General features: G+C 69.0%; 47 protein-coding genes, 1 pseudogene and 1 riboswitch (1 of these 49 running past the window's edge). Of the genes and pseudogenes, 25 read left to right on the top strand and 23 right to left on the bottom strand.

Annotated features, from left to right (window positions below):
• From BFF77_RS08180 to BFF77_RS08145, 8 genes are all read right to left on the bottom strand, one after another.
• A protein-coding gene (locus BFF77_RS08180; protein WP_066945619.1) for an ABC transporter ATP-binding protein crosses the window boundary here: on the bottom strand, positions 1-859 show its 5' portion. The gene continues 314 nt to the left of window position 1, outside the view; the window shows 859 of its 1,173 coding nt (coding positions 1-859); the start codon lies at positions 857-859; its stop codon lies beyond the left edge, outside the window.
• Complete coding sequence (locus BFF77_RS08175; protein WP_066945616.1) at positions 856-1,941, bottom strand: ABC transporter ATP-binding protein; 1,086 nt, start codon at positions 1,939-1,941, stop codon at positions 856-858. The genes BFF77_RS08180 and BFF77_RS08175 overlap by 4 nt, the downstream gene beginning before the upstream one ends.
• Positions 1,938-2,948: an ABC transporter permease gene (locus BFF77_RS08170; RefSeq protein ID WP_066945613.1), complete on the bottom strand. Its 1,011-nt coding sequence runs from the start codon at positions 2,946-2,948 to the stop codon at positions 1,938-1,940. Before BFF77_RS08170 ends, BFF77_RS08175 begins: the two co-directional genes overlap by 4 nt.
• Before the next feature lie 142 nt (positions 2,949-3,090).
• Positions 3,091-4,857 carry an ABC transporter substrate-binding protein gene (locus BFF77_RS08165; protein WP_066945611.1) on the bottom strand — a complete coding sequence of 589 codons (1,767 nt, stop codon included), beginning with the start codon at positions 4,855-4,857 and terminating at the stop codon, positions 3,091-3,093.
• A 44-nt stretch (positions 4,858-4,901) separates the two neighbouring features.
• Positions 4,902-5,900, bottom strand: a complete 999-nt coding sequence (locus tag BFF77_RS08160; protein WP_066945608.1) for an ABC transporter permease — start codon at positions 5,898-5,900, stop codon at positions 4,902-4,904.
• A 356-nt stretch (positions 5,901-6,256) separates the two neighbouring features.
• Positions 6,257-7,042, bottom strand: a complete 786-nt coding sequence (locus BFF77_RS08155) for an enhanced serine sensitivity protein SseB C-terminal domain-containing protein (RefSeq protein WP_066945605.1) — start codon at positions 7,040-7,042, stop codon at positions 6,257-6,259.
• A gap of 153 nt (positions 7,043-7,195) precedes the next feature.
• Positions 7,196-7,930, bottom strand: coding sequence for an enhanced serine sensitivity protein SseB (locus BFF77_RS08150; protein WP_066945601.1), 735 nt, complete (start codon positions 7,928-7,930; stop codon positions 7,196-7,198).
• Between the two features lie 319 nt (positions 7,931-8,249).
• Positions 8,250-8,924: an AAA family ATPase gene (locus BFF77_RS08145; protein WP_066945598.1), complete on the bottom strand. Its 675-nt coding sequence runs from the start codon at positions 8,922-8,924 to the stop codon at positions 8,250-8,252.
• Positions 8,925-9,098: 174 nt separating this feature from the next.
• Positions 9,099-9,196: riboswitch (glycine riboswitch) on the top strand.
• A 147-nt stretch (positions 9,197-9,343) separates the two neighbouring features.
• Between BFF77_RS08145 and gcvT the strand changes: the two genes are divergently transcribed.
• The 8 genes and pseudogenes from gcvT to BFF77_RS38105 all read left to right on the top strand — a co-directional run.
• Positions 9,344-10,483 (top strand): glycine cleavage system aminomethyltransferase GcvT, encoded by a 1,140-nt coding sequence (gcvT, locus tag BFF77_RS08140; RefSeq protein WP_066945596.1) that lies wholly within the window; start codon positions 9,344-9,346, stop codon positions 10,481-10,483.
• A 252-nt stretch (positions 10,484-10,735) separates the two neighbouring features.
• Positions 10,736-11,113: a glycine cleavage system protein GcvH gene (gene gcvH, locus BFF77_RS08135; RefSeq protein WP_066945593.1), complete on the top strand. Its 378-nt coding sequence runs from the start codon at positions 10,736-10,738 to the stop codon at positions 11,111-11,113.
• A gap of 33 nt (positions 11,114-11,146) precedes the next feature.
• Positions 11,147-12,418 carry a serine hydroxymethyltransferase gene (gene glyA / locus BFF77_RS08130; protein ID WP_066945591.1) on the top strand — a complete coding sequence of 424 codons (1,272 nt, stop codon included), beginning with the start codon at positions 11,147-11,149 and terminating at the stop codon, positions 12,416-12,418.
• 220 nt (positions 12,419-12,638) lie between these two features.
• Positions 12,639-14,021, top strand: coding sequence for an L-serine ammonia-lyase (locus BFF77_RS08125; protein WP_066945589.1), 1,383 nt, complete (start codon positions 12,639-12,641; stop codon positions 14,019-14,021).
• Positions 14,022-14,346: 325 nt separating this feature from the next.
• Positions 14,347-15,189, top strand: a complete 843-nt coding sequence (locus BFF77_RS08120; protein ID WP_066945587.1) for a vWA domain-containing protein — start codon at positions 14,347-14,349, stop codon at positions 15,187-15,189.
• A gap of 5 nt (positions 15,190-15,194) precedes the next feature.
• Positions 15,195-16,055, top strand: coding sequence for a hypothetical protein (locus tag BFF77_RS08115; RefSeq protein WP_066945585.1), 861 nt, complete (start codon positions 15,195-15,197; stop codon positions 16,053-16,055).
• Positions 16,055-18,250 (top strand): hypothetical protein, encoded by a 2,196-nt coding sequence (locus tag BFF77_RS08110; RefSeq protein WP_066945583.1) that lies wholly within the window; start codon positions 16,055-16,057, stop codon positions 18,248-18,250. Before BFF77_RS08115 ends, BFF77_RS08110 begins: the two co-directional genes overlap by 1 nt.
• Before the next feature lie 93 nt (positions 18,251-18,343).
• Positions 18,344-18,518, top strand: a pseudogene (locus BFF77_RS38105) (BTAD domain-containing putative transcriptional regulator); the annotation flags it as partial.
• Positions 18,519-18,897: 379 nt separating this feature from the next.
• On the opposite strand, the gene BFF77_RS08105 reads toward BFF77_RS38105, so the two are convergent.
• Positions 18,898-20,151 (bottom strand): helix-turn-helix domain-containing protein, encoded by a 1,254-nt coding sequence (locus tag BFF77_RS08105; RefSeq protein ID WP_066945581.1) that lies wholly within the window; start codon positions 20,149-20,151, stop codon positions 18,898-18,900.
• A 1,904-nt stretch (positions 20,152-22,055) separates the two neighbouring features.
• On the opposite strand from BFF77_RS08105, the gene BFF77_RS08100 reads away from it, so the two are divergent.
• From BFF77_RS08100 to BFF77_RS08090, 3 genes are all read left to right on the top strand, one after another.
• On the top strand, positions 22,056-22,607 hold the full coding sequence (locus BFF77_RS08100) for a DUF5753 domain-containing protein (RefSeq protein WP_342671211.1): 552 nt from the start codon (positions 22,056-22,058) through the stop codon (positions 22,605-22,607).
• A 1,045-nt stretch (positions 22,608-23,652) separates the two neighbouring features.
• Positions 23,653-25,137 (top strand): multicopper oxidase family protein, encoded by a 1,485-nt coding sequence (locus BFF77_RS08095; protein WP_066945577.1) that lies wholly within the window; start codon positions 23,653-23,655, stop codon positions 25,135-25,137.
• 136 nt (positions 25,138-25,273) lie between these two features.
• The gene (locus BFF77_RS08090; protein WP_245703311.1) at positions 25,274-26,221 is read left to right on the top strand and encodes an MASE1 domain-containing protein; all 948 of its coding nucleotides are present in this window, start codon (positions 25,274-25,276) and stop codon (positions 26,219-26,221) included.
• A 67-nt stretch (positions 26,222-26,288) separates the two neighbouring features.
• Here the strand turns inward: BFF77_RS08090 and BFF77_RS08085 are convergent, their stop codons facing one another.
• Positions 26,289-26,927, bottom strand: coding sequence for a hypothetical protein (locus tag BFF77_RS08085; protein ID WP_066945573.1), 639 nt, complete (start codon positions 26,925-26,927; stop codon positions 26,289-26,291).
• A 180-nt stretch (positions 26,928-27,107) separates the two neighbouring features.
• Here BFF77_RS08085 and BFF77_RS08080 point away from each other — a divergent pair, with 180 nt between their 5' ends.
• The 3 genes from BFF77_RS08080 to BFF77_RS08070 all read left to right on the top strand — a co-directional run bounded on the left by BFF77_RS08080 (position 27,108) and on the right by BFF77_RS08070 (position 28,850).
• Positions 27,108-27,389: a DUF1876 domain-containing protein gene (locus BFF77_RS08080; protein WP_066945571.1), complete on the top strand. Its 282-nt coding sequence runs from the start codon at positions 27,108-27,110 to the stop codon at positions 27,387-27,389.
• A gap of 208 nt (positions 27,390-27,597) precedes the next feature.
• Positions 27,598-27,945 carry a CBS domain-containing protein gene (locus BFF77_RS08075; RefSeq protein WP_245703313.1) on the top strand — a complete coding sequence of 116 codons (348 nt, stop codon included), beginning with the start codon at positions 27,598-27,600 and terminating at the stop codon, positions 27,943-27,945.
• A 200-nt stretch (positions 27,946-28,145) separates the two neighbouring features.
• A complete protein-coding gene (locus BFF77_RS08070; protein WP_066945567.1) occupies positions 28,146-28,850 on the top strand; it encodes a response regulator in 705 nt (234 codons plus the stop codon).
• A 126-nt stretch (positions 28,851-28,976) separates the two neighbouring features.
• Here the strand turns inward: BFF77_RS08070 and BFF77_RS08065 are convergent, their stop codons facing one another.
• Positions 28,977-30,695 (bottom strand): sensor histidine kinase, encoded by a 1,719-nt coding sequence (locus BFF77_RS08065; RefSeq protein WP_066945565.1) that lies wholly within the window; start codon positions 30,693-30,695, stop codon positions 28,977-28,979.
• Positions 30,696-30,855: 160 nt separating this feature from the next.
• Entirely contained in the window at positions 30,856-31,899 is a 1,044-nt protein-coding gene (locus BFF77_RS08060) for an alcohol dehydrogenase catalytic domain-containing protein (RefSeq protein WP_066945562.1), read from the bottom strand.
• A gap of 330 nt (positions 31,900-32,229) precedes the next feature.
• On the opposite strand from BFF77_RS08060, the gene BFF77_RS08055 reads away from it, so the two are divergent.
• Both BFF77_RS08055 and BFF77_RS08050 read left to right on the top strand, forming a co-directional pair.
• Positions 32,230-33,132, top strand: coding sequence for a universal stress protein (locus tag BFF77_RS08055; protein ID WP_066945559.1), 903 nt, complete (start codon positions 32,230-32,232; stop codon positions 33,130-33,132).
• A gap of 113 nt (positions 33,133-33,245) precedes the next feature.
• A complete protein-coding gene (locus BFF77_RS08050) occupies positions 33,246-33,602 on the top strand; it encodes an STAS domain-containing protein (RefSeq protein WP_066945556.1) in 357 nt (118 codons plus the stop codon).
• Positions 33,603-33,763: 161 nt separating this feature from the next.
• On the opposite strand, the gene BFF77_RS08045 is transcribed toward BFF77_RS08050, so the two are convergent.
• Complete coding sequence (locus tag BFF77_RS08045) at positions 33,764-34,237, bottom strand: nuclear transport factor 2 family protein (protein ID WP_066945553.1); 474 nt, start codon at positions 34,235-34,237, stop codon at positions 33,764-33,766.
• Between the two features lie 401 nt (positions 34,238-34,638).
• Here BFF77_RS08045 and BFF77_RS08040 point away from each other — a divergent pair, with 401 nt between their 5' ends.
• Positions 34,639-36,201, top strand: a complete 1,563-nt coding sequence (locus BFF77_RS08040; RefSeq protein ID WP_066945550.1) for an amidase family protein — start codon at positions 34,639-34,641, stop codon at positions 36,199-36,201.
• A gap of 98 nt (positions 36,202-36,299) precedes the next feature.
• Here the strand turns inward: BFF77_RS08040 and BFF77_RS08035 are convergent, their stop codons facing one another.
• The 10 genes from BFF77_RS08035 to BFF77_RS07990 all read right to left on the bottom strand — a co-directional run bounded on the left by BFF77_RS08035 (position 36,300) and on the right by BFF77_RS07990 (position 45,426).
• A complete protein-coding gene (locus BFF77_RS08035; RefSeq protein WP_066945547.1) occupies positions 36,300-36,533 on the bottom strand; it encodes a DUF6296 family protein in 234 nt (77 codons plus the stop codon).
• Between the two features lie 106 nt (positions 36,534-36,639).
• Positions 36,640-37,602: a CopD family protein gene (locus BFF77_RS08030; protein WP_066945544.1), complete on the bottom strand. Its 963-nt coding sequence runs from the start codon at positions 37,600-37,602 to the stop codon at positions 36,640-36,642.
• A 103-nt stretch (positions 37,603-37,705) separates the two neighbouring features.
• On the bottom strand, positions 37,706-37,921 hold the full coding sequence (locus BFF77_RS08025; RefSeq protein WP_066945541.1) for an EF-hand domain-containing protein: 216 nt from the start codon (positions 37,919-37,921) through the stop codon (positions 37,706-37,708).
• A 127-nt stretch (positions 37,922-38,048) separates the two neighbouring features.
• Entirely contained in the window at positions 38,049-38,720 is a 672-nt protein-coding gene (locus BFF77_RS08020) for an ADP-ribosyltransferase (RefSeq protein WP_066945536.1), read from the bottom strand.
• A gap of 248 nt (positions 38,721-38,968) precedes the next feature.
• A complete protein-coding gene (locus BFF77_RS08015; RefSeq protein WP_066945533.1) occupies positions 38,969-40,162 on the bottom strand; it encodes a YncE family protein in 1,194 nt (397 codons plus the stop codon).
• Positions 40,162-40,974, bottom strand: a complete 813-nt coding sequence (locus BFF77_RS08010) for a polysaccharide deacetylase family protein (protein WP_066945530.1) — start codon at positions 40,972-40,974, stop codon at positions 40,162-40,164. Before BFF77_RS08010 ends, BFF77_RS08015 begins: the two co-directional genes overlap by 1 nt.
• A gap of 120 nt (positions 40,975-41,094) precedes the next feature.
• Positions 41,095-41,619, bottom strand: coding sequence for an ATP-binding protein (locus tag BFF77_RS08005; RefSeq protein WP_066945526.1), 525 nt, complete (start codon positions 41,617-41,619; stop codon positions 41,095-41,097).
• A gap of 251 nt (positions 41,620-41,870) precedes the next feature.
• On the bottom strand, positions 41,871-42,641 hold the full coding sequence (locus tag BFF77_RS08000; protein WP_066945523.1) for an enoyl-CoA hydratase/isomerase family protein: 771 nt from the start codon (positions 42,639-42,641) through the stop codon (positions 41,871-41,873).
• Positions 42,642-42,731: 90 nt separating this feature from the next.
• Positions 42,732-43,970 (bottom strand): L,D-transpeptidase, encoded by a 1,239-nt coding sequence (locus BFF77_RS07995; RefSeq protein WP_425424354.1) that lies wholly within the window; start codon positions 43,968-43,970, stop codon positions 42,732-42,734.
• 274 nt (positions 43,971-44,244) lie between these two features.
• Entirely contained in the window at positions 44,245-45,426 is a 1,182-nt protein-coding gene (locus tag BFF77_RS07990; protein WP_066945517.1) for a L,D-transpeptidase, read from the bottom strand.
• A gap of 191 nt (positions 45,427-45,617) precedes the next feature.
• Between BFF77_RS07990 and glgX the strand changes: the two genes are divergently transcribed.
• From glgX to BFF77_RS07950, 8 genes are all read left to right on the top strand, one after another.
• Positions 45,618-47,849 carry a glycogen debranching protein GlgX gene (gene glgX / locus BFF77_RS07985; protein ID WP_066945514.1) on the top strand — a complete coding sequence of 744 codons (2,232 nt, stop codon included), beginning with the start codon at positions 45,618-45,620 and terminating at the stop codon, positions 47,847-47,849.
• Positions 47,850-47,973: 124 nt separating this feature from the next.
• Positions 47,974-49,836 (top strand): ABC transporter ATP-binding protein, encoded by a 1,863-nt coding sequence (locus BFF77_RS07980; protein ID WP_066945699.1) that lies wholly within the window; start codon positions 47,974-47,976, stop codon positions 49,834-49,836.
• Entirely contained in the window at positions 49,833-51,791 is a 1,959-nt protein-coding gene (locus BFF77_RS07975) for an ABC transporter ATP-binding protein (RefSeq protein WP_066945511.1), read from the top strand. The genes BFF77_RS07980 and BFF77_RS07975 overlap by 4 nt, the downstream gene beginning before the upstream one ends.
• A 200-nt stretch (positions 51,792-51,991) precedes the next feature.
• Positions 51,992-52,855, top strand: a complete 864-nt coding sequence (locus BFF77_RS07970; protein WP_066945508.1) for an isocitrate lyase/PEP mutase family protein — start codon at positions 51,992-51,994, stop codon at positions 52,853-52,855.
• A gap of 29 nt (positions 52,856-52,884) precedes the next feature.
• On the top strand, positions 52,885-53,427 hold the full coding sequence (locus BFF77_RS36195; RefSeq protein WP_066945505.1) for a hypothetical protein: 543 nt from the start codon (positions 52,885-52,887) through the stop codon (positions 53,425-53,427).
• Between the two features lie 10 nt (positions 53,428-53,437).
• Positions 53,438-54,487, top strand: a complete 1,050-nt coding sequence (locus tag BFF77_RS07960; RefSeq protein ID WP_066945502.1) for a bile acid:sodium symporter family protein — start codon at positions 53,438-53,440, stop codon at positions 54,485-54,487.
• A gap of 389 nt (positions 54,488-54,876) precedes the next feature.
• Positions 54,877-56,877: a M4 family metallopeptidase gene (locus tag BFF77_RS07955; protein WP_066945499.1), complete on the top strand. Its 2,001-nt coding sequence runs from the start codon at positions 54,877-54,879 to the stop codon at positions 56,875-56,877.
• 223 nt (positions 56,878-57,100) lie between these two features.
• On the top strand, positions 57,101-57,671 hold a 571-nt coding region (locus BFF77_RS07950), incomplete at its 3' end, for a pyridoxal-phosphate dependent enzyme (protein WP_141698389.1).

Raw genomic sequence — 57,671 nt, 5'->3', positions numbered from 1 at the left:
GCCTGCTCGGGTCGGGCACCGGCACCGCGGAGAGCAGCGCCTTGGTGTACGGGTGCTTCGGCGACGCGTACAGCGACGCGCGGTCCGCCAGCTCCACGATCTTGCCGAGGTACATCACCGCGATCCGGTCCGACACATGGCGGATGACCGAGAGGTCGTGCGCGATGATCACATAGGTCAGACCCAGCTCCTCCTGGAGGTCGTCCAGCAGGTTCACCACCTGCGCCTGGATCGACACGTCCAGCGCCGAGACCGGCTCGTCGGCCACGACCAGCTTCGGGTTGAGCGCCAGCGCCCGCGCGATTCCGATGCGCTGCCGCTGGCCGCCGGAGAACTCGTGCGGATAGCGGTTGTAGTGCTCGGGGCTGAGGCCCACCAGCTCCAGCAGCCGCTGGACCTCCTTCTTCACCCCGCCCTCGGGCTGGATGCCCTGCAGCTTGAAGGGGGTGCTGACGATCCCGCCGATGGTGTGGCGCGGGTTCAGCGAGCCGTACGGGTCCTGGAAGATCATCTGGACGTCACGGCGCATCGGGCGCAGGGCGCCCGCCGACAGGTGCGTGATGTCCCGGCCCTCGAACTCGACCTTGCCGCCCGTCGGTTCGAGCAGCCGCGTGATCAGCCGGCCCATCGTCGACTTGCCGCAGCCGGACTCGCCGACCACACCGAGGGTCTCGCCCGGCCGGACGTCGAAGGAGAGACCGTCGACCGCCTTGACCGCGCCGACCTTGCGCTTGAGCACACCCTTGGTGATCGGGAAGTGCTTGGCCAGGCCGGTGACCTTGAGAAGCGGCTCGGGGCCGGAACCGTCCGGTCCCTGGCCCGCCCCCTGCTCGGGAATCTTCTTGCTCGGATCAGTCACAGCTTCGGCGCAATCTCTTCGGTCCAGATCTGTTCCCGCTGCGCCGGCGACATGTGGCAGGCGGAGAAGTGTCCGTCGGTGACCTGCCGCAGCTCAGGGCGCTCGGTGCGGGTGATGTTGTCCTCGGGGATGTCCGCGTAGGGGCAGCGCGGATGGAAGGCGCAGCCGGAGGGGACATTGATCAGGCTGGGCGGCGTTCCCTTGACCGGCACCAGCCGGTCGGTCTGCTCCCGGTCGATACGGGGCATCGAGCCCAGCAGACCCCAGGTGTACGGATGCTGGGGCTGGTAGAAGACCTTCTCCGCGGTGCCGCGCTCGATGCAGCGTCCCGCGTACATCACCAGCAGTTCGTCGGCGATCTCGGCGACGACGCCCAGGTCGTGGGTGATGATGACGACCGCCGAGTGGAACTCCTTCTGGAGATCCCGGATGAGGTCGAGGATCTGCGCCTGGACGGTGACGTCCAGAGCGGTCGTCGGCTCGTCGGCGATCAGCAGCTGCGGGTTGTTGACCAGCGCCATCGCGATCATCGCGCGCTGGCGCATACCGCCGGAGAACTGGTGCGGATAGTCGTCGTAGCGCCGCGCGGGCTCGGGGATGCCGACCCGGTCGAGCATCTCGACGGCCCGCTTCTTGGCGGTCTTCTTGTCCACCGCGTTGTGGACGCGGTAGGCCTCCACGATCTGCGCGCCGATGCTGTAGTACGGATGCAGCGCGGAGAGCGGGTCCTGGAAGATCATCGCCATCTTCTGGCCGCGCAGCTCACGCACGCGCTCGGGACCGGCGCCGATCAGCTCCTCGCCGTCCAGCCAGATCTCACCGGAGATCCTGGCCCGCTCGGAGTTGTGCAGCCCCATGACACCCAGCGAGGTCACGGACTTGCCCGAACCGGACTCACCGACGATGCCGAGGGTCCGGCCGGCCTGCAGATCGAAGCTGACGCCGTCGACGGACTTCACCAGACCGTCGTCGGTGTCGAAGTGGATCCGCAGGTCCCGTACGGAGAGGAACTTGTCGGCGCCGCCGGCGGAACCCGTACCCGTGGTGGCCTTCTCCGCGCCCGTCTTCTGTACGTCGCTCATGAGAGCCTCACCCGGGGGTCGATCGCGGCGTACACAAGGTCCACCAGCAGGTTGCAGACAACGATGAAGAAGGCGGCGACCAGCGTCACACCCATCACGATGGGCAGGTCGCTCTGCTTCACACCCAGGATGGCGTAGGCGCCCATGCCCTGGAAGGAGAAGACGTTCTCGGTGATGACCGCACCGCCGAGCAGCAGCGCGAAGTCCATGCCGAAGATCGTGACGAGCGGCGTCAGGGCCGCGCGCAGGCCGTGCTTGACGACCACCTTGCTCTCCCGCAGTCCCTTCGCCCGCGCGGTTCTGATGTAGTCCTCGCCCATCGTCTCCAGCATCCCGGCACGGGTGAGCCGTGCGTAGAGCGCCGAGTAGAGGAAGGCGAGCGTGCACCAGGGAAGGATCAGGTTCCAGGCCCATTCACCGGGATTCTCGGTGAACGGTACGAAGTGGAGGTCGTCCCAGATCGTCCAGTGGAAGCTGAACAGGGCGAGGGAGACCAGGCCGGTGAAGAACATCGGCAGCGAGACGCCGGCGAGGGCGACGCCCATGGCGAGCCGGTCGAAGATCGATCCCCGCTTGAGCGCGGAGAGCACACCGATCGCGACACCGGAGAGGACCCAGAGGACCGCCGCGCCGACGGCCAGCGACAGGGTCACCGGCACGCGCTCGAGTATCTGGGGCCAGATCTCGACATGTGTCTTGAACGAGTAGCCGAAGCAGGGCACATGGCAGACCGAGGGATTGGGGCCGAAGTTGTACTCGGCGCCGACCACGATGCTCTTGATGAAGTCCCAGTACTGAAGGTAGAGGGGCTGGTCGAGCCCCAGGTTCTTCTTGACAGCGGCGATGGCGTCCGGAGTGGGACTCTTGCCGATGTACTGGGCGGCCAGCGAGTCGGTCGTCTGCCCGCCGAGGCGAGGCACAAGGAAGAAGATCGCGAACGTGACTGCGCTGACCACCAGCAGCAGCAACACCGCGGCGAAGACGCGTCGGATGATGTACGCAGCCACAGCCGTTTGGTGCCGGGCCGACCTGACGGGGTACGCCAGGGCGGCCCGGCACCTTCACCTGCCTTTCGGGGGGTGCTGTTTTGATGTACAGGTGTTACAGGTGTTACGGGGTGGCACCGGGAGGACCCGGTGCCACCGGGTGTCACTTGGTCGAGGTCAGCAGCGTGTAGTCGTACATGCCGAGGTAGGCCTCGGTGACGGTGACGTTGCCGGCGGACTCGGGCCGGTAGAGCAGGTTCTTGCGGTAGAAGAGCGGGACGACCGAGGCGTTCTCCATGACGAGCTGGTCGACATTGCCCCAGGCGGCCGTGCGCTCGGCCGGGTCGACGGTGCCGATACCCTCCGACAGCGCCTTGTTGATCTTCGGGTCGTTCAGCTCCATCAGGTTCGTGCCACCGGACGGCTTGATGGCCGCACCGTTCACGATCTGGTCGAGGAAGCCGAATCCACTGGGCCAGTCGGCACCCCAGGCCATCATCATGAGGCCCGCGTTGTTCTTGTGCACCCAGGCCGGCACACCGGCGAAGTCCGTGAAGTACTTGTCGGACGGGAACGTCTTGATGTCCGCCGTGATGCCGACCTTCTTCAGGCTCTCCTGGATCTGGGTGGCCACGGTGACCTCGTCGGGACGGTCCGCACGGGCCGTCAGCGTGGTCTTGAAGCCGCCCGGCTTGCCACAGGCCGTCAGCGCGGCCTTCGACTTGGCCTCGTCGCCCTTGTTGCCCGGCGTCGCGTACAGGTCGAACTTCTTGTAACCGCTCACCGACGGCGGGATCAGCGTGCTGGCCGGGTCACCCTTGACCGAGCCGCCGATGGAGTTGACCGCACCGGCCTTGTCCACCGCGTACTGCACGGCCTTGCGGCAGTCGATGTTGTCGAACGGCTTCACGTTGACGTTCATCGCCAGGTACGAGAGCGCACCCGCGTACGGATTGTCCGTCTTGGCCTTCTCGGTGGCCTTGACGAGCACCTTCGGCTGCGTCTTGGACTGGAGACCGGTGCCGCCGGCGTCCGCGGTGATCGTGTCGTTGAGCAGGTGCTCGTCGATCGTCGTCGCGTTGACGTTCAGCTTCAGCTCGATCTTGTCCGGCAGAGCCTTGCGGATCGGGTCGCTGGCCGCGTCCCACTCGGGGTTGCGGGAGAGCGTGGCGCCGCTGCTCTCGCTGTACGAGTCGAACTTGTACGGGCCGGAGGACACGATGTTCTGGACGTACTCGGCACCCTTGTCGGCCTTCTGCGGGACCGGAGCGGTCTGCGAGAAGGTGGCCAGGTAGTCCATGTCCGCGAACGGCTTGTTCAGCTTGAACGTGATCGTGTAGTCGTCCGGGGTCTCGATGGACTTCAGACCCTCGGGGGACTTGTCCTTGTAGGGACCCTTGTACTTGTCGCCGCCCACGAGGTACGACTTGAAGTACGTCGGACCGTTGGAGAGCGCCTCGGGCGCGAAGTTGCTGCGCTCGATCGCGTACTTGACGTCCTTCGAGGTGACCTCGGTGCCGTCCTGGAACTTCACGCCCTTGCGGAGCGTGTACGTCCAGGTCTTGGCGTCGGGGCTGGCCTTGCCGAGCGAGGTCGCGAGGTCGGGGACGACCTCAAGACCTTCCTTGCCCGCGGCCGGCTTGAAGGTGACCAGGGTACGGCCGTACAGGCGGGAGAAGTTCTGCACCCAGCCGTAGTACGTGTTGCCCGGGTCGAGGGAGTCCGGGCCGCTGGAGTGCTCGAAGACGACCGTCCCCCCCTTCTTGTCGGTCGTGTTGACAATGCCCGACATCGCGGCATCGGCCTTGGCGCTGCTGCCGCCGCCACCCTTGTTGCCGTCACTGTCCTTGTCGGAGCTGCCGCAGGCACTCGCACCGAGCGCCATGGCCAGCGTCACGGCGATGGCCGCTGCCGTCTTTCTGCTGTTCATCCTGAGGAAAGCCCCCTCGATTGACCGATGCGGCAGGGCCGCTCTTACTTGCCACGGGGGTCGAGTGCGTCACGCAGCCCGTCCCCCAGCAGATTGAATGCCAGCACGGTGATGAAGATCGCCATACCGGGGATGATCATGAACATCGGGTCGACCTGGTAGAGGTCGACCGCGGTGGACAGCATGCCGCCCCAGGAGGCCTGCGGCGGTGCGATACCCACCCCCAGGAAGCTCAGAGAAGCCTCGAAGAGGATGTTGGTGGGGATCAGCAGGGTGGAGTACACGAGGATCGGCGCGACCAGATTCGGCAGCAGCTCCCGGAACAGGATGAACGGTCCTCGCGCGCCCAGCGATCGGGCCGCCTCGACGAACTCCCGCTCACGCAGGCTGAGCGTCTGCGCGCGCACGATCCGGCCGATGTACGGCCAGCTGAAGAAGCCGATCACAAAGATCAGTACGGCGATACGGAGCGGAAGCCCCTCAAGACCGAACGCGTTGCCCTGGAGCGACGCGGAGATCGAGATCGCGAAAAGCAGTAGCGGGAAGGCCAGGAAGGTGTCCATCATGCGACTGATGGCACTGTCCACCCAACCGCCGTAGAAACCCGCCACGACGCCCATCACGACGCCGATGACGACCGAGAGCAACGTCGATCCGGCCGCGACCACCAAGGAGACCCATGAGCCCTCGATGATACGGGCCAGGATGTCACGCCCGGTCTGCGGTTCCACGCCCAGCGGATGATCCCAGCTCATCCCGCCGAAGCCGCCCTTGGGCGCCAGCAGCGTGGGATCCACCAGATCCTGGTTGAAGGCGTTGGGGTCGAGACCGAACACCGCCTGGATCGGTTTGGACAGTACGGCGACAAGAACCAGCAGGATCACGATGACGCCGCCCGCTACGGCGACCTTGTCCCGCTTGAAACGCGTCCACGCGATCCGGCCGAGCGAACGGCCTTCGATCTGCTTGCCCCCGGCGCCCTCCAGGACCGCTTCCGGCTGCGCTGTCGCCGCCGACCCGGTGGTCTCGATAGGTGCCGTCATTGCGCTGGAGACCCCTCTCGGCCGACGGTGGCCGGCCCATGACCGCCGCTGTAGCGGCACTTTCACATCACATGACGCACGTGGTCCCCCTGTGGCGGGAACTGCTTCTGTCAGCGCATCGCACACTAGGCCGAGACCACCTGCTCCCCGGAGTCTTCAGCCACTTCGCGATCACCCGCCAGTCCCCAAGAGGAATGTTTGCTCAAACGTGATGCGGGTAGAGGTGTTCCGTTATCCGGACGGTCCGCTCGTCTCAGCGGACTAAGTCGTCCGCTATCCGGTCAGACCGGACACAGGGCTCAATCTGGTTGACATACGGCGGAACCCGAGCATCCGTATCTTCCGCGCCGGCGGGCTCAATACGCGTGGGAAGCGGGCGGCGGATAGCCATAACCCGAGGTCGGCGCCGGTCCCGCGTGTGCTTCGCGGTCGTAGAACGGACGCGCGTTGGCCCGTAGCCACATCGTCACCGGGTCGTACTCGTCGGACATCGCCACCGTCGAGACCGGAAGTCCGTCCGGAACCGCCGTGATCGACTGCCGCATCATCGCGCGGACGGAATCGACGGACACGGCGCTCGTGTCGTACAGATCCAGGCCGATCGTGAGATACGGGACACCGAGCGCCGGCTGCACCCAGGCGCGGCGCAGCGAGCGGACCGCGGGTGTGCGGTGGGCGTTCTGGGTGAGCAGGGCGTAGAACTGCGGGAGCGCGATGGCCGGCTCGGAGAGCCGCAGCGGTCCCGCGGGCATCCGGTCCAGTCCGGTGGCGATCCGCCGCAGATCGAGCCAGGGGATGCCGACTCCGCCGCCGGGCGCGTGCGGATTGAGCCAGATTCCCCAGCGGTCGGGATAGAGCGCGCGGGCGATGTCACGGCCGGTGACCACTTCGTGCGCCCGGGTCCAGCCGCTGACGGAGAGCTCCTTGGCCGAGGTGACGCACGGTGCGTACCCGAGCCCGTCGACCTCCATGTTGCCGTACTGGGCGTCCGGTGAACCGGCCCGGCCGTGCCAGAGCAGCATCCAGACGCTGTCGTCGGCGAGGGCCTGGAGGAGCGCCTCGTACGCGTCGTAGCGTCCTGGCGTCACCTGGCGCAGCATCTGCTCGACCTGCCCGGCCGCCGCGGTGCCTGACGCGCTCACTCTGGGTCCCGCCCCTCTTCGATCCACCATTCGACCAGCAGCCCCGAGGCCCGTCGGCCCCCGTGCGGGAAGGCCCGTCCGGACACACGCGCGCTGGCCCAGCCATCAAACCAGCTTAGGCGGCCGTCCTGACACAGCCTTGACGCCTGGTGTCTATGCCCGCTGGTAGAACGGCCTCACCTTCGTCAGCAGATAGTCGCCGACCGGGTCCTGGGCGACGTCCAGCAGGATGAGATTGACGGGCCAGCCCACCGCGACCCGGCCCAGGGCGCGGCCGAGCGCGTCCAGCGGCGCGTTGCGGTCGGCGGCCTCCCACGAGGAGAGCTGTACGCCGATGAAGAGCGCCGGGGAGTCGCCCTCGACGCTGGCGAGCGCGCGGCGGGCCGAGAGCACCACGCCGGACGCCTCGAACTCGCCCGCGGCGGCCGAGAGGAAGTCGACCGGATCCTCCTGCCAGTCCGGTTCGAAGAGCCGGACCCGGCCGCCGGTCGCCGGACCGTCGAGCGGGGTCCGTCCCGCCCGGCACAGCTCCGCGACGGCGGGCGGCGGCAGCGGCATACCGACCATGCCGCCCGGGTTGACCGCGATACCCAGCTGCGGGGGCAGGCCGCGCGCGAAGTCACGGGCCGGCGCCACCGTGAAGGGCATATGGGCGCCGACACACTGGAGGAACTGCTGCTGGGAGCTGAAGACCGGGACGTACGGCGCGCCCTCTATCTCCAGGGTCGGCAGATCGAGACCGGGACTGTCCGGGCCTCCGCCGTTGGGCAGCGGCACCCAGACCTCGCTGCGTCCGAGCACCTCCACCAGCCGGCCGCCCGCGCCCCGGCTGCCGAGCGAGGCGGCGAGCACCTCTTCCAGCTCGTTGCCCGGCCATGCAGTGTTCACAGTCTTCCTCCGCCCCCGTGCCTGCCGCGGCACCTCAAGGGTTGTCCCATAAGCCGTTTCCCCGGATCCGCGGCCGGCTCGGCCTGACGGGCGCCCACGCTCGCGGCGTTGCCGGCGCCGGCCGGGCACGTCCCGTACGAGACCGGTCCTCCGCCGTGCGACCGCGGGCACCACGGTGGCCTCAGCCGCTCCGCGGCGGGCTCGGGCCCCGCCCCGGGGGCGGAGCCGCGATGGTGCGGACACACCCTAACGCCGCAGGCAGGGGCTCGTACCCGCGCGCGCGTGCGCCCCCTGCCGGTGTGCGGCGCTCAGCGCGCCGTCACCCGCCCGGCCCTGGAGGGAAGACGATCCGGTCCAGGGCCCCCGCCGCGTCCCGGTCCAGAAGCACCGCCGTGGCGCAGCCCCTGGGCAGCCGGCCCGACTCGGCGCCGCGCAGCAGACGGCGGACGGCCCGGCGATGGCGGGCGAACGCGTACCCGGAGACGCCGCGACCGCGCTCCCGCTGGCCCGCGCGGGCCACCTCGGGCGGCACGTCCAGCAGGACGAGATGGAGCCCGCGGCCACGTCTGCGGGCCTCGCGGGCCAGCCAGCGCCGTACCCATCTCTGCGTACCGCAGTCGTGCACGACCACGCTCTCGCCGGAGCGGAGCGCGCGCCGCAGTCCCGCGTAATGCGCTATACGGACGAGCGGGCGGTAGACGGCATAGGGGAGGCCGCCCGGCAGCCGGCGCTCCCAGCGGTCCCTGGTGTCCTGCGAGTCGATCCCGCCGGCCTCGGCGGCCCGCCCGATCAGGGTGGACTTGCCGCTGCCCGGCAGCCCGGAGACCACCACCAGGTCGCCCGCGGTGAAGACCAGGGCGCCCGGCACCCGGCCCCGGCGCCCTCTCAAATCCCTGACGACCGCCACGGGCCGGGCCACGGCCTCCCGGCCGGACACGCCCTGCTGGGCCGGCACCCCCGCGGTCGTCACATATGCCCCGGACCTCTGCGACATCTTCGCCGTCCCCCTGTCAGCTCAGTCGGCCTGGCCCATGACCCTTGCCCACGAAGTGTAAAGAAATGGTAATGCGGCACAAGCTTTTCACGCCGTCCGGCCAGTTACGGGCCAGGCGCTCCGAATCACCCGGATGCGTGCGATGATGTGCCCGCCAACTGCATACCGGCCGTTTGAATCCGCGCGGGAGAGTCCCGGTCACCGTGTGCGCCGGGCGCCGAAGGAGCAAGTTCCTCCCTTGAATCTCTCAGGCCCCGTACCGCGCGGACGAGGCAGATCTGAAAAGCGGGCCGCAGTGCCGCGGCTCCACCCAAGGTGCAAGTCATGACCCCTGGTACGGGTGGTCGTGGTGAACCTCTCAGGTTCCGATGACAGATGGGGAGGACCGTCCTCGTCGTCATGCCCTGGGAGCCACACCGATGAATCACGCCCCGCCGAGCAGCGCCCCCCGTACGACCGCCCTCGACGCCGTGCACCGCGCGCTGGGCGCGACCATGACCGACTTCGCGGGCTGGGACATGCCGCTGCGCTACGGCAGCGAGCGCGACGAGCACCTCGCCGTACGGACCGGGGCCGGGCTCTTCGATCTCTCGCACATGGGCGAGATCACCGTCTCGGGTCCGGCCGCGGGCCGGCTGCTCGACCACGCGCTGGTCGGCAACATCGGCGCCGTCGCCGTGGGCCGCGCCCGCTACACCATGATCTGCCGGGAGGACGGCGGAATCCTGGACGATCTGATCGTCTACCGCCTCGGCGACAGCGAGTATCTGGTCGTCGCCAACGCCTCCAACGCCGAGACGGTGCTGGACGCGCTGACCGCCCGCGCCGCCGGTTTCGACGCCGAGGTGCGCGACGACCGTGACGCGTACGCGCTGCTGGCCGTCCAGGGGCCGCGGTCCCCGGGCATCCTCAAGTCGCTGACCGACGCCGATCTGGACGGGCTGAAGTACTACGCGGGCCTGCCGGGCACCGTGGCCGGTGTCCCGGCGCTGATCGCCCGCACGGGCTACACCGGCGAGGACGGTTTCGAGCTGTTCGTCGAGCCCGGGCACGCGGAGACGCTGTGGCGCGCGCTGACCGAGGCGGGCGAGGGCGTCGGCCTGGTGCCGTGCGGGCTCTCCTGCCGCGACACGCTCCGGCTGGAGGCAGGGATGCCGCTGTACGGCAACGAGCTGACCACCGGTCTCACTCCGTTCGACGCGGGCCTCGGCCGGGTCGTGAAGTTCGACAAGACGTCGAACGAGGGCGCCTTCGTCGGGCGCGAGGCCCTGGAGGCGGCGGCCGAGCGCGCCGCGAGCGCGCCGCCGCGCAAGCTGGTCGGTCTGATCGCCGAGGGCCGCCGGGTCCCGCGCGCGGGCTATCAGGTCGTCGCCGACGGCGCGGTCGTCGGCGCGGTCACCTCGGGCGCCCCGTCCCCCACCCTGGGCAGGCCGATCGCCATGGCGTACGTCGACGTCGCGTACGCCGAGCCGGGCACGGCGGGCGTCGGGGTCGACATCCGGGGCACCCATGAGCCGTACGAGGTCGTGGCGCTGCCCTTCTACAAGCGCCAGAAGTGATACGGACGTCCTCGGCGCTCCAGCTCCGCCCCGGGCCGGCCTCCGGCGCGTCTCCGGGATCCGGGCGCCGTCCCGGGAGGGTGCCTCCCGGGTTCCGGTGCCGTGCCGACGCCGTGCGTGTCGGTGCCGTGCCGGTGACCTCCCGTCGTCGACCCGGTTTCGGCCCCCTCCCGTCTTGTTCCAGCTCGTTCTGTCTCGTTCCTCAAGACAGCCGTTCCGCACCACTCCCCCGCGTACAGGAGAATTCAGGTCATGAGCAACCCCCAGCAGCTCCGCTACACCAAGGAGCACGAGTGGCTGACGAACCCCGTGGACGGGGTGTCGACGGTCGGGATCACCGAGTTCGCGGCCAACGCCCTCGGTGATGTCGTGTTCGCCCAGCTCCCCGAGGTCGGTGACACGGTGACCGCGGGCGAGTCCTGCGGAGAGCTGGAGTCGACCAAGTCGGTCAGCGATCTCTACGCCCCGGTGACCGGTGAGGTCATCGAGACGAACCAGGACGTGGTGGACGACCCCTCACTGGTGAACTCCGCTCCGTTCGAAGGCGGCTGGCTGTTCAAGGTACGTGTGGCGGAAGAGCCGTCCGATCTGCTCACCGCCGACGAGTACCAAGACTTTTCCGGCAACTGACGTGCTCCGGCCACTGACACCCCAGGGACTGTGATGTCTTCGAAGTCGCTTCTGAACTCCTCGCTCCATGAGCTCGACCCGGATGTCGCCGCCGCGGTCGACGCCGAGCTCCACCGTCAGCAGTCCACGCTCGAAATGATCGCCTCGGAGAACTTCGCTCCGGTCGCCGTCATGGAGGCGCAGGGCTCCGTCCTGACCAACAAGTACGCCGAGGGCTATCCGGGCCGCCGCTACTACGGCGGCTGTGAGCACGTCGATGTGGTCGAGCAGATCGCCATCGACCGGGTGAAGGCCCTGTTCGGCGCCGAGCACGCGAACGTACAGCCGCACTCGGGCGCCCAGGCGAACGCGGCGGCGATGTTCGCGCTGCTCACGCCCGGCGACACGATCATGGGTCTGAATCTCGCCCACGGCGGGCATCTCACTCATGGCATGAAGATCAACTTCTCCGGCAAGCTCTACGACGTCGTCGCTTACCACGTCGACGGCGAGACCGGCCAGATCGACATGACCGAGGTCGAGCGGCTCGCCAAGGAGTCCCGTCCGAAGCTGATCGTGGCCGGCTGGTCGGCGTATCCCCGGCAGCTCGACTTCGCCGCGTTCCGCCGGATCGCGGACGAGGTCGGCGCGTATCTGATGGTCGACATGGCGCACTTCGCCGGTCTGGTCGCGGCCGGGCTGCACCCGAACCCGGTGCCGCACGCGCATGTCGTCACCACGACCACCCACAAGACGCTGGGCGGCCCGCGCGGCGGTGTGATCCTCTCCACCAAGGAACTGGCGAAGAAGATCAACTCCGCGGTCTTCCCCGGTCAGCAGGGCGGTCCGCTGGAGCATGTCATCGCCGGCAAGGCGGTCTCCTTCAAGATCGCGGCGACGGAGGAGTTCAAGGAGCGCCAGCGGCGCACGCTGGAGGGCGCCCGGATCCTCGCCGAGCGGCTGGTCCAGCCGGATGTGGCCGAGGCGGGCGTGTCCGTACTCTCCGGCGGTACGGACGTGCATCTGGTCCTGGTGGATCTGCGCGACTCCGAGCTGGACGGGCAGCAGGCCGAGGACCGGCTGCACGAGATCGGCATCACGGTCAACCGCAACGCCGTGCCGAACGACCCGCGTCCCCCGATGGTCACCTCGGGTCTGCGGATCGGCACGCCGGCGCTGGCCACCCGCGGCTTCACCACCGAGGACTTCACCGAGGTCGCGGAGATCATCGCGACGGCGCTGAAGCCGACGTACGACCGTGACGAACTGGCCGGGCGGGTCTCCGCGCTGGCCGTGAAGCACCCGCTGTACCCGGGCCTGAAGTAAGGACCGCGCCCGGACAACCGGGTTCGGCTCGAACACGCACGGCGACACCAGCTCGAACGCACGCACCACCCGGTCCGACGTCATCCGTTCGGCCGGGGTTCACGGGGCACCGCGCACACTGAACGTGCGGCGTGGTGCCCCGGACCGTATCTATGTACACGTCATCTCTGCACCACCCCGGCAGACAAAGGCGTCTACCAGCCAGCAAGGAGTCACCCCCGTGGCCATCTCGGTCTTCGACCTGTTCTCGATCGGCATCGGCCCGTCCAGCTCCCATACGGTCGGTCCGATGCGCGCGGCCGGGTTGTTCGCCCGTCGCCTCAAGAACGAGGGCCTGCTCGCCCACACCGCCACGGTCCGGGCCGAGCTGTACGGTTCGCTCGGCGCGACCGGCCATGGCCACGGCACTCCGAAGGCCGTGCTGCTCGGGCTGGAGGGCAACTCACCGCGCACCGTGGACGTGGAGAGCGCGGACGAGCAGGCGGAACGTATCCGCAGCAGCGGCCGGCTCAATGTGCTCGGTATGCACGAGATCGCCTTCGACGCCGCCGCGGATCTGGTCCTGCACCGCCGCGAGGCCCTGCCGTACCACCCCAACGGAATGACGGTCCTCGCGTACGACGGCGACGGCGGCCTCCTGCTGGAGAAGACGTACTACTCCGTGGGCGGCGGGTTCGTCGTGGACGAGGACGCCGTGGGCGAGGACCGGATCAAACTCGACGACACCGTGCTGCGGCATCCCTTCCGCACGGGCGACGACCTGCTGCGGCTGTCGGGCGAGACGGGTCTGTCGATCTCCGCGCTGATGATGGAGAACGAGAAGGCCTGGCGCACCGAGGACGAGATCAGAGCCGGGCTGCTGGAGATCTGGCGGGTGATGCAGGCGTGTGTCTCGCGCGGGATGGCCCGTGAGGGCATCCTGCCGGGCGGACTGAAGGTCCGCCGCCGCGCCGCCCACTCCGCGCGCCAGCTCCGCGCCGAGGGCGATCCGCAGGCGCACGCCATGGAGTGGATCACCCTCTACGCGATGGCCGTGAACGAGGAGAACGCGGCGGGCGGCCGGGTGGTCACCGCGCCCACCAACGGCGCCGCCGGCATCATCCCGGCGGTCCTGCACTACTACATGAACTTCGCGGCGGGCGGCGCCACGGCGGAGGAGAAGGACGAGAACGTGGTCCGCTTCCTGCTGGCGGCGGGCGCCATCGGCATGCTCTTCAAGGAGAACGCCTCCATCTCGGGCGCCGAGGTCGGCTGCCAGGGCGAGGTCGGCTCCGCCTGCTCCATGGCGGCGGGCGCACTCGCCGAGGTCCTGGGCGGCAGCGCGGAACAGGTCGAGAACGCTGCCGAGATCGGCATGGAACACAACCTGGGCCTGACCTGCGACCCGGTCGGCGGTCTGGTCCAGATCCCCTGCATCGAACGCAACGGCATGGCGGCGGTCAAGGCCGTCACGGCGGCGAAAATGGCCCTGCGCGGCGACGGCAGCCACAAGGTCTCCCTGGACAAGGTCATCAAGACCATGAAGGAGACGGGCGCCGACATGTCCGTCAAATACAAGGAGACGGCCCGCGGCGGCCTCGCGGTGAACATCATCGAGTGCTGAGAAACCGCCCTCGCCCAGCGGTTTCCTGTCTGTCAGATCTGTCAGGACTTTCCGGCACACACGGCGGATCCCTCCTGGAAAGTCCCCTCCGGCAGAGCCGAAAGTGGGCGGAGGACGGCCTCCACGAGGAAGGGAATCCAAGTCTTGACGACACCAGGCGTTGCCGTCCCGCCGCGTGGACGCCGCCCGTCCCTCCAGTTCGATCCGCTCACCGAACAGCAACGTATCCGCTACCATCGGGCTTTCCTGGGGGGTCAGGTTTCCGCGCGCGTCCGATGCCGTGGCGTTCAGTCCACCCGTCACGCAAAAGGAGCCGGTTGCCGAGATGCCGTACACCGCCGAGATCAGCCGCACCAACCCCGGCTGCTTCATCTTCCTCGTGGACCAGTCAGCCTCGATGAGCGACCCCATCGGCAGCGGCGAGATGGTGCAGCAGCGTGCCCAGGTCGTGTCAGATGCTATCAACCGGCTGCTCACGGAGTTGTCGGTCAAGTGCGCAAAGGAAGAGGGCGTCCGCGACTACTTCCATGTTGCGGTGATCGGCTACGGCCACACCCAGGTCGGCTCGGCCTTCACGGGCGGGCTCGCCGGGCGTGACCTCGTACCGCTGAGCGAGATCGCGAACAACCCCGCTCGTCTGGAGAGCCGTACGAAGAAGGTGCCGGACGGCGCCGGCGGCCTCGTCGAGACGACCGTGCAGTTCCCCGTCTGGATGGACCCGGTCACCAACGGCGGCACCCCGATGACTCGGGCCCTCGGCTACGCCGACTCCCTGGTCGCCCGCTGGGTTGACGAGCACCCGGGCGGATTCCCGCCCATCGTCCTCAACCTGACCGACGGAGAGTCCACCGACGGTGATCCCACGAGCGCGGCCATCGGGCTCGCCTCGCACGCAACTGCCGACGGGGCGGTGCTGCTCTTCAACCTGCATGTGTCCGGAGCGAGCGGCACTCCCGTCACGTTCCCCGACGGCGAGGGCGACCTCCCCGACACATACTCTCGGTTGCTCTTCCACATGTCGAGCGTGCTGCCCAGTCACATGCGTTCCTACGCCGCTTCGCAGGGCCACCGTGTCAGCGACGCCACCCGCGGTTTCGTCTACAACGCCGACATCACCTCAATCATCGAGTTCCTCGACATCGGTACGCGCGCCACGGAACTGCGCTGAGCAGCGTGGGCGCACATTCAACGCACCTCGATGTCCAGTGGTTCCTCGTGCCCAAGACGGGCAGTTCGTCGGAGGAGTGTGAAGACGCCATTGACGTCTTACTGTCCCCCGAGACAAGTTCGCTCTTCGCCGCAGTGTCCGACGGAGCTTCCGAGAGCCTGCTCGCCGGGGCATGGGCCAGGCAACTGGTACACGGCGCCGTCGCATTGATGTCGGCTGCCGACGAAGAGAGTGTGGTGGGGCAGGACGGTCTGTCCAGGTTCGTCGTCGAGGACCTCCTGGCCCGCACAGTCGACCAGTGGGACGGCTACCTCGCGAAGTACGAGGCTGAGCGAATCGCTCGCGGTCGGCCAATCACCTGGTATGAACAGCCGGGCCTGGACAAAGGGGCCTTCGCCACGTTGATGGCCGTCCACATGCGGGAGGCACCGGCCGATCCGGAAAACCCCAAGGCTGTACGGCGCTGGATCTGGCGTGCCTTCGCTCTCGGTGACAGTTGCCTCTTCCATCTCCGCGACGGCCGGCTGCTCACCTCGTTCCCCATCACGGACGGCCACGGCTTCGGCATCACCCCGCAGCTCCTCGGCAGCCGTAACCGGAACGCCTCACTGATAGCCGACCGGGTGTCGACCGCAACCGGTGAGCTGCGCACGGAGGACGAGCTGCTGCTGGCAACCGATGCGCTGGCCGCGTGGCTGTTGTCACACCCTGAAGTCGATTCCGGCGGAGCCGGAAGACAGCTCGGAAGGCTTGCCGACCTGGACCAGGAACTCTTTGCCGAGTGGGTCCAGAACGAGCGCGACAAATCCCGGATGCGCAACGATGACGTAGCCCTCGTTCGTATGCGGGTGAAGACGGAGGGGTGATGGCGGTCTCCCATGCCGGTGGACCTGTCTCCAGGCGCAAGTTCCCGACCGGCGCGAACTACGTGGAAGCCCTGCAGAATCCCACGTTGTGTTTCGAGGACCCTGACCTCAAGCACGGGACCGTCCAGCAAAGTCCTGTGCTCGGGCCGAAGGCGATTTCCGGGAACTTCGCAAGCGTCTTCTCCATCACCGCACCGGGCGGACAGCGGTACGCACTGAAGTGCTTCACCCGCGACAGCAACACCCTGGAGGCCCGCTACAAGGCCATCAACAAGCAGCTTGCCGTCCTCAAGCCCGCCAAGCTGACCCAGCCGTGGCCGGTCGGGATCGAGTATCTGCCGCGGGGCGTCCTCGTCGCCGGTCAGTGGTACCCGGCTCTCAAGATGGCCTGGGTGGAGGCCACCAACCTGATCACATGGATCGACCGGAACATCCGGGACTCCGTGGCCGTCCTCGGCGTGGCCGAGCGGTTCGCTGCGCTGGCGGCCGATCTGGAGAAGCTCGGGATCGCCCACGGCGACCTCCAGCACGGCAATCTTCTGGTCGCGGCCGACGGCACGCTCCGCCTCGTCGACTACGACGGGATGTACGTGCCCGAGCTCAAAGGGCAGGGGGCCACGGAGAACGGCCATCGCAACTATCAGTCCCCGCATCGCGTGAGCTCGGACTTCGGCCCCACGATGGACCGCTTTTCGTCCTGGATCATTTACCTCAGCCTCGTCGCGATCGCCACTGATCCCAGCATCTGGGACCAGTTGCACGACGATCAGGGGGAGTTCCTGATTCTGAAGGAGGACGACTTCAAGGAACCGAAGTCCTCGCTGTCCTGGAGCCTGCTACTGACCCATTCCGATGCGTCCCTTCGGTCGCTGGCAGCGCAGACACACGGGCTGCTCGCCGACGCCGCCCACACAGTGCCCGCGCTGTCCACGCGGGGGGCGATCCCGACCCCGATCCCGACCCAGCGTCCGGTCCCTGCCTCGGCCCCGGCAAATGGAACCCCCGCCTGGCTGGCAGGGCACATTCCGCCGCCGCAGAACACCTCTGTGGGAAGCAGCACGGGCGCAGGAGCGCCCACCGGTACCGGCTTTGCGCGCCGACGCACTGCGGATGTCCTCTCCGGTGTCTTTGCCCTGACGGGATCCGCTGCACCGGCCGCGCTGACCGCCATCGGCGTGCTGCCCAACGGGTATATGGCCGTCGCCCAGCTCGGAGCTCTGCTCGTATCCGGTGGCACCCTCCACGTAACCCGGCGCTCCCGCCCAGAGGCCAAGGCCTCGAAGGCCCGGTTGCGGGCGCTTCGACAGCAGGTGGCAACGTTGGAGGACCCTGCGGTGGCAGCGCAGAAGGTCCGCCAGGAGATCGAGAGTCTGACGCTGACCGGAGCGAGCCGGGACGCACAGATCAACCGGCAGATCAAGAGCATCCAGAGCGAACTACGCGACGAGCAGGCACGGATCGCCCAAGCGCTCAACAAGGAAACCAACGGTCTCAAAACGAAGCTGAGCAAACTGGCGGCCAGAGAGCAGAAGCAACTGGATGCGATGTTGGTGACGGTTCTCAGGGCTCATGTCCAGAACCGGCTCCGCCGGCACCCCATCCAGGGCGTCAAGAAGCTGTCCAACATGGGTGATGGAACCGTCACGGCCCTGACTGCCGCCGGTATCCATACAGCCGCCGACTTCACCGGGGTCCGGTACGTTCAGAGCGGCCGGTACAGCAGTCGGGACGCGTACCTCATCCGATCCAACGGCCAACAGGTCAAGATCCCGGGAGTCGGCGAAGTCCGGGCCGCTGCGTTGGAAAGCTGGCGGACCTCGCTGGAGCAACAGGCCCGGAAGTCAGCTCCGACCAGCCTGAGCGCCCAGGAACGGACCACGATCCGCCAGCAGTTCGCCAAGCAGAAGAAGCAACTCGAAGCTGAGATCACGCAGGCCGAGGGCACGGCGCGGCGCAAGCGCGACCAGCTTCAGCAGCGCAGCACCGCTCGCCAGCAGCAGGCCAACAAGGAGAAGCAACAGCACCAGACTGCTACGCAGCATCAGCGCGCGGTGCTGCTTCAGCGCCAGGCCCAACTCGCCGACCAGAGCACCACCCACAACCTGCTGGTCACCCAGCTCGCCACAGCCCGCACGGGGCACCGCCGCGAGTTCGGTCTACGCCGCTACCTCGGCTTTGTCGCGACAGGCCGCTGACCGACCGCCTGCCTCGGGCGAGGCCCAGCATCAGTACCGACGGGCAGCTGATGGCCTTGGCTTCGCTGTAGAGGCCGAGACGGGGCCCATCTCGTGCCCGGCCCATACGCCGACAATCAGCGCACGCCGTCTTGAGGAGTGGCGTCTGCAGCTCACCGAGACCCGCCTCGATCTGGATCTGAAGGTCGGCCAGCACGTGGAGGCCGTTTCCGAACTGGGCATCGACCCGTGCCCGGAACTCTCCCAGCTCCAGCAGCGCATATCCAGGCCAGCGCCTCGCCGATACGGCCATCACACTCTCGTACATTCTCATACACAGGCGCAAAACAGGATGAGTCGGATCTCGAAAGGGGACAAGCGCTCGCCGCAGGATCCCACCCGGACATCCGCGCCTACGACGGCAGCTCAACGAGCGAGTGCCAAGCCGGCGCTCCCCGCATCCGGCAGCACTGCCGTGGTGATATGCCCGGTGGACCCGCGCGTCGCGTTCACTCGCAACCGTTGGCCCCAACTGCTCTCGATGGACGTTCCCGTGTGAAGAAGCTCTGGCACAACACCCATCCCTGGGGGCACGAGGCCAAGCGTGACCTGTCCGACAGTGCGACCGAGTACCACAGGGGATGAATGGTCCACCAACAGCGCCTCGTCTACGCCTCTGAGGTTGTCTCATCTGGACGCTTGGCCACCTGGGTGGCTGGATCGAACAGCAACGTTCGTCCTGGAGCGGCATCTTCCTGGGCGGCTGCCGCAGGTCGCCCGCCAGCTGTGTTGAGGGTTAGACGGACGTTCGGAGAGATCCACATATCCCAGGGACCAGATCCCTTGGACGTGAGCAGCAATCGCTCGATGGTGCTCGGGGGCACCACGAAGCGTTCTTGGTTGCCGGGCAGGGTGAAGCTGACCGGAGGTCGGCTGCCAGAGGAGCCGAGCTTGGTCTTGGGCCGAGGGCGGCGCAGTCCTGGATACAGGGCGATGTAGAGCTCTTGGAAGTTACGGACATGCGAGTGTCCCGCGGTTGTCAGCCGGGCAGCGGGAATCCCGTCGAACTCCGTCTGCGTCACCAGGGAAGGTGGCAGTTGCTCCATGGTCTCCAGGCGCCCCAGGAGTGAAGCCACGACCCAGGCTCCCTCTGGGCGGGTCTCCGCATCATTGAGATCCACCAGGACCTGCCACGCGCCGGACGGCTGAGCACTGCGATGGAATCCCTCCAGCCGTGCCGGAATCCGGGACATCTCCAACTCATAGACATCCTCCCACCGTTCTATGGCCGACTTGGCCTGCTGTTGGTGCGCGGGTTCGGGATCGAAGTCAGCGATGATTTTCTCGCGTTGCATCCTCACGGACATCTGTCGAAGTTCGCCGAGGAGTCGCGTGAGAATGCGCTGTATGCGCTGAGCAGGGCGTCCGTACATCGTCGACAACTGCACAACGCCTGGATCTGCGAGGTCTGGGCCCTTCCATGCCCCGGGCCTGTGGACGTACGTGCTCGCAAGCATCGTGATGATTGCTCCGGTTTGCCATCTGCGCTCGACCACGGCGGGGATGTTGTCGATCGCTGCATGGAGCATCCGGTGAGAGATGAGCAGCGCATGAACCATGTCGTCAAGGAACCGCGGCCGTCGGGCCGGCACTATCCCCTGCTGCTCGAATCTGCGATACGACTTCGGGGACATCACCAGCTCTGCACTCAGTTCGTTCGCTGTCATCCCGCTCGCCCGGCGCATGGCCGCTACATCCCAGTGCCGCTGCCCCTCACGGTTCATCAGGTCTACCGGGCGTACACCAAGGTGCTTGGCAAGCTCCCGGATCCGCGCGGGGTCAGGAGTCCGGTGCCCGTTCTCGTAAGCAAGGATCTGAGCTTTGCTGGTTCCCGCGAGCTTGGCCAGCCCCTCCGCAGTCAAGGGCGCAGGTGATCCATCACGGCCAACTCGATCTCTGCGGAACCTGTACAGAGCTGAAGGATCGAAGTCAGCTAGACCCCGCGCCATCGTCTCACCTCCCTGTACTAGCGTCAGGGACCATTTTAGGGGTAGTTTCTGATTGAGCCAGACAGTGACTCCGGAGAGTTACCAGGGCACCTGACCTGGTCGCCTGTGTCATTAGTCGGCCCAACAGCTTGGAGCAGGCCGCTAAATAGGCGAAGTTAGGGCCCGTTGAGCGCACGACCTGGGTACAACGTCCCACACACGCTCGCCCAGGCAAAAGTGCCCCGCCCCCCTTGGTTCGCGAGACCAGCAACTGGGGGACGAGGCGGCGAAGGAGCCGTCGGCTCCGCAAGCGGGCTCTCTGTGTCACCAGAGGGCCCGTTGCCGTTCAGAGGTTTTCGGCTAAGCGGCGGACCCCTTCAGCGAGTGCTTGAAGGGTCAGCCAGCCGAGAATCTTTTTCACGACCTTGCGTTTCCGACCCGCCCCGCTGTTCGGCGGAGTAGGTTCGGCGTCCATCGGTATCACCTCCCTCCCCGGGGCGGTCGACCCCGATCGAGAAAGTCGACCGAAGTTGCCGGGTCCGGAAGGCGATGGACAGACTCTACCGGGTTGCCGGGACAGCGCGAGCGCGAGCCATGTCAACTTCGCACGCTTCGCTCACCCCTGACGGAGCGCCGAATTCGGACGACACCCTTCCGGCTCTCACTACTCGCCGGTAGAAGTCGGCGGTAGAAGTCGAACTCCGTTACCTCACGCAGAACGTCCACGGGAAACAAGCAGAGCGACTAGACCTCTGTCCTCTGAGCGAACACCGAGTCCCGGTGGGTTGACGTCGATTGCGTGGATCGAAGCAGCGGCGAAGGGGCAGAACGTGATGCATCCCACATACTGGGACTGAACTCAAGTCTCGTCACGGCCGTGGAACAACGCAGCTCGGCCGCCTTCCCGACCTATTTCGTGCTCTGACCCTGCTGCCGTAACCCGCAGCGCAGGGACTGCTGTAGTCCCAAAACACCGTCGACAGCGTACTTCCGCGCGTCTCTGGCGTTGCCGTTGAGCTTGCAAGGGACTCGCCCGTACCCCTCTCCCCGTCAGAACGGCCCGAGTTCCAATACAGGCCACAGCAGTCAAAGCCTCACGATTGACACAACAGACTCACCCGTCGGCTGATATCCATACGAGTCAGAGGGAACGCGCACAGGTCTCTCACACTTCGCCGATCAGAGACCGACACTCCGCGCACTCACCGTCGACCAACTCGCCGGAATCTGCGACGGCGTGGGTGCCGGAGTGCCGAGTGGCCGGGTGAGCGGATCATGCGCTCCTCATTCGCACCACCGCCTCCGCTTGTGCGATTCGGATGCCGACGAGGAACGAAGCACTGGCTCCGGACAGCTCATCAGCCACGCTCGCCATACCCTTGGCTCGCTCGGCAACGTCCGCATACACTGACAAACCGTCAACGGCATACCTGCGTCCGCACCGAAGGCCAGCTGCTCCGATCCGGCCCGGGTCCAATCCGCGCTCGCCCGTAGCACACCAAAACCGCCGGCTCAGTCTCCACAACGCCTCGGTGCTCTCCTCGCAGCGCGCGTATCGTCACGAACCTGCCGCCAGTCATCCGCTACGGCGACCACTTCGGCCGCTCTCGTCGACCGGCACAGTGCGGTCGCTCGGGGGCGTCCCGCACCGCCCCCAACCCCTCACCTTGCTTGTGGCATCGCCGGAACTCCCGCGCTGGGACGACGCGTCGATCGGCAAGACGTCCAGGTCGTCAGGGGAATCTCGCCGATCGACGAGAAAGATCACGGGCGGCGCTCCGAAGTATCCCGCTATGTGGCCAGGAGATCTGTCATAAGGGGTAGCAAAACCGTCAGCGATCGGGCAGCTTCATCGCCTCGGCCGGACCGAAGCTGGTCGTAGATCAGAAAAACCGTGCCGAGCGCAACTGGGAAAGTGCACTCAGCCCACACCACACCTCCTCTCCCCTGAATTCACCCCTCGCGCGGTCGAGCGACTGGCAGAACTACGCCAGAAGCGCAATCAGCGGTTCGAGGAATCGGCGTCCAAGAAGCTGTTCTGCGTAATCGATGAAGTAACACTCCTCCGACCTTTCGGCAGCAGCGGAATCATGCGGAAGCAAATCGAACACTTAATCGCGCCGACGGAGGACCCGCGCTACGTCATGCATATCGCAGAACTACACACACCCAATCTGCCGGTGATGCTGGGTTCGACCACCATCTTCGACTTCGAGGACAGACTGCTTCCCAGCATTGTCTATACCGAGCAGTTCGACGGTTCCCTCATTCTGCAGGAAGAGGAGCAGGTGGACAGGCGAGTCAAGGGCTTCGACCGCCTCAGGGCGGTCTCGCTGAGCCGGAAGCAGTCTGTCCAGCGTCTGTGTGCCCTACGCAGGGCGTTCGGCTAGATGTTGTACCCATGAAGGCTGGATGACAGTGAACGCGGTTGGCGATCTTGAATGAGTGATGGCCTTCCCAGTGCGATATGAATCATGACCTCCAATACCGGGAACTCTGTCCACTGGGGAGGATCTCAGATCTCAGGAGCCGGTGGATGGAGCAATGGTCTGTCGGCTCTTCTCGCCCTCTCGCACATTACACAAGATCAGAATACTAGGAGCAGTCGCCGAAAAAGCAATTGTTCCCTGCCCCGAGTTACCCGGCTGCCTCGAAACGCATTAGCCTCGAGACCACTTTCGGCGCTTCCCGTCGGCGGAACACACACTGCCGCGATAAGGCATCGAGGTGGCGTGTTCACGTACTGATCTTCACTCACCTGATGGGCCGGTGGACGATGACGGTCTCTGCGTGCCGGGTGCAGTCTCGCTTGGTCGGCGGTGCGGGGATCGCCGACCACGGCACGGGAGTTCCGCGGGAATTCCCGTGCCGCCGATCAGCGGGAGGCGGCAGGGGAATTCCCGTGCCGACCAGGGGCCGGCTTCGCTCGTTGTCCGTGTGGTCACCCCACCGGTCCCGGGGACCGACGGCCTCGTTGAGCTCCCGTCGTCCCGCCGAACCTCAACACTCCCGGGCAAATCACGTGACACGGGGTGAATCGGTAGAGGATATGGCCCATGGTGACAGAATCCGCAGGTGCGTCCGTCGAGCCGAGCAGGCGGCGGCATCCGGGCGCTCCGTGTGATGCCCTTGGCGATCTCGTGCGGTCGAAGGGCCAGGCGCCGTGAGTGGTCGGTCACCGTGACGCGGTCCTCTTCACCGGTGCGTTCGGCAGGCCGCGCGAGGCCGATCGGCTCTTCGTGGCCGCTGCCGTTCCTCGGGATGTACGAGGGCCTCCTCTCGGTCACTCGCCCACTCCTGTCGCCGCCCGGCGGGCCGGGACCAACCACCGCGGCCCGCCCCGACCCCGTGTGAACACACGTCGGTTCGCCCTGTCCGGCTCGTGTGGCCTCAGCCTTCGCGAGCGCGGCACGCCACATCCAGAGAGAGACTGTCATGCGCTCATATTCCAAGGTGACCGGGTTCCTCGTCGGACTGGCACTCGCGGTGACCTGGCTGTCCGGCTGTTCGGAGCCGCCGCCCGAGCGTGCGGTGTCCGGCGCGGCGGCAGGTCAGCAGGCCAGGGGCGCGGATCTCCAGGACCCCCCGGAGGTGGTGAGCGACCACGGTGTGCTGCGGACCACCGTCGTGGTGGAGCGGCGCAAGGTGTGGGTGGGCGACCGCAGGCTGTGGGCGCTCACCTACAACGGCCGCTACATGCCGCCCACACTCCGCGCCCGGCCGGGCGACCGTATCGAGCTGGCCATGGTGAACCGTGTGGGTAAGAAATGGCAGGGCGTCACGATGGACACCAACCTGCACACGCACGGGCTGCATGTCTCGCCGCGCCAGCCGGCCGACGACATCTTCATCGCCATCAAGCCCGGGACGACCTACAACTACGCGTACCAGCTGCCGCGGGACATCACGCCGGGCACGTACTGGTACCACTCGCACATCGACATGTACTCGGCCCCTCAGGTGGCCGGTGGGGAGTCGGGCGTCATCATCATCGACGGCCTGCGGACATACCTGCCGCCCTCCCTGCGCGGCATCACCGAGCGTGTGGTCGCTCTGAAGGACAACCAGATCGACGGCGACGCCATCAAGATCTATCCGCTGTCCATCCAGGCGAACACCAACCGCACGGTCAACGGCCAGCAGAATCCCGTGATCCGTATCCGCCCGGGTGAGACCCAGCTGTGGCGGCTCGCCAACATCGGCGCCAACATCTACTACAAGCTGCGTCTCAAAGGCTTCACGTTCCATGTGATCGCCCAGGACGGCTATCCCGTCCACCGGATCTACTCCGCGGACACGCTGATCATCCCGGCCGCCGCGCGGTACGACGTGCTGGTGCAGGCCGGCGGGGCGGGCACCGCCCAGTTGGAGACGCTGCCGTTCGACACCGGTCCGGCCGGCAACACGTTCCCGCGGGTGAACCTGGCGACGGTCGTCACCGAAGGCCCCCGCGTGGCCCCGGCTCGTATCCCGTCCCGCTTCGGGCCCCTCGACGACCTCACCCACGCCGAGATCGCGGACCGCAAGACGATGGTGTACACCGAGAACCAGGCGGGGACCCAGTACTTCATCAACGGCAAGTACTTCGACCCGAACCGTGTCGACTTCGTCTCCCGGCTCAACACCGTGGAGGAGTGGACGGTTCGCAACGACTCGGAGGAGGACCACTCCTTCCACGTGCACACCAACCAGTTCCAGGTGATGTCCCTGAACGGGAAGGCCGTGGACCCCGCCCACTCCTGGCACGAGACGGTCAACATCCTTCGCGGGCAGAAACTCGTCCTGCGGATCCGCTTGGCGGACTTCACCGGGCGGACCGTGGTGCACTGTCACATCCTCAACCACGAGGACATGGGCATGATGTCCGTACTGGACATCGTCGACGGACGCACGGGCCGCGGGAAGGGGCACGAACACTGACCTTCCCCCGGCCCGTCCGGGCCAGGCGGGCCGGGGACCCGCCTGGCGACAGGCGCGCGTGTCACGGCCGGACCGGACCGTCAGGCGTTGTCTGATAGCTGGTGTGGCGCGCACCGGGAAGAGACGACGTCCGTCCGTGACTGTTCTTCAGATCCTCGGCCTCGCCGTCGTCTACTACGCGGGCGCGCTCATCGGCACGCTGAAGGGGGTGACGAGGCTCGACAGTGTGAACGTCTCCCCTCTCTGGCCCTCCACGGGCATCGCCCTGACCGCTCTCTTCGTCCTGGGCATCAGGGTCTGGCCGGGGATCCCCCTGGGCACCCTCCTGAGCCTGGTGACGCTCGGCCCGTTCGACGGTCCGGCTCTCACGATCATGGCGGGGAACACCCTCGCACCGGTCTGTTCCTGGCTGCTGCTGCGGCGTGTGGGCTTCCGTGTCGAGCTGGACCGGCTGCGGGACGGGATGGCGCTGGTCTTCCTCGGTGCCCTGACGGGGATACTGATCAGCGCGACGGTGGGGGCGGGGGTGCTGGCGCTCGTCAGACAGCTGCCGCTGGGATTCTGGCCGACCTGGCTGGCGTGGTGGACGGGCGATGCCATGGGCGTCCTGCTCGTCATGCCCCTCCTGCTCGCCCTCCGCCGTGTCCGGCTGCCCCTGCCGACCCACCGATGGGCCGAGGCCACCGTCATGGTCGTCGCCGCCCTCGTCATCACACCGCTCGCCGTGACAAGGTCCCTCACCCTGATCTTCCTCTTCTTCCCCGTGCTCATCTGGGCGGCCCTGCGCTTCGAACTCGCCGCGAGCGCCCCGTACGCGCTGTTCGTCTCGGTCGTGGCGGTCCTGGAGGCGGCCAAGGACCTGGGTGCCTTCGCCCGCTACAGCCTCACCGAACGGCTGTTCAGCCTCCAGGTGCTCAACGGGTCCGTGGCACTGACCTCGCTGCTGCTGGCGGCGACCGTCACCGAGCAGAACAAGATCCGGCAGGGCGTCGAGGAGGCGTGCGACGCGCTGGCGAAGGTGGTGAAGGAGCTCGCACCGGAGAGAACGGAACTGTGGCCGCCGGACCGGAGGCAACGGCCCTGACGGTGGTTCGCCCCGGCCGCCGTCCGTTCTGCCCTCGGCGTCGGCCTGTGCACCGGGCCCAGGCCGTTCAGAGGCGGACTCCCTCGCCCTGCTCCGGTGCCACCACCCTGACCGGTTGATTCCAGGTGAATTCCATGAACTGTTCGTCGTTTTCCGTGTTTCTGAGCAGATACGCGGGGCCGGTCGCCGCGAAGTGGAGTGTCGAGCCGTCCTCGGCCACGTACAGGGCGACACGCTCGCCATCGAAGAGCGCGGTTCCCGCCGCGGTCACCTCGTTTCCCGTGCCGTCCGCCATCATTCGGCGGAAGAAGAGGTCGTAGGAGGCCAGATGCCCCAAGTGCTCGATGAGCAAGTTCCCCAACGCGGTGGTCGCGGGCCACCACCTGCTCACGACCGGCGACAGGTCCTGGGGGGCGGGGCCACTCGGACCGAGCCACTCGGCGACAAACGCGGCGGACAGATGGAAGTAGTACGAACCCGCGACCGCCCGTATGCGGCACTCGCCCCCATTGATCACGAACGTGCTGGCAGCGGAGCCGTCCTTGTTCAGATGAAGGTCCAGAGCCAACACACGCGCGTCGACGCGCGCACGGCCGACCACGTGCACGGATTTCGCCGCCGTCAGGGCACGCTCGAACGCGGCTCGCAACTCGGCTTCCGACAGTCCGATGTTGGACCCGGTGACTCTGTCCGGCTCGCTGGTCATTTCCACAGGCTACGGGGTCGGTGCACGCAGGGGAATCCGCTCACGCACGCTCGGACCTGCTCTCTCCCGCTCACATCCCACAGGGGGACCTTTGGCCCCTGCCTGCCGGCACCGCCGGCGTCCGACAGTGGTGTGGTGGGCCGTTCCAAGACGGCGGCCCTCGGAGGAACGAGGCAGGCCATGTCGAAGACAGCGGAGTGGACCGCACGTCTCTACCTCTTCGAGGAGGACGGGAGAACCACGGCGCGCGTGGTGCTGGACACCGGGACCACGTCCCTCGCCGGGCACGGCAGGGCCCGGTGCAGCCCCGATGACGTGGACGTACCGGAGATCGGCGACGAGCTCGCGGCCGGCCGCGCGCTGACGGATCTCGGCGGACTGCTGATCCAGGTCGCCAACCGCGACATGGAGGGCGTCGGCGCGGCACGGTCCGTACGGACGGGGTGGACGGACCGGCTCTGACGGGCGCCCTCACGGGCATCCGCGGGGCGCCGCACGCCCGGCGGCCCACCGGTCGGCACCTCATGGGTAGAGCCGTTCGGCCCCCGGTACGGAGCCGGTCAGCCCCTGGGCCGTGGTGTCCGCAGGAACCAGGCTTGTGGGGGCACGGCATGCCGTGCCCGACCGAGGAGGCACCATGGGTCACACTCCACGCACTGTGAGAGACGTGATGAGACATACCGTGGTCGCGGTCGGCCCCCACGTCGGCCGCGAGGAGATCGTCGGGACCATGGACCGGTGGCACGCGAGCACCTTGCCGGTGCTGGCGGGCGACGGCCGGGTGGTCGGAGTGGTCTCCGAAGCGGATCTGCCTCCCCGGACGGCCCTGACGGCCCGCGCGGCGACCGCCGAGCAGCTCATGACCGCTCCCGCCCTCACCGTCCGCGAGGACGCCACCCTCACCCAGGTGGCCCGGACCATGGCGCTGGTGCCCCTGGAGCGGCTGCCCGTGGTCGACCGCTCAGGAAGGCTCCAGGGGATGGTCAGCGGGTGCGATCTGCTCCGGCGGGACCGATGACACCGACAACCGGGACCGACACGGCTGACACCGAGAGCGACGGACAACACCGACAGCAACGACAGCAACGACAGCAACGATGAAGGACGAAGGCGGTGACAGCGATGACACAGGGCCCGTTCGGCCCTGTTCCGCCCCCGCGGCCCGAGCCAGGATGGGGGCGGGCGGACCACGACAGCGCGGAGTTGCGGAGGCACGAGATGGACGAGGCACGGCATTTCTCCTCGGAGAGGCCGATCCGGGTGTTCCTGCTCGACGACCACGAGGTCGTACGGCGTGGTGTGCAGGATCTGCTCGACGCGGAGCCGGACATCGAGGTGGCCGGTGACGCGGGCTCGATCGACCAGGCCCTGGCCCGTGGCCCGGCCCTGCGGCCGGACGTCGCCATTCTCGATGTGCGGCTGCCCGACGGCGACGGGATCTCGGTCTGCCGGGAACTGCGTTCACGGATGCCCGGCCTGGCCTGTCTGATGCTCACCTCGTTCGACGACGACGATGCCCTGCTCGACGCGATCATGGCCGGCGCGGCCGGCTATGTCCTGAAGGAGATCAAGGGAGCGGATCTGGTGGCCGCCGTGCGCACCGTGGCCTCCGGTCAGTCGATGCTCGACCCGGCGACGACGACCCGGCTGATGAGCAGTCTGCGCGGCGACGACACCACGGAGGAACGGGAGCCCGACGCGCTGTCCGAACTCTCTCCGCGCGAACGGGAGATCCTGGCGCTGATCGGAGAGGGCCTGACGAACCGTCAGATCGGCAAGCGGCTCTATCTGTCCGAGAAGACGGTCAAGAACCACATCTCGCGGCTGCTGGCCAAGCTCGGCGTCGAGCGGCGCATCCAGGCCGCCGTCCTCGCCACCCAGTCCGGTCCGTATCCCACCGGCCGCGGCGGCGGCCCGGAGTGAGGACGCCGAACTGAACACTCCGGTGTGAGCACGAGGGACCCCGCACACGAGGGACCGCAAGGGGCGGGGCCGGATACGAAGGACCACGGGAGGCGGCCTCACCGGGAGGCGGCCTCACCGCACGGTTCAGTCCTGGCTGATCGGTACCGCCCAGACGACGCGCGTACCCCCCTGATCAGGCGCTTCCAGCGTCAGCGTACCGCCCAGGCCCTCCGCCCTCCCCGCCAGATTGTCCAGTCCGCTCCTGTGGCAGCCCGCCGGAATACCGGTCCCGTTGTCCGTGACGGTCACCGTGAGCCGGCCCTTGCGTGCGACGAGGGACACCTCCGCGGCGCTCGCGTGCGCGTGCCGTGCGACATTGCTCAGCGTCTCGGCCAGGACCGCGACGACATGTTCGGCGACCGCGGGCGGCACATCCGTGTCGATGAGTCCCTCCATGCGCACCGACGGCGTGAAGCCGAGGGAGCGTACGGCCTGCTCCACCGCCATGGTGGCCCGGACCCGTAGCCCCTGACGGGCCCGACTCGTGTCATGAGCACGGAGACCGAAGATCGTCGAACGGATGATCTTGATGGTCTCGTCCAGGTCGTCCACGGCGCGCAGCAGCCTCTCCCGCGCGGCCGGATGTTCCACGAACCGCACGGTGCTCTGAAGCGTCATCCCCGTGGCGAAGAGCCGCTGGATGGCCAGATCGTGCAGATCGCGCGCGATCCGGTCCCGGTCCTCCAGCAGTCTGAGCTGCTCGGCGGAGCGCCGACGGCCGGCCAGTTCCATGGCGAGGGCCGCCTGTCCGGCGAAGGACAGCAGCGGAACCGTCTCCGCCGGGGTGAACGGAGTGCTCCCTCGGGTCCGGGCCAGCAGCAGCACGGCGAGAACACCGCCGCTGGTGATCATCGGCACCGCGACGGCGGGCCCCAGTCCGCGCCAGCGCGGCGGGCCCGCGGTGATCCTCGGATCGGTCCGCACGTCGGCGCTGATGATCGGCTTCCCGGCGTGGAGCGCCGCCCCGACGAACGAACCCTCCCTCGGCAGCACCAGGCCCTGATGGGCCTCCGCGTCGACTCCCTCCGCGAGCACCACCCGCATCACGTCCTTGCCCTCGTCGGGAAGCGCCAGCGCGCCCAGATCCGCGCCGAGGATGCGGCGGCCGTGGTCGACGATCAGCGCGAGCACCTGGGTCTCGTCCGCTCCCGACAGCAGACTGGCGACGATCTCCGCGTTGGCCTTCAGCCAGCGCTGGCGGTCCCGGGCCTGCTCGTAGAGTCGCGCGTTGTCGATGGCCACACCGGCCGCCATGGCGAGCGTGGACAGGACGGCCTCGTCCTCGTCGTCGAAATCCTTGCCGCCGCGTTTCTCGGTGAGATAGAGGTTGCCGAACACCTCGTCGCGGATACGGATCGGCACTCCGAGGAAGGAGTGCATGGGCGGATGACCGGGCGGAAAGCCGTACGACGCCGGATGGTCCGACAGCTCGGAGAGCCGCAGGGACTCGGGATGGCGGATGAGTTCGCCGAGGATTCCATGGCCCTCGGGCAGATGACCGATGACATCGGTCTGCTCCTCGGTGACACCGACGGTCAGGAACTGTGCGAGCCGTGGCTTCTCCCCGATGACACCCAGAGCGCCGTACTCCGCGTCGACGAGCACCACCGCCGCCTTCACGATGTGCCGCAGCACCTGGGGCAGCTCCAGTTCCCGGCCGACCGAGAGCACGGCTTCGAGCAGGCTCCGTACCGACTCCGGGTCGCGGTGCTGGATCGCGTCCAGATGGGCCCGCAGCTCATCCGGCAGGACATCCTCCTGGCTCGGGGTGCCCTCCGACCGCCTGTTCCCGTCGTCGCCCACGGTTCCTCCGGCGCGGCCGGCGCGTCGTACTCCGGCCGCGCCGCACTTCCACCGTAGCCGCAGAAGGGGAGGAGGCACACCGGAGGCGCGAGGCGGACCACCCACCGTCCGGTCCCACCGGAACCCCGCCCGGTCCCGCCCGGGCGGGGGGCCGCCTCGCTCAGGCCGCCGGCCGTTCCAGGACGACCTTGAGCGCTCCGCTCCCGGCCGTGGAGAACACGTCGTACGCCTCCTCCATCCGGTCGAGTTCGAAGCTGTGCGTGACCAGCGACGAGGTGGGCAGCCGGCGCGCGGCCGTCATGTCCGTCAGCATCGGCGTGGAGAAGGTGTCCACCAGCCCGGTCGTGATGGTCACGTCCCTGATCCACAGGTCTTCCAGATGCAGTACGGCGGGCTTGCCGTGCACCCCGACATTGGCGACGTGCCCGCCCGGCCGTACCACACGTGTGCACAGCTCGAAGGTCTCCGGCAGGCCCACCGCCTCGATCGCCACATCGGCGCCGAGCCCCCCGGTCAGGTCCTCGACCAGATGCCCGGGATCCTCGGCCGCGTTCGCCACCGCGTCGGCGCCGAGCCGGCTCGCCACCTCAAGACGGGACGGAGCCAGGTCGACGGCGATGACGCGGCCGGGGGCGAACAGCCGCGCCGTGGCGACGGCGGCGAGACCGATGGGCCCGACGCCGACCACGACGACCGTGTCGCCCGGCCGGACATGGCCGTTGAGCACCCCCACCTCGTAGGCGGTGGGAAGGATGTCGGCGAGCAGCACCGCGTCCTGGCTGTCCAGGGCGCCGGGCAGCGGATGGACGGAGAGATCGGCGAAGGGCACGCGCACGTATTCGGCCTGCGTCCCGTCGATCGTATGACCCAGCACCCAGCCTCCGCCGCCGAGGCACTGGCCGTACCGGGCCTCGCGGCAGAAACGGCAGCGCCCGCACGCCGAGACGCAGGAGACCAGGACCCGGTCCCCCGGCCGTACGGTGCGTACATCGCCGCCCGTCTCCACGACCTCGCCGACGGCCTCATGACCGAGAACGGTTCCCGGGACGACTTCCGGGAGATCCCCCTTGAGGATGTGGAGGTCGGTGCCGCAGATGGTGACGGAGTCGACGCGGACGATCACGTCCGCGCCGTCCTTGACCGAAGGTTCGGGGACCTCGTCCCATGAGGACTGTCCGGGCCCGTGAAAGACGAATGCCTTCATGACGTGCATCTCCTCGCTGGTCCGTCCGCGCGGGGGCCACGCGCGGGCCGGTGGTGGCCCGTCGGTCCCGCTCTCCTTACGCCCAGCCTGCGGCGGTGTTCCCGGCCCGCGCATGGGCCGACCGGTTCCCGTACGAGGGCCCGGCGGCCCGTCCGGCCCCGGCCGCGCGGACGGGGCCCCGGTCCGGCCTCCCGGGCGGCCCCCGGTCCGGCCTCCCGGGTCCTTCGGGCCCCTCAGACCTCTCGGGCCTCCCAGGCCCCCCGGGCCCGGGCGAGTCACGCTTGAGGGAGGGCGGGCGAGCAGGAAGGGCGAGAAAGGGAGGTGGGAGCGATGGAGCTTCCTCTGGTCGTGGGAGTGGACGGATCGGAAGGCGGCACGCGGGCGGTCGACTGGGCGGCGGCCGAGGCCGGGCGCTCCGGTCTGCCGCTGCGGCTGGTCCATGCCTCCCTGTGGGAGCACTACGAAGGAGTGCGGCCGAGGCTCGGCGCCGACCGCCCTGCCGAGCAGATACGGGCGGAGAACCTCGTCGCCGCGGCCGAGGAGCGCGCGAACCTGCTCGCCCCCGAGGTGAAGGTCTCCACCGCCATCGAGCCGGAGGACCCGGTGACGGTGCTGCTGAGAGAGGCGCGGGAGGCGACACTCCTGGTGCTGGGCCCGCGCGGACACGGTCCGGTCGCGGGCATGCTCCTGGGATCGGTGAGCCTGGCCGTCGCCGCCAGGGCGCGCTGTCCCGTGACCGTCGTCCGCGGCGAGGAGCCGAACCGGCGGGCGGCCCGCCGGCGCGTGGTCCTCGGTGTCGGCGGTCCCGTCGGCGGCGCCGACGCCACCCGCTTCGCCTTCCGCGAGGCCCGGTGGCGGGACTGCGAGCTGGTGGCCGTACGGGCCTGGCGCCGCCCGGTCCACAAGAACCTGCCGCACCCGCAGGACCCGCGGGCCGACGAGGGCCGGACGGCCCACGGGGACCCGGCGAGGGAGTACCGGCGGCAGGCGGACGCGTCCATCGACCGGGCCCTGGCCGTCGTCGACGGCGAATTCCCGGACGTCGTCCTCCGGCGAAGGCTCGTGGAGGGCACGGCGCGCCGGACGCTCCTCGACGAGACGGCGAGTGCCGATCTGCTGGTCGTCGGGGCGAAGCGGCGGCATCCGGCCCTCGGCCCCCGCCTCAGCCGTCTCCAGCACGCGCTGCTGCATCACGCGGCCTGTCCGGTCACGGTGGTCCCTGCCACGGACTGAACGGTCAGGACTGGTCGTCCCGCCTCCATGGGCCGGTCGGCACTCTCGCCGGCCGGGGGCGACACCGTTGGATGGACGGTGTCCCAGAAAGACGCGGTCGGAGGCAACAAGTGATGGTCATGTCGGACGAGTGGCGGAATCGCCCGCGCACCAGAGTCGTGGGCAGGACCGTCGTGGTGGAACTGCGCGGAGAGATCGACATGCTGACCGCCCCGGGCATAAGCGACCATCTCGACTCGCTGACCACCGACCAGGAGCCCGATGTGGTGATCGACCTCCAGCAGGTGGAATTCATCGACTGCAGCGGGCTTTCGGTCCTTTGCCGGGCACGTCGCCGTATACAGGAACGCGACGGCAGGCTGGCGCTGGTCGTCACCGATCCGGCCATCACCAGAACAATGCGGTTCGCCGGTCTGCTGGGTGTCTTCGATGTGGTCGACAGCGATCCGACCGTGCCCCGTGAGGTCTGAGCCCGCGTCGGCCACGCCCGACCGGCGCGAAAACCCCGACCCCGTGCTCGGACTTCGGCCCCGGAACCCCGACCCCGGACCTCGACTTCGGCCTCGAAATCCCGGCCCCGGACTTCGGCCCCGGACCTTCGGCCCGGGAACTCCAGCCCACGAGGCCCAGGTCAGAGGCCCAGCTCGCTCAGCCCCGGGTGGTCGTCCGGGCGCCGCCCCAGTGGCCAGTGGTACTTGCGCTCCGATTCCTCGATGGGAAGGTCGTTGATGCTCGCGTGGCGATGGTGCATCAGTCCGTCGCCGTCGAATTCCCAGTTCTCGTTTCCGTACGAGCGGAACCAGTTCCCGGAGTCGTCGTGCCATTCGTAGGCGAAGCGCACGGCGATACGGTCCCCGCCGTAGGCCCAGAGTTCCTTGATGAGCCGGTAGTCCAGCTCCTTCTGCCACTTGCGGGTGAGGAAGGCGATGATCTCGTCACGGCCGGTGGGAAACTCGGCCCGGTTGCGCCAGACGGAGTCGACCGTATACGACAACGCGACCTTGGCCGGGTCGCGGGAGTTCCATCCGTCCTCCGCTCCCCGGACTTTCTCGACAGCCGTCTTTTCGTCGAAGGGAGGAAACGGAGGGCGCTGTTCAGAAGTCATGTCGTCTCCAGGACTCCAGGACGTGCACGTGCACCATCGAATGGGGCCAGAACGAATGAATGATTGAACCGTGAGGAGCGGTGGCCGGATCATCGGGTGGACCACCCGGTGCACCGCCCGTGCGACCACCTTACGGTCGGCCCCGCCGAGCGGCCACGCGACGGCCGCCACCGACCGCCCCGCCACCGCACCGATTCGCCCGTCGGCCCTTCACCCGATCCAGGTGCGCTGATGGCAACTCGACCGACATCACGCCGATATGCGCCGGACAAAGATCGCCGTTTCCATGCTCAGGTCAAAGGTTTGCAACGCCTCGCAAGGAGCCCACGATCGACGCCAACTCCCCGGCGCGCACGGCGTTCCGCCGACGTCACGCCATAGCCCTCGCCACCGCCGCGCTGATGGTCGCCGGCACCGCCTCGGTGACCATGTCCAGAGCCGACGCGACCGCCCACCGCCCCGAGAGACCGCTCTCCGTCGACCTCGAAACCGCGAGCGTCGCCGAGCTGAACGGTCTCCTCGACTCCGGCAAGCTCTCCAGCACCAGGCTCACCGAGGCCTATCTGGAGCGGATCCGGGCCCTCAACTCCCAGGGCCCCTCGCTCAACGCCGTACGTTCCGTCAATCCCGACGCCATGAAGGAGGCCGCCGCCGCCGACAGGGCACGGCGCGGCAGGGGCCCGCACGGCCCGCTCCTCGGCATACCGGTCGTCGTCAAGGACAACATCGATGTCGCGGGAATGCCGACCACCGCGGGATCCGTGGCACTCGCCGACTCGTACCCCGCCAAGGACGCGCCGATCGTCGCGCAGTTGCGCAGGGCGGGCGCGGTCATCCTCGGCAAGGCCAATCTCACCGAGTTCGCCAACTATCTGACGTCCGGGATGCCCGGCGGCTACAGCTCGCTGGGCGGGCAGGTGCTCAACGCCTACGACGGAAGCCAGTCCCCGAGCGGCTCCAGCGCCGGTTCGGGCGTGGCGGCGTCGGCCGGCCTCGGCGCCGTCACCGTCGGCACCGAGACCTCCGGCTCCATCCTCAGCCCGGCGTACTCCAACTCCGTGGTCGGCATCAAGCCGACGGTGGGGCTGGCCAGCCGTACGGGCATCGTGCCGATAGCCGCCAGCCAGGACACCGCGGGACCGCTCACCCGTACGGTCGCCGACGCGGCGGCCACGCTCACCGCCCTGGACGGGAAGGACCGGGAGGACCCGGTCACCGCCGCCAATCCGCTCGTCGGGCACGACTTCAGCGGGGACCTCTCCACGACCGCGCTGCGAGGAGCCCGTATCGGCGTCGTCGCGAGCCAGATACCGGCGGCGGGAACGGACAACCGCGCCCTCTGGGACGCGGCCGTCACCGCTCTGCGCGACCAGGGCGCGACGCTCGTCGATGTCGCCCTGGACACCTCGGGCCACAGCTCGACCGTCCTGTCCTACGAGTTCAAGCGTGATCTGAACGCGTATCTGGCCAGGCTGCCGAGGAAGGCGCCGATGAAGAGCCTCGCCGACATCATCGCCTACAACAGCGCGCACGCCTCCGACGCGCTGAAGTTCGGACAGGTCAACGCGCTCACCTCCCAGGCCAAGGACCTCTCCCCGGACAGCGCGGACACCGCCCTCTACCGGGCGAACCGCGCACAGGACCTCGCCGACAGCAAGGACCGTATCGACGCAGTCATGAAGGACAACGACCTGACGGCGCTGCTGTTCGCCAACAGCGGCAGCGCGGGCATCGGCGCGAAGGCGGGATATCCCTCCGTCAGCGTGCCGGCCGGCTATCAGGCCGCCAACCGGCGGCCGTTCAGCGTCTCGTTCCTCGGCCGGGCCTGGAGCGAGCCCACCCTCGTCGGTTACGCCTACGACTACGAGCAGGCCACGAAGCTGCGCCGGCCGCCGTCGGTGATCAATCCGGCGGCCTACCGCTGCACGGCTCTCACCGGCTTCGGGGAGTCCTGCGCGCCCTGAGGCCACCGGACGGTTCCGGCGGCGGACCGGATGCCCTCCCTCCGGGGCATCCGGTCCGGGAACGCGGGAACCGGGAACGCGAGGTCGGGGCCGCGGCGTCAGGAGCTGAGCGAGCGCACCAGCATGGGCGCTCCGAGCTCCTGGTGTCCGCCGCTGGCGAGCATGCGGACCTCTCCCCGGTCGCTGATCTCCGCGCGGACGATTCCGGTCTCGTCCACGTAGACCGGGAATCCGCCGGCGCCGGCCTCCGCGGTCCGCCGGACGATCACCACGTCGTCCTCCACGGCGGATGCCTGGAACACCAGCTCGTAACTCTCCGGATAGTCGTCCATCGGGGCCTCCCGACAAGGCTCTGGCAGGGGCCTATGACCTGCTTCTCCCCCATGGTTACCCAGACGGGCGGCCCGCGCCTCATGAGAGGGCCGGCGGGGCCGGATCTCAGCGGACGCTGAGCCAGTGCGGATCGGGAACGACCGTCAGGATCGCCGAGAGCACGACGACCACGGCCAGCAGAGCCAGCTCGGCACGGGCGGGAGGGCCGGCGTCCCGGTCGTGGCGCAGCCGGTGGCGGGCGGTCAGGGCCAGGGCGCTCACCACCGCGACCAGGACGAGTTTGGCGATCAGGACACGGCCGTACGCGGTGGTGAGGACGACATCGGCGGGAAGCCTGCGCACGGTGGAGAGGGTGCCGGTGGCGGCCAGCGCCGCGAAGAGCCACCCGGCGAGACGGGCGTAGCGGGCCAGCACCGCCCTGGCGCCGGCCGGATCGGCGCGCCGCAGCCACGCCGTACGGAGGACGTACAGCAGACCGCCGGTCCACAGCGAGGCCGCGGTGAGATGGACGACGGTCAGCGCGATGCCGATCACCGGGGTGTACGGCTCCGGGTGCGCCCGCATCGCCTCCGCGCCGACGACCACGGCCAGCGGGGCCAGGGCCCAGGACGGGCGGTTCATCGCCACGCAGCCCGCGGCGAGCAGAAAGCCGTTGGCCATGGCGAGCAGAAGCCGGCCCTCCACGGTCCCGTACACCGTGGTGACGCCGAGTCCGCTGACGGCGGCCAGCAGGGCGATCTGCGCCGCGGAGGCGGCGGCGCCGGTCAGGGCTGCGGGAAGCGCCCAGCCGCGTGGGGCCGGTCCGGCGCGGGCGAGCCGGGCACCGGCCAGCTCACCGAGCTGGAGCGCGAGAGCGGCGAGCACGGTGACACGGAGCGCCGTGGTGCCGCCCGCGCCCGGTATTCGCAGCTCACCGGTGCCGCGCCCGGCCAGGCCGGCGCCGAGCGCGGCGAGCACCGCGACGAGTACGGCGAACAGGGCCGCCCCGGCGAGCAGGCCCGCGTTGACGGCGGTCCTGCGCCCCGGGGGGCCGCTGGTGTCATCGGCGGACGGACCCGGAAGTGTCACCGTTTGATCATCGCTTCCGGGTGAGCCGTGCGGCAACGCGACCGGAGCGAACGCGCGACCTCCCGGACCGGCACGGTCCGGGACCCGCTCCTCCGCCCCCGGGTCAGCCGTTCTTGCGGGAGGCCACGAACTCCTCGAAGGTGAGCAGTCCGTCGCCGTTGGCGTCATGGGCGTTGATGACGGCCTGCGCCACGGGCTCGGTCACATGGAAGTCACCGAGCTGCGCCATCGCGCTCTTGTACTCGCTCGCCGTGATCAGCCCGTCGCCGTCCGCGTCGAACCGGTCGAACGCCTTGCGCGCGTCATCGATGTCTGCCACTGTCCCGCCCCTTCGTGGTGCCGTATTGACGGGGTCAGATTATCGGCTCGCATTCCCTCCTAGGGAGGCAGCCCGTTCCCCCACCCGGACGCAGCCCGCGCATCCGCACCTGCCGAACGGACAGCCTCTAGCCGCGCCAGGGCTTGTAGTGGGGGTTGTCCAGGCACTCCGTCATGATCTCGGTCTTCTTCTGCTTGTCGACCGGGCAGACACCGACGATCAGCTCACGCGAGATTCCGCCGGGGAAGGCGACCTCTTCCTGGTCGGCCCATTTGTGGGTGGCACCGATGGTCCTGTTGACGTCGATACCGCCGGGCGCGTCGATGTAGTAGTTGTAGCCGCTCTTGTACCACTGCTTGTACAGGTCGTGGTCGTAGGTGGTGGAGACGTACGGCGAGGGCTGGTTGACCAGGACGTACTTCTCCACGTCGTACTGGCCGTCCAGCGTCGCCTTGGGATGGAAGCCCTGCTCGAAGACGATCTCCGGCGAACGGCTGTCGGCGCGGTAGAGCTGCTTGCAGTTGGTGCGCCAGGACGGCGTCGGAGTGATCCGGTCCACGTCGACCCTGCGGTCCGCGGCGGCGAACAGCGGGTCCGTGACGACGGGACAGCGTCCGGCGGCGGCGGCGCCGGCCGGGGTGAGCGTGGGCCCGGTCAGGGTGGGCGCGCCGGTGGCGGGCGCGGAGACGGCCGGTGTGGAAACGGTCGGCGCGGCCTCGGTGGTGGTGACCGGGACGAGTACGGCGACGACGGACAGGGCGACGGCTGCGGCCCGCTGCCGCGAGCGAGAGGTGATCATGAGGAGCACCCTCCACGCTGTACGGCGGCGGGCCGTGGACCATCACCCGAATGGGGGCGTGTCGGCCTCGAACGGCTGGGAACGGAGCGCGAGTTGACACCGGCACAGGCACCGGCCCGCGCGACCCGGCCCGGCCCCGGTACAAGGCCCGGTATCCGCTCCGGTACGGGACCCGGCGCCCGGTCCAGTGCAGGACTCCGGCACCCGGCCCGGTACGAGGCCCCGGCACCCGCTCCGGTGCGGGACCCTCAGCGGAAGACGCCCGTATGCCCCAGCGAGTAGCGTCCGGGCTGCGGATAGACCGCGAGTCCGTGCGGCCCGCCGTCCACCGGGATCCGCGCGAGCTGCTTGCCGCTGACCGTGTCGATCGCGTATACCTCGGAGTCGTAGCGCCCCGACAGCCACAGGACCTTGCCGTCCGCCGAGACCCCGCCCATGTCGGGGCTGCCGCCGTCCGGCAGCCGCCACTTCTTGGTCAGCCGGTTCCGGGTGAAGTCGAAGATCGAGACGGTGCCCTCGCCGCGGTTGGACACGTACATCACCTTGGAGTCACGGCTGACATAGAGACCGTGGGTGCCCTTGCCCGTGGCCATCAGCTTCGGGACGGTGAACTTCTCGCCGTCCAGCACCCACATGCCGTGCGCCATCATGTCGGCGATGTAGAAGGTCTTGCCGTCCGGCGAGATCTTCACGTCCTGCGGCATCGCGCCCTGGAACGGCAGCTTCTGCTGGGCCGTGACCTTCATCCGCTCCGTGTCGACCTTCAGCAGCTCACCGGAGAACTCGCACGAGACGATGAAGTAGCGGCCGTCCGCCGAGAAGTCGGCGTGGTTGACTCCCGCGCAGGTGACCGGCTCGGTCTTCTTCACCTTCATGGTGTGCGGATCGCGGAAGACGAGCTGACGGTCGAGCGAGGCCATGACGACCGCGTACTTGCCGTTGGGCGTGAAGTAGAGGTTGTACGGGTCGTGCACGTCGACGGGCTCGCCCACCTTGCCCGTGGCCGGGTCGATCGGTGTGAGCGTGTGGCCGCGGTTGTTGTTGACCCAGAGCGTCTTGAGGTCCCAGGAGGGCACGACGTGCTGCGGCTGTCTGCCGACCTCGATGGTCTCGATGACCTTGTAGGTCGCCGGATCGATGACCGAGACCGTGTCGGAGTTGGTGTTGGGGACATAGACGCGCGAGGGGAAGCCCCTCACGACCGGGGAGAGCATTCCCGGCCGGTCGGCGGCGTAGATGTCCTTCGGGTTCTGGACCGGCGGCATGCCCGGCAGCCCGGCCGGCGCGCTCGACCGGGCCACGGCCGGCCGCGCGGAGGCCTTGGTGGCGTTCGACCGGTCCCGCCGGTCGCCGGGATCGGCGCAGCTCGCGAGGAGGGCGAGGGCCGCGGCCCCGAGCAGGGCGGCGGTCCGTCTGATGGGGGGAAGCAGGGGAGGAAGCATCAGGTCAGCAGCTCCGTGGTCGTCACCGCGCGCAGGCCGCGGCGTTCCAGTGCGTCGAGGAGGGCGGGCAGTGCGGCGACCGTGTCCGCGTAGCCGAAGTGCAGGCTCACCACGGAGCCGTTGCGGATCTGCCCGGTGACGGTGCGGACGACGGCCGATGCGCCGGGCGAGGTGAAGTCGAGGGAGTCGACGTCGTACGAGAGGACATGCGGATACCCGGCCCGCCGGGCGAGCCGCTCGATCAGCGCGGTGGCGTGCCGGGTGCGGGAGGGCCGGAACCAGGTGCCGATGGAGCCGGTGAGCCGGCGCAGCCGCTCGGCGCAGCCGGTGATCTCCGCGTACGCCTCCTCCTCGTCCATCGAGGAGATGTCGGTGTGGCGCAGGGTGTGGTTGCCGAGATCGTGGCCGCCGTCGAGGACACGGCGGGCGAGGCGCGGATGCTCGTCGAGCCAGCCGCCCACGGCGAGGACGGTGATCCGGGCCCCGGCGCGTTCCGCCTCGGTCAGCACGGCGGTGGCGGTGGCGGGATCGCCCTGGCCGTGAAAGGTGAGCGCGACCCTGGCGCGGTCGCGGGGACCGTGCGCGATCTCGGCGGGCTGCCCGGGGAACCGCCGTGGCGCCGGCGCGGCGCGGTCAGCGGGCCGTGCCTGTCCCGAGGCTGCGCCGGGACTGTGCCCGTGCGGCGGTACGGACGTCACGCGTGCGGAGCCGGGCGGGCCCGGGGCGCTGTCCGTACAGCCGGTGGCGAGGGCGCCCGTGACGGCCGCGCCGGCTGCTGCGCGCAGTGCTCTGCGACGGTCGATCGGGATCACGCCCCCATTTAAGGGGCGTACCGGGTGAAACGTGACGATTGACCCGATGGAGGGCCAGGGCTCGTACCGGCACTCATACCGACGGGTGAGGACGGCCGGTGGCGGACCGCGGGCGGGGAGTCAGGGGGTCTGGCGGTCGGCGACCCGCATCTCGAACCAGGTGGTCTTGCCGCGCGGCAGCAGATCCACGCCCCACCGGTCGGAGAGCCGGTCCACCAGGAAGAGCCCGCGCCCGCTGGTGTCCATCTCGTGCACCGGCATCAGACAGGGCAGCCCCCGGGAGGGATCACGGACCTCGATCCTGATCCAGCCGCGGCGGCGCAGCATCCGTAACCCGAAGACGCGCGCGCCGGTGTGCCGCACGGCGTTGCCGACGAGTTCCGAGACGAGCAGGACCGCGTACTCGGCGGTCTGCGGCGAGAGCGCCCACTGGCGCAGGACCACACTGTGGGTGATCCTGCGGGCGGCCGAGGCGGACTCCGGGCGGGAGGGCAGACGGACTTCCGCCTCCGTCGGATTGCCGAACAACTCCAGCGCCTTGAGCGCCTGTTCGTCTTCGACGGACGGTATCCACCGCGCTGCGGTCGCGCCGCCGCGCCGCCGCGGCTGCTCCACACCCTCCAGGCCCGCCATGCCCCCCATCATGGCCGCCCAGAGCCCGCTCCGGGGCCGTTCCAAGGGAATGGACCCCCCGGAATGAGTCATTCCAGGGGGCGTGAACGGCATATGCCAAGGGCAGAGCTTGACCGCTTGAGCCCATTCTGACCTGCGGTGACACCGGGCGATTCAATGATCGCCAGGAGTGATCACAGCTTTTCTCTTAAGGTTCTCTTAAGTCTGTGCTAAGGCGTGCGTGGAGTTGACGTCGTGGCTCTCCGTGTCCGGCCGAACCCCTCTCAGAGGAACGTGGCCTTGCCCGGACCGTCCTCCACGAAGGACCGCATTCCCCGCTCCCGGTCCTCCGTGGCGAACAGCCCGGCGAACCAGTTCCGTTCGATGGCGAGGCCGGTCTCCAGGTCCGTCTCCAGGCCCGCGTCGACCGACTCCTTCGCCGCCCGCAGCGCGAGCGCGGGCCCCTGGGCGAGCTTCGAGGCCCAGGCCGCCGCCTGCTCGTACACCTGCGCCGCCGGGACCACGCGGTCGACCAGACCGATCGCCAGCGCCTCCTCGGCCTTCACCTGACGGCCCGTGAAGATGAGGTCCTTGGCGCGGGAGGGACCGACCAGCCGGGCCAGCCGCTGGGTGCCGCCGGCGCCCGGGATCAGTCCGAGCAGGATCTCGGGCTGGCCCAGCCTGGCGTCGTCGGCGGCGATCCGGAAGTCGGCGCACAGGGCGAGCTCGCAGCCGCCGCCCAGCGCGTAACCGGTGACCGCGGCGACGACGGGCTTGGGGATACGGGCCACCGCCGTGAACGACTCCTGGAGCGCCCGGGAGCGTACGACCATCGCCGCGTGGTCCATGTCCCGCATCTCTTTGATGTCGGCGCCGGCCGCGAAGACCTTCTCGCCGCCGTACAGGATCACCGCGCGGACGTCCTCGCGCCGGCCCGCCTCCTCGGCCAGCTCGCGCAGCCGGTCCTGGATGGCGGTGTTCAGCGCGTTCATCGGTGGGCGGTCGAGCCGGATGGTGCCGACGCCGCCGGAGACTTCGAGGTTCACGAATGCCATACGAGGCAGGTTAACCGCCGCTAACGACAACGGACCCGGCGCACCGGCCCACAGCGCATCGGATCCGTCGCCACCACTGCTCCGCGGGGGTTACGCGGTCCACTCCGACCAGGACATGTTCCAGCCGTTCAGACCGTTGTCCGGCGCGATCTGCTTGTCCTTCGAGTTCTTGACGACGACCACGTCACCGATGATCGAGGAGTTGTAGAACCAGGCGGACGGCGTCCCGTTGTCCCCGCCGCCGCGGATGTCGCGCAGCCCCACACAGCCGTGGCTGACGTTCGCCGAGCCGAAGGTGCCCGAGGAGGCCCAGTAGTTGCCGTGGACGAAGGTGCCCGAGGTGGACAGGCGCATCGCGTGCGGCACGTCCTTGATGTCGTACTCACCGCCGAAGCCGACCGTCGCGCCGTTCATCCGGGTCACCTCGTACTTCTCGCTGATGACCATCTGGCCGTTGTACGTGGTGGTCGCCGGCGCGCCCGCGGTGATCGGGATGTTCTTGATCTGCTTGCCGTCCCGTACGACCTTCATCGTCTTGGCGCTCGCGTCGACGGTGGAGACCTGGCTGCGGCCGATGGTGAACGACACGGTCTTGGCCTGCTTGCCGTACACGCCGGGACGGCCCTCGACACCGTCGAGATTGAGCTTCACGGACACCTTCGTGCCCGCGGCCCAGTACTTCTCGGGACGGAAGTCCAGCCGGTCGTTGCCGAACCAGTGGCCCTCGACCGGTACGGCCGGATCGGCCGTCACCGTGATGGCCTTCTCGACGGCCTCGGGATCGGTGATGCCCCGGCTGAAGTTGATGGAGACCGGCATGCCGACGCCGACCGTCGAACCGTCCTCCGGCGTGTAGGTGCCGATGAAGGTGTTCTTCGGGACGAGCGTCGTGAACGTGATGTCCTTGGCGGACTCGCGGCCGTCGGCGTCCTCGGCGATCGCGTGCACCTTGTACCTGGTGGCTCCGGCGAGATGCTGGAGCGGCTCCCAGGCACCGCCGCCCTCGGCCAGCCTGCCCTCGACCGGATTGCCCTTGTCGTCCTGGACGGTGACGGTGGTCAGCCTGCCCTTGGCCGCGGAGACCTTGAGGGCACCGGTGGTCGCGACGCCGTTCGCGTTGTCCTTCGGCAGGATGGTCACCACCGCGACGGAGGCGACGTTCTCGACCTTCGTCGCGTCCTTGCCGCGGTTCTTGTCACCGTCGTCCTCGCCCGAACCGCCGCCCCCGCCGCACGCGGTGACGACCAGCAGGAGCGCCCCCAGCATCAGGGCCAGCGGCCCCGTTCCCCGATGTCCCCGCCGCTGTCCCGATATCGGCAGCCCGTTCACTCTGGTCGTCTCCCCTCGCACGGCCTGGCCCCGCCACGGCCCGCACTCCCACGCGCTGAAGTGCACGCGCACGGCGTTAGATAATCACACTGCGCGCGACACGTTGAGTACGCGAATGTCACCGTTGTGTCCCAACAAGTCCGGGACGGCGCAGGTCATACGGGTTGTACGGGACGGGGCACAGGCGGCGTCCGCCGTGAGGAACACGGCGGACGCGGGCTCGACAAGGGCCCGGCAGGGGCTCGGCGGGACTCAACCGGGGCCGGGAGAGCGGTCAGTGGACGGCCGAGCCCTCCTTCCACCGCTGCCAGGACAGATTCCAGCCGCCGAGGCCGTTGTCCGCGGCGACCGTGCGGTCATGGGAGTTGACCACCTCCACCACATCGCCGATCAGCGTCTGGTAGAAGAACCAGCCGGCCGGGGTGTCGGGCGCGCCGCCTCGCACGTCGCGCAGTCCGACACAGCCGTGGCTGACGTTCTCGGCGCCGAACGTCTCCTCGGACGCCCAGTAGTTGCCGTGCAGAAACGTCCCGGACGTGGTCAGCCGCAGCGCGTGCGGCACGTCCTCGATGTCGTACTCGCCGCCGAAACCGACCGTCTCGCCGTTCATCCGGGTGACGTCGTACAACTCGGTCACCACCATCTTCCCGTTGTACGTGGGATTCTCGGGTGCGCCCGCGGTGATCGGCAGGGTCGAGAGCAGCATGCCGTCACGCCGTACCTCCATGGTGTGTTTCCTGGCGTCGACCCGGGAGATCTGGGACCGCGCGACCCGGAAACCGACGTTCTTGTTCTGGATGCCGAAGACCCCGGGCGCCGCCTGGACGTCCCGAAGCCCGACACGGATCGCGACCTCGGTGCCCGGCTTCCAGTACGTACGGGGCCGGAAGTCGAGGCGCTGGTCGCCGAACCAGTGGCCGGAGACCTCGACCGGCGGGTCCGAGGTGACCTCGATGGCGCGCTCGACGGCGGCGCGGTTGCGGATCTTCCGGTTGAAGTCGAAGGAGATGATCATCCCGGTGCCGACCGTGGCCCGGTTCTCCGGCGAGAAGTAGCCCGTGAACTGATCGGTGGGCACGGCCGTGGTGAAGGTGGAGTGGCGCGCCGAGCGCCGGCCGCGGCCGTCCACCGCCACCACGTCGACGCTGTACTTGGCGGCCAGGGCGATCCGCGCCCGGCCCGCCGGTGTCCAGACGCGGCCGTCCCCGGAGATACGTCCCGGCAGCGCGGTCGGGCTGGCGTCCTCGATCTGGACGACCCGCACCCGCTCCAGCCGGCCGTCGGCCACGCTCACCTCGATCCTCTCCCGCACGCCGATGTCCTTGGCGCCGTCCTTGGGGGTGATCCGGATGGTTTCTCCCGGCGGCCGTGGCTTGGCGTCGTTGACCAGTGGCCGCTGACCGGTGCATCCCGTCAGTCCTGCCAGCAGTCCTGTCCATGCCAGGGCGACGACCATGCCGCTCCCGGCCCGTTTTGCGCGCTCCAATGCATGTCTCACGATCCGCCCAACGACCACCACCCTCCGGGGGAAACGTGAGTGCGGGTCCCGTTGCGGGCAGAACAGGTGGGAGACCACGCGAGGAGAGCCGCGGCCGGGACGCCGCGCGCACCGATCCGCGGGGCCGGAAGCCTCGGGAGGCCTGACAGGTGGCGAGCGCAGCCGAGCACACACCACGGGCGGTCTGGCCGGGAGCGCCGACCCCGCTGGGCGCCCGCTTCCGGACCGGTCCGGACGGGGTCGCGGGCACCAATTTCGCGCTCTGGGCGGGCGGCGCGGAAGCGGTCGACGTCGCTCTGTTCGACGACAGCGGCGCCGAGACGCGGCTCCCGCTGACGGAGCTGACCCATGAGATCTGGCACGGTTTCGTCCCCGGAATCCGCCCCGGACAGCGGTACGGATTCCGGGTGCACGGCCGATGGGACCCGTGGACGGGCGCCCGCTGGAACCCGGCGAAACTGCTCCTCGACCCGTACGCCCGTGCGGTGGACGCCACCGAGGGCAACGACTACCGCCGGCTGCCGCCCGAGGTCTACGGCCATGTCCGCGACTGGCCGCAGCGGAATGTCGCGGACACGGTGCGTGACGACCGCGACTCCGCCCCGTTCGTCCCCAAGGCGGTCGTCGTCCACGACGACGCGCCCGGCGACGAGTGGACCGAGGACCGGCGGCCCAAGACGCCCTGGGCCGACTCGGTCATCTACGAACTCCATGTCCGGGGCTTCACCCGGCTCCACCCGGGAATCCCGGAGGAGCTGCGCGGTACCTACGCGGGCCTCGCGCATCCGGCGGCGATCGGCCATCTCCGGCGGCTCGGGGTGACGGCGGTCGAGCTGCTGCCCGTGCACCAGTTCGCCCACGAGGAGCATCTGCTCCGGCGCGGACTGCACAACTACTGGGGCTACAACTCCATCGGCTACTTCGCGCCGCACGCCGCCTACGCCTCGGACGGCACCCGGGGCGAGCAGGTCGGCGAGTTCAAACGGATGGTGCGGGCGCTGCACGCGGCGGGCATCGAGGTCATCCTCGATGTGGTCTACAACCACACGGCGGAGGCCGGAGAGCTGGGTCCGACACTGTCGCTGCGCGGGATCGACAACCGCGGCTACTACCGGCTCCCCTCCGACGCCCGCCGCTATCTGGACTACACCGGCTGCGGCAACACCCTCCATGTGCTCCAGCCCCAGGTGCTGCGGCTGATCACCGACTCGCTGCGCTACTGGGTCACCGAGATGGGCGTCGACGGGTTCCGCTTCGACCTCGCGGCGGCCCTGGCCCGTTCGGCGCACGATGTCGACATGCTCTCGCCGTTCCTCGCGGTGATCGCCCAGGATCCCGTGCTGCGCCGGGTGAAGCTGATCGCCGAACCGTGGGACGTGGGCAACGGCGGCTATCAGTCGGGCGCGTTCCCCCCGCTGTGGACGGAGTGGAACGACCGGTACCGCGACGCCGTACGGGACTTCTGGCGCGGCGCGCTGCCCGATGTACGCGATCTGGGCTACCGGCTCTCCGGATCGAGCGATCTCTACGCGTGGGGCGGCCGGCGGCCGTACGCCTCCGTCAACTTCGTCACCGCGCACGACGGCTTCACCCTGCGCGACCTGGTCTCCTACGGACGCAAGCACAACGAGGCCAACGGCGAGGGCAACCGGGACGGTACGGACGACAATCGCGCCTGGAACTGCGGGGTGGAGGGCGAGACCGACGATCCCGCGGTCAACGCCCTGCGCCGGCGCCAGCAGCGGAATCTGCTCACCACACTGCTGGTGTCGACCGGGGTGCCGATGCTGGTCGCGGGCGACGAGATGGGCCGTACGCAGCGCGGCAACAACAACGCGTACTGCCAGGACAACGAGGTGAGCTGGCTCGACTGGTCCCCGCTCGAACCGCGCGGCGACCGGGCGGACGGCGGCCACGGCGATCCGGCGGGCGCGCGCGGGCTGTACGCGCTGACCACCCGGCTGCTCGCCCTGCGCCGGGCCCATCCCGTCCTGCGCCGCCGCGCCTTCTTCTCCGGACTGTCCCAGGCACCGGACGGGCTGCCGGACCTCGCGTGGTTCACTCCGGGCGGCGAGGAGATGACCGAGGAGGACTGGTACGCGCCGGCGTCCACGCTCGGGCTCTTCCTGTCCGGGCGGGACATCCCGGGCCGGGACGCGCAGGGCGAGAAGATCACGGACGACAGTTTTCTGACGGTCCTGCACGCGGCGGCCGAGCCGGTCGAGGTCACTCTGCCGGGACCGCCCTGGGCACGGACGTACGAACTGCTCGTCGACACCGCGCGCGAGGACCAGACGCGGGAGCCGGGCACGGTGCACGACGCAGGGACGGCGGTGGCTGTCCCTGCGCGGTGCGTCCTGGTGTTCCGGGTGCGCGAGTGAGGTGATCCGGCCGGTGGGCCGGCCCGCGGACCGGCCGGTGACCGTCCGCGCGGCCCCGGTCCCCGCCCCGACTGGCGGAAAAGCACATGAGCGATGTCAGTGGTGAACCGTAGGCTCGCTCATGATGTCCGAGAAACACGCAGCCACCGCCAAGGACCGGTCCTCCGTACGCTCACTGCTGCGGCTGTGGCCCTACGTACGACCGGTACGAACACGTCTCTTCAGTGCGGCTTTTGTCGCGATTGTCGCATCCTGCCTCGGTCTGGTGTTCCCACTCGTACTGAAGTGGATGGTCGACGGACCGGTCACCGACCGGGATCCCGGAGGTGTCTGGCTGGGGGCCCTGCTCCTGCTGCTCCTCGGGATCGCCGAGGCGGTGCTGTTCGGTTTCCGCCGCTGGCTGGTGGCCCGGCCGCTGTCCGGCGTCGAGGCGGCGATGCGGGCCGATCTCTACCGCCATCTGCAACGGCTGCCCGTGGCCTTCCACGACCGCTGGCCCTCCGGTCAGCTTCTCTCCCGCGCGACGACCGATCTGATGCTGCTGCGGATGTTCCTCGCCTTCCCGCTCACGTTCCTCCTGGTGAACGTGACGACGATCCTGGCGGGCTTCGTCATTCTGCTGCTCCAGGACTGGTCGCTCGGCCTGGTGCTGATGGCGCCGGTGGTGCCGCTGGTCGTTCTCTGTTCGCTCTTCGAGACGCGGTACTCACTGATCGCGCGGCGGGCCCAGGACCAGGTCGGCGATCTGACCACGGTGGTCGAGGAGGGCGTGCTCGGTATCCGGATCATCAAGGGATTCGGCCGCCATCGCAGCCAGGCGCTCGCCTTCCGGGAGCTGGCGGGGCGGCTGCGCACCACGGAGCTGGCCAAGGCACGGCTGCTGGCGGGCATCTGGGCCCTGATCATGATCATTCCGGAGCTGGCGATCGGCGCGGCACTGGTGCTGGGCACGGTCCAGGTGGCGGACGGCGGACTCTCGGCGGGCACGCTGGTGGCGTTCCTGTCGACGGCGCTGGCGCTGCGGTGGCCGGTGGAGTCGATGGGCTTCCTGCTGGCGATGAGTCAGGAGTCGGCGACGGCGACCGAGCGGTTCTTCGAGGTGATGGACGTACCGGAGGAGGCGGAGGAGAAGGAGGCGCAGCCGTCGGCCGCGTCCGCCGCGCGGACGGGAGAAACGGTTGCCCTCACGAAGGCGGCCGGCGGCGGACCGGACGGCGGAGGCGGACTGCGCTTCGAGGGCGTCACGTTCCGCTATCCGGACGCCGACGCGGACTCGCCGCCCGTGCTCTCCGGCATCGATCTGCACATCGAACCGGGCGAGACCATGGCCCTGGTCGGGGCCACCGGATCGGGCAAGACGACGCTCACCGCGCTCGTACCGCGACTGCACGAGGTGACCTCGGGGCGGATCACGCTGGACGGCGAGGACATCGCCCTGATACCCCGTTCACGGCTGCGTGAGCTGGTGTCGGTGGCGTTCGAGGAGCCGACGCTCTTCTCCGCGAGCGTCGCGGAGAACGTGCTGATGGGCGCGGCGGACGCCGACGAGGAGGCGCTGTCCCGGGCGCTGGAGGTGGCCCAGGCGGGCTTTGCCGCCGAGCTGCCGCGGGGCGTGCGCACGGAGGTGGGCGAGCAGGGACTCAGCCTCTCCGGCGGCCAGCGGCAGCGGCTCGCGCTCGCCAGGGCGGTGGTCGGCCGCCCGCGCTTCCTGGTGCTCGACGATCCGCTCTCCGCGCTGGACGTCCATACGGAAGCACTGGTGGAGGCGGCGCTGCGGCAGGTGCTGCGGGAGACGACCGCGCTGGTCGTGGCCCACCGTCCGTCCACCGTGATGCTCGCCGACCGGGTCGCGCTGATCTCGCGGGGGCGCATCGCCGCCGTGGGCACCCATCAGGAACTGCTGCGCGCCAGCGAGGAGTACGCGTGGCTGATGTCCGGAGCCGAGCCGGGCGTGGAGTCCGAGGCCGTTGAGGAGACCGTCCGATGACCACGTCGACCAGCACCACGGGCACAGGCCCGGCTCCCGACGAGGAGCCGGGCACGGACACGCGGAAGGGCGCGGGCACACGGACGGACCGGTCGCCGGAGGCCCCGCGCGGCGGCGCCTCCGCGCCCGCCCCCGGCGCCCAGGACTCTCCCGCCGTCCCCGCCGACGATCCCTTCGGCCGGGACGCGCTGCCCGCGCCTCCCGGTGCCACCGGCGCCCTGCTGCGCTCCCTGCTGAGCGCCCGGCGCACCAGAGTCGCGGTGACCGCGCTGCTCCTGCTGCTCCAGCAGGCCGCCGCCCAGGCGGGCCCGCTGCTCGTCGCGTACGCCATCGACCGCGGGGTGCCCGCCTTCCGGAACGACGACCGCGGTCCGCTGATCGCCGTCGGCGCCGGATATCTGATCTGCGCCGCCGGTTCCGGAGCCTTCCAGTACGCCTTCATCCGCGCCGCCGCCCGGGTCAACCAGGACGTACTGCTCGATCTGCGCGGCCGTATCTTCCGCCACGCGCAGGCGCTCAGTGTGGACTTCCACGAGCGGTACACCTCCGGACGGCTCATCTCCCGGTCCACCACCGATGTGGAGTCCCTGCGCGAACTGCTCAGCGAGGGCCTCCAGGAACTCGTGGGCGTGGTGCTGGCCTTCGCGTACATCTGCGCGATGCTGCTCTATCTGGACCTCGGGCTCGGCGCGCTGGCCGTGCTCTCGTTCGTACCGCTGTATCTGCTCGTACGGCTCTACCAGCGCCGCGCGGCCAAGGTCTTCGGCCGGCGCTCCACCGCGATCGCCGCCGTCATCGTGAAGTTCGCGGAGACGATGAACGGCATCAGGCCGGTGCAGGCCTTCCGGCGCGAGCGGGCCAACGACGCGCGCTTCCACGAGCTCAACCACGACCACGAACGCAGCAACGGCGACGCCCTGCTGGAGATGGCCCGCTATGTCGTCGGCTCCCGGCTCGTGGCGAACACCGCCGTCGCCGGGATCGTGCTCTGGGGCGCCTACCGGGTGGCCGGGGGCACCCTGGCCCTCGGCGTGCTGGCCGCCGCCGTGCTCTATCTGCGGCGGCTGTACGACCCGATCGACCGGCTCGGGATGTTCCTCAACTCCTACCAGTCCGCCGCCGCCTCCCTGGAGAAGATCGCGGGCCTGCTGGCCCAGGCGCCCTCGGTGCCCGAGGCGGAGCACCCCCGCCCGCTGCCCGGACTCACCGGGGGCTTCCCCGGCCGCGAGGTCGTGTTCGACGGGGTGAGCTTCGCGTACCGCACGGGCGGCGAGGTGCTTCCGCGCTTCGACCTGACCGTCCCGGCCGGCCAGACGGTCGCGGTCGTCGGCTCCACGGGCGCGGGCAAGTCCACGCTGGCCAAGCTGCTGGCGCGGTTCTACGACCCGACGGACGGCCGGGTGCTGCTCGACGGGGTCGATCTGCGCGAGCTGGACACGCCGGAGCTGCGGCGCGGAGTCGTGATGGTGACCCAGGAGGCGTTCCTGTTCTCCGGCACGGTCGCCGAGAACATCGCCATCGGCCGTCCCGACGCCTCCCGCGAGGAGATCGTACGGGCGGCGAAGGAGATCGGCGCGCACGACTTCATCAGTGGTCTGCCGGACGGCTACGACACGGACGTACGCAAGCGCGGCGGCCGGATCTCCGCGGGCCAGCGTCAGCTGGTCGCCTTCGCGCGCGCGTTGCTCGCCGATCCGGCGGTGCTGATCCTGGACGAGGCGACCAGCTCGCTGGACATCCCGGGCGAGCGCGCGGTGCAGCGCGCCATGGACACCGTCCTGCACGGCCGGACCGCGGTGGTGATCGCCCATCGGCTCTCCACCGTCGAGATCGCGGACCGGGTGCTGGTGATGGAACACGGCCGCGTCGTCGAGGACGGGGCACCGGCCGACCTCATCGCCGGCACGGGCCGCTTCGCCGGCCTCCACCGCGCCTGGCGCGAAAGCCTTGCCTGACAACGGAATTCAGCGCAATTCAGCACGCGCCGACCGGCCCTCCCCGGCAACTCATCACATAATGATTGCTCTGAAGTTTTTACCTCTTCAGGGTACGACCCGGTGTGTCGTTTTACGGAGTCTTGGTTTTCTGTAAATGTTTGCCCGTCACGACAGGGCCTGAACCCGTGCTCGGGCGGGTTCTGAGTTGAGGGAGAACCATGGACTACGGCAATAGCCTGCGGCAGGCCGTCGCATCACCGCGCACGACGCCTCTCATCGGTATCTATGACATGTACTCGGCCTCCATCGCGGCCCAGCACTACAACGGTTTCTTCGTCTCCGGCTTCGGATTCGCGGCGTCGCATTACGGGCTGCCCGACATCGGCTTCATCGCCTGGCCCGACATGGTGGCCTTCGTGGAGCGGCTGCGGCTGGCCTTCCCGCAGCACCATCTGCTCGTGGACATCGACGACGGCTACGTGGATCCGGAGGTCGCCTGCCATGTGGTGCAGCGGCTGGAGCGCGCCGGGGCGTCCGGGGTGATCCTGGAGGACCAGAAGCGTCCTCGCAGGTGCGGCCACGCGGACGGCAAGCTGATCCTGCCGCTGGAGGAGTACCTGGAGAAGCTCGACATGGTGCTGCGCAGCAGGGAGGAACTGCTCGTGGTGGCCCGCACGGACGCCACGGAGGAGGGGGAGATCATCCGCCGGGCGGAGGCCCTCGCGCAGACCGACGCGGATGTCGTCCTGGTCGACGGCGTACGGAGCGTGGAGTGGATCCGTAAGATCCGTTCGATCGTCGGCGACAAGCCGCTGCTGTTCAATCAGATCGCGGGCGGAAAGTCGCCGAGGCTCTCGCTTTCCGAGCTGTCGGAGCTGGGCGTCGATGTCGCCATCTACAGCACGCCGTGTCTTTTCGCCGCGCACGGCGCGATCGACGGCGCGCTGGCCGATCTCAAAATGGCCGACGGGCGGCTCCCGGAAACCTCGGAGACCGGAGCCGTCGGCGTCAAGGGATCCACGGAACTGCTGGAGAAGAACATCAGCAGGCACCACAAGTTCCGTCCGTCCGTATCGGTCTGACCGCGAGCCGAATCGAACCGAACCGTCCTATGTCCGTGAAACTCTTCCGGCCCGGCACCGGCCGGCACCGGCAGCAGAAAGCAGGGCCTCTCGTACGAGGCGCGTCCACCGCGGGAGTCGTCGTCGCCGCGGCGGCGGGTGTGCTGTGCGCCGGCGGTGTCGCGACGGCCGGCCCCGCGGTCACCCCCGTGGAGGCGCGGGACGACGAGGACAAATCGCGGCCGGAGCCCACGGGCAACCGGAGCGTCGGCCTCATCGTGATCGACAACTCCTTCGCGGATTCATGGCTGGAGATCGACCGGACGCTCAATACGCTGCTTCTCAGCAAGGGCACCGCCGGCAGCGATCACGACGGAGGCGGCGGGGCCATCGACGTACAGACCGGAGACGGCTCGGGCGCGGGCTCGGGAGCGGCCCCCGCGCCCGCACCCGCGCCGCAGCCGAAACCGGAGCCGGGACCCGCGTCCGGCACGGAACCGGAACCAGAACCGGAACCGGATCGGCATACTTCCTCCGGCAACTGGACCTCCGAGGTCGGCCATCCCCCGTGGCAAGGCGAAAGCGGTGAGTGACGTGACGTCAATGACCTGGCTGAGTTCCTGGCCAGGCCGTTTGAGGAGGGCGGTCGACCTCTACGTCGTCGCCCTCCTCGGCACGGTCGTGTTCGCGGCGCTGCTGCCCGCGACCGGCCGTGCGGCGACGGCCGTCGGCCATGCCGCCGACATCGCCATCGGTCTGCTCTTCTTCCTCTACGGCGCGCGGCTCTCCACCCGGGAGGCGCTGGACGGCCTGCGGCAGTGGAAGCTCCATCTCGTGGTGGGGGCGAGCACCTTCGCGCTCTTCCCGCTGCTGGGTCTGGCCCTCGGCGGTCTCGTGCCGTACGTGCTCAGCGAACGGCTCTACATGGGGCTGCTCTTCCTCTGCGTCGTCCCCTCGACGGTCCAGTCGTCGATCGCGCTCACCTCCACCGCCCGCGGCAATGTCCCGGCCGCCATCTGCGCCGGTACGTACTCCAGCCTGGCCGGGATGGTGGCCACCCCGCTGCTCGCGGCCTGGCTGATCGGTTCCACGGTGAGCTTCTCGCTCCACGGGCTGCTCACCATCGTCACCGAACTGCTGCTGCCCTTCCTCGCCGGGCAGTTCTGCCGCCGCTGGATCGGCGCGTTCATCGGCCGGCACAAGAAGCACATCGGGCTCCTGGACCGGTTCTCCATCCTGCTCGTGGTCTACACGGCCTTCAGCAGGGGCATGGCCGAGGGCATCTGGCGGCAGATGACACCGGTGCGGCTGCTGGTCCTGCTGGGACTGGCCGCGGCCCTGCTGGCGGTGGCGCTCGGCACGACCTCGTTCGCCGCGCGGCGGCTCGGGTTCAGCCGCGAGGACCGCATCACCATCGTCTTCTGCGGCTCCAACAAGAGCCTCGCGACGGGCCTGCCCATGGCCGCCGTGCTCTTCGGCTCCTCGGCCGGGCTGGTGATCCTTCCGCTGATGCTCTTCCATCAGCTCCAGCTGATGGTGTGCGCGGTCATCGCGGGCCGGTGGTCGCGTCAGGCGGCGGTGGCCGCTCCCGCGCCCGCGCCGCGTGTTCCGGCGCCGGACCGCGAGTTGACACCCCCGCCGTCGCGGAGTTGACGTCCGTACCACCACAGAGTGGACGGTAGGAAATCAGTCACGTTACGAAATGATCCCGTCAGCGCCCGCGCGACATCCGCTCAACATCACGTTCACATTCGGCAACTTCGCGTCCGAACTCCGCGCGGTCCTCGCATGGTGGTGTCACGAACCGTTGTTGACGGTGTGCGAATACTCGGCGGCATCAACGCGATGATCGACGAAACGTCCGCTTAACGAACAAGCCCTTTCGAGCAGCGGACGATTTCCGGCCAACTTCTTGACGCGCTCCTGACAGTGAGCCGCCACGACTGTCACTCTTCCCCCGTTCTCCGCACCATTTTGCTCCGCTTGCTCTGTCCGGGCTGCCCACCGAGCGGCCCGGTACCCCCCTCGCAGAAGGAGTTCGCGTGAGATCCACGCCCAGCCGTCGCGCCACCGCGACCGGTGCTCTGATAGCGGCAGCCGCTCTGCTCACCGTCGGTGTGCAGGCCGGTACCGCTTCCGCCCAGCCCGAGAGCGCTCCCGCCGCACCGGTGGCCGGCAAGGCCAACCCCGGTGCGCAGGAGCGCACTCTCTCTCCCGCGCAGCGCACCGCGCTGATCAAGGCGGCCGACGCCGACAAGGCGGCCACCGCCGAGGACCTCGGTCTCGGCGCGCAGGAGAAGCTCGTCGTCCGTGATGTCCTCCAGGATGTGGACGGCACCACGCACACCCGGTACGAGCGCACCTACCAGGGCCTCCCGGTCCTCGGTGGCGACCTCGTCGTGGCGGCGACGAAGGCGGGCGCGACCACGTCCGTCAGCAAGGCGTCCAAGGCCGAGCTCAAGAACATCGCCACCACGGCCGACATCGCGCCCGCCGTCGCCGAGAAGCAGGCGCTGAGCGCCGCCGCCGCGGAGGGCTCGAAGAAGACCGAGGCCGACCGCGCGCCGCGCAAGGTGGTGTGGGCGGCACAGGGCAAGCCGACCCTCGCGTACGAGACGGTCGTCGGCGGGCTCCAGCACGACGGCACCCCGAACGAGCTGCACGTCGTGACGGACGCCGCCACCGGCAAGAAGCTCTTCGAGTGGCAGGCCGTCAACAACGGTGTGGGCAACACCCAGTACAGCGGCCAGGTCACGCTCGGCACCGCGCCGGCGTACACCCTGACCGACACCGGCCGCGGCAACCACAGGACGTACAACTCGGACACCGGGGCGCTCTACTCGGGTCCCGACGACGTCTGGGGCAACGGCCTGCCGTCCAACACGGAGACCGCCGCCGCGGACGCCCACTACGGTGCCGCGCAGACGTGGGACTACTACAAGAACGTGCACAACCGCACCGGTATCCGCAATGACGGTGTGGGCGCGACCTCCAACGTGCACTACGGCACCGGCTACATCAACGCCTTCTGGCAGGACAGCTGCTTCTGCATGACGTACGGCGACGGCCAGAGCGACCAGCGGCCGCTGACGTCCATCGACGTGGCCGCCCACGAGATGTCCCACGGCGTCACCGCCGCCACGGCCCGTCTGGTCTACAGCCAGGAGTCCGGCGGTCTGAACGAGGCCACCTCCGACATCTTCGCCGCGGCGGTCGAGTTCTACGCCAACAGCCCGCAGGACCCGGGTGACTACCTGGTCGGCGAGAAGATCAACATCAACGGCAACGGCACCCCGCTGCGGTACATGGACCAGCCGAGCAAGGACGGCGCGTCCAAGGACTACTGGTACTCCGGCATCGGCAACATCGACGTCCACTACTCCTCGGGCCCGGCGAACCACTGGTTCTACCTGCTCTCCGAGGGCAGCGGCGCCAAGGTCGTCAACGGTGTCTCGTACAACTCCCCGACCTCGGACGGTCTGCCGGTGACCGGCATCGGCCGGGCGAAGGCCGAGCTGATCTGGTACCGGGCGCTGGCGACGAAGTTCACGTCCACCACCAACTACTCGGCGGCCCGTACGGGTACCCTCGCGGCCACCGCCGAGCTGTACGGCACCACGAGCGCCGAGTACACGGCCGTCCAGAACGCCTGGGCCGGCATCGCGGTCGGTCCCCGTCCCGGTGGCGGCGGCACGGGCCAGTCGTTCGAGAGCACCACGCAGGTCGCCATTCCGGACAACGGCGCTGCGGTGACCTCGACGATCAACGTCACGGGTGTCGCGGGCAACGCCCCGGCCAGCCTCCAGGTCGACGTGAACATCACGCACACCTGGCGCGGTGACCTGGTCATCGACCTGGTCGCCCCGGACGGCTCGGTGTACCCCCTGAAGCCCGCCAGCGGCAGCGACTCGGCGGACAACGTCATCGAGACGTTCTACGCGGGCGCCTCGTCCGAGGTCGCGAACGGCGCCTGGAAGCTCCGGGTGCAGGACGTCGCGTCGGCGGACGTCGGCCGTATCAACAGCTGGAAGCTCACCTTCTAGGACCGAGCGGCAGGACGGCCCGCTCCGGCCGGGCTGATCGGAGCTGATCGGAGCTGATCCGGGAACCGCCCGGGGTGTCCTCACCGGCACCCCGGGCGGTTCTGTCCCCGCCGGGCGGATCCCGCCGTCGGCCGGCGGCCCGTGCAGCCGGCTGAACCCGGGCCCGGCGGGGGGCGTACGGTACGCCGTATCGGCCTGCGACCCCGTCAGCACAGGAGCCCCCGTGAACCGACTCACCTACGACGATGTCAAGCAGGCGGGCGACCGCGTCGCGGGACGTGTGCGCCCGGTGGTCCTGGCACCCACGGAGCTGGGCGCGAGCGGCGCGGCCGATACCGCCGGCGCCATGGACGCGGCCGGTGCCGCCGGTGCCTCCCGGATGTGGCTGGCGCTGGAGTTCATGCAGCACACCGGCAGCTTCAAGGCCCGTGGCGCCCAGAACTTCCTCCAGGCCCACCGAGCGGCCGGCACCCTCCCGGACGCCGGGGTGACCATCGCCTCGGGCGGCAACGCCGGGCTCGCCTGCGCCTGGTCCGCCCGGCAGCTGGATGTGACCGCCACGGTGTTCCTGCCCGAGACCGCACCGCCGGTGAAGGTGGCCAGGCTCCGCTCGTACGGCGCGGACGTACGGCTCACCGGCTCGCGGTACGCCGAGGCGCTGGCCGCCTGCGAGGAGTTCGCCGCCCGCAGCGGCGCGCTCGCCTCCCACGCGTACGACCATCCGCTGATCGCCGCCGGAGCGGGCACGCTCTTCGAGGAGATCCACCGGCAGCTGCCGGGGCTCGACACGGTGG

This window comes from Streptomyces lushanensis (assembly GCF_001700515.1).
GTDB lineage: Bacteria > Actinomycetota > Actinomycetes > Streptomycetales > Streptomycetaceae > Streptomyces > Streptomyces lushanensis.
The sequence above is the reverse complement of the archived record's forward strand: the minus strand, read 5'-3'. Positions and strand labels throughout refer to the sequence as shown.

Excerpts from the sequence above, each read along its gene's own strand:
- BFF77_RS08175 (WP_066945616.1), bottom strand. The coding sequence starts at position 1,941 with ATGAGCGACGTACAGAAGACGGGCGCGGAGAAGGCCACCACGGGTACG.
- BFF77_RS08165 (WP_066945611.1), bottom strand. The coding sequence starts at position 4,857 with ATGAACAGCAGAAAGACGGCAGCGGCCATCGCCGTGACGCTGGCCATG.
- BFF77_RS08160 (WP_066945608.1), bottom strand. The coding sequence starts at position 5,900 with ATGACGGCACCTATCGAGACCACCGGGTCGGCGGCGACAGCGCAGCCG.
- BFF77_RS08145 (WP_066945598.1), bottom strand. The coding sequence starts at position 8,924 with ATGTCGCAGAGGTCCGGGGCATATGTGACGACCGCGGGGGTGCCGGCC.
- gcvT (WP_066945596.1), top strand. The coding sequence starts at position 9,344 with ATGAATCACGCCCCGCCGAGCAGCGCCCCCCGTACGACCGCCCTCGAC.
- gcvH (WP_066945593.1), top strand. The coding sequence starts at position 10,736 with ATGAGCAACCCCCAGCAGCTCCGCTACACCAAGGAGCACGAGTGGCTG.
- glyA (WP_066945591.1), top strand. The coding sequence starts at position 11,147 with ATGTCTTCGAAGTCGCTTCTGAACTCCTCGCTCCATGAGCTCGACCCG.
- BFF77_RS08120 (WP_066945587.1), top strand. The coding sequence starts at position 14,347 with ATGCCGTACACCGCCGAGATCAGCCGCACCAACCCCGGCTGCTTCATC.
- BFF77_RS08110 (WP_066945583.1), top strand. The coding sequence starts at position 16,055 with ATGGCGGTCTCCCATGCCGGTGGACCTGTCTCCAGGCGCAAGTTCCCG.
- BFF77_RS08095 (WP_066945577.1), top strand. The coding sequence starts at position 23,653 with ATGCGCTCATATTCCAAGGTGACCGGGTTCCTCGTCGGACTGGCACTC.
- BFF77_RS08085 (WP_066945573.1), bottom strand. The coding sequence starts at position 26,927 with ATGACCAGCGAGCCGGACAGAGTCACCGGGTCCAACATCGGACTGTCG.
- BFF77_RS08080 (WP_066945571.1), top strand. The coding sequence starts at position 27,108 with ATGTCGAAGACAGCGGAGTGGACCGCACGTCTCTACCTCTTCGAGGAG.
- BFF77_RS08075 (WP_245703313.1), top strand. The coding sequence starts at position 27,598 with ATGAGACATACCGTGGTCGCGGTCGGCCCCCACGTCGGCCGCGAGGAG.
- BFF77_RS08070 (WP_066945567.1), top strand. The coding sequence starts at position 28,146 with ATGGACGAGGCACGGCATTTCTCCTCGGAGAGGCCGATCCGGGTGTTC.
- BFF77_RS08060 (WP_066945562.1), bottom strand. The coding sequence starts at position 31,899 with ATGAAGGCATTCGTCTTTCACGGGCCCGGACAGTCCTCATGGGACGAG.
- BFF77_RS08055 (WP_066945559.1), top strand. The coding sequence starts at position 32,230 with ATGGAGCTTCCTCTGGTCGTGGGAGTGGACGGATCGGAAGGCGGCACG.
- BFF77_RS08050 (WP_066945556.1), top strand. The coding sequence starts at position 33,246 with ATGGTCATGTCGGACGAGTGGCGGAATCGCCCGCGCACCAGAGTCGTG.
- BFF77_RS08045 (WP_066945553.1), bottom strand. The coding sequence starts at position 34,237 with ATGACTTCTGAACAGCGCCCTCCGTTTCCTCCCTTCGACGAAAAGACG.
- BFF77_RS08040 (WP_066945550.1), top strand. The coding sequence starts at position 34,639 with ATGGTCGCCGGCACCGCCTCGGTGACCATGTCCAGAGCCGACGCGACC.
- BFF77_RS08035 (WP_066945547.1), bottom strand. The coding sequence starts at position 36,533 with ATGGACGACTATCCGGAGAGTTACGAGCTGGTGTTCCAGGCATCCGCC.
- BFF77_RS08020 (WP_066945536.1), bottom strand. The coding sequence starts at position 38,720 with ATGATCACCTCTCGCTCGCGGCAGCGGGCCGCAGCCGTCGCCCTGTCC.
- BFF77_RS08015 (WP_066945533.1), bottom strand. The coding sequence starts at position 40,162 with ATGCTTCCTCCCCTGCTTCCCCCCATCAGACGGACCGCCGCCCTGCTC.
- BFF77_RS08005 (WP_066945526.1), bottom strand. The coding sequence starts at position 41,619 with ATGATGGGGGGCATGGCGGGCCTGGAGGGTGTGGAGCAGCCGCGGCGG.
- BFF77_RS08000 (WP_066945523.1), bottom strand. The coding sequence starts at position 42,641 with ATGGCATTCGTGAACCTCGAAGTCTCCGGCGGCGTCGGCACCATCCGG.
- BFF77_RS07990 (WP_066945517.1), bottom strand. The coding sequence starts at position 45,426 with ATGGTCGTCGCCCTGGCATGGACAGGACTGCTGGCAGGACTGACGGGA.
- BFF77_RS07980 (WP_066945699.1), top strand. The coding sequence starts at position 47,974 with ATGTCCGAGAAACACGCAGCCACCGCCAAGGACCGGTCCTCCGTACGC.
- BFF77_RS07975 (WP_066945511.1), top strand. The coding sequence starts at position 49,833 with ATGACCACGTCGACCAGCACCACGGGCACAGGCCCGGCTCCCGACGAG.
- BFF77_RS07970 (WP_066945508.1), top strand. The coding sequence starts at position 51,992 with ATGGACTACGGCAATAGCCTGCGGCAGGCCGTCGCATCACCGCGCACG.
- BFF77_RS36195 (WP_066945505.1), top strand. The coding sequence starts at position 52,885 with ATGTCCGTGAAACTCTTCCGGCCCGGCACCGGCCGGCACCGGCAGCAG.
- BFF77_RS07960 (WP_066945502.1), top strand. The coding sequence starts at position 53,438 with ATGACCTGGCTGAGTTCCTGGCCAGGCCGTTTGAGGAGGGCGGTCGAC.